We start from the raw sequence: 57,186 nt of genomic DNA, 5'->3' as shown, positions 1-57,186 counted from the left end.
AAACCCGCAAGTGTCCTCAGCTATTATCGGTGCTTCCAAGCCAGATCAGGTTAAGGAGAACGTAAAAGCTACGGGTGTTCGTCTGGATGGAGAGGTTATGAGACAAATGGATAGTATTTTAAACGGTGTTGTTGAACGTGATCCGAGTAAAACAGGTTAAGACTACGCGCTGACGGTAGTTTACATGTCTAATTACTATTACACACTGTTTCTTCAACCACCTCCAGAAAATGAGTCAGAACAGCGTCATTCGCATCTGTTTTCCATGCAGCGTAAAGCGGGATGGACGGAGAATCTTCGTGAAAAGAACGAAATACGACATCACTACGTTGGAAAACAGAAACGGAAGAGGGAACAATGGAGATGCCTATACCAGCAGCTACCAAATTAACGATTGTATACATTTGAACGGCTTCCTGTACGATTTGGGGCTGGAATCCATGTTGTCCGCAAAAGTCTAATATGAGGTCATGAAAAGATGCTCCCATATGAGGTGGAGACAGGATAAAAGATTCTTCCGCTAAAGAACGTAAAGACAAGGTTGGATGGAGGGCTAGCGGATGTGTTGCGGGAAGTACGGCGATGAGTGATTCGTTGGTGTAGAGCTGAGAGGTGATATGTATAGATGGATCTGCCCAGCGCAGGAAGCCCACATGAACTTTGCCTTCGTGTATAGCTTTCAGTTGTTGGGCAGATGTCATTTCAAACAACGTAAGCTTCACGTCTGGAAAACGCTCCCGGAATTTCTTTAAGGCGTTAACCATCAGACCGCCAGATGCCGAATCAACAAAAGCGATGGATAAATGTCCGAATTTCCCCTGACTTGCAAGCTGTGTCATTTTAATGGATTTTTCCAATTGAGAAACCATGTTTCTGGATTCTTCTAAAAAGATGGCTCCTGCGGACGTAAGTCGAACTTGCCTTTTGGTTCGTTCCAAAAGTTTCACGCCAAGCTCTTCCTCAAGGCTTTGGATTTGTTGGCTCAAGGGGGGCTGGGTGATATTCAGTTTTTTTGCAGCACGATTAAAATGTAGTTCTTCCGCCACTGCGATAAAGTAACGTAGTTTTTTCAGATCCATAGCTGTGATTTCCTTTCGCCAAGCCTTCGCCGGCCTATTCTCAGTGGAACAGGCCGGTCGTCATCGTTCGGATTAAACCGTTACATAAGCCGCAAGCAGACGGGCGGTGTTCACTACAGCCTGCTTGTGCGTACGCTCCATCGCATGGGAGGCGTGTACGCCAGGGCCGATCAGCGCAGCGCGGATATTGTTGCCTGCTTTCAGCGCGGCCGAAGCGTCCGAACCATAGTGCGGATAAATATCAACCGCATACGGGATATTCAGCTCCTTGACCAGCTCAATCAGGCGAGTCGTCATGTCATAATCATAAGGCCCGGAAGAATCCTTGGCACAAATGGATACATCCGTCTCCTTGCAACTCAGATCCTCGCCTATGCAGCCCATATCGACGGCAATCATCTCGCTGACACCCTCGGGGATGTAAGCAGCCCCGTGACCGACTTCCTCATAGTTGGAAATGAGCAGTTTAACGGTATGACGGGGCTTCCAGTCTTCGCGTACAGCGGATTCCAGTAAACCAAACAGTGCAGCCACGCTGGCTTTATCATCCAGATGCCGTGACTTGATAAAGCCGCTGGGTGTCACGACCGGACGGGCGTCGAACGAAATAAAATCGCCTACCGCAATGCCGAGCTGGAGCACGTCTTCTTTAGATTCGACAAGCTCGTCGATCCGCACCTCCATATGACTTTCCTTGCGTTCAAAGCTACGTGCATCATCATAGACATGCACAGACGGATGGCTCGACAGAATCGTGCCTGTATATGTTTGTCCGCTTCTGGTATGAATCAGGCAGTATTCGTTCTCGATGCTGTTCATCATAAAACCGCCGACAGATGTCAGCCGCAAGGTACCATGACTGGTTATTGAGCGTATCATCGCACCCAATGTATCCACATGCGCGCTCAGCGCAACGGTACGGTCTGTTTGCTGGCCCTCCAGGGTCAAGATGGCCCCGCCCTTGGCGTTCCATTCTATGGGTACCCCAAGGCTTGCGGCTTCCTTACGGATCAGTTCCATCACATGATGTGTGTAGCCGCTGGGACTGGGGGTGTTCAATAGTTGATTCAGAAAGGTCATGATATAATTTTCGTTCAGATGAATCGTCATGTTGTTGCTCCTCCTCATTTGGACAACCGGTCAAGGTCAGAGGACGTTTGCTCTGTATCCTTGTCAGATGTAGACACCGCACTGGACGAACCAGACGTGTTATAGGCCGTATCCGCATATGCTTCCACAGCGGGTGTATGTTCTTCTTGCAGTGTATGAAGCTGGGTGTTCAGACGTTTGAGTTCTCTCTGAAGCTTATATTGACGGAAAATACCGAAGGAACCGACGATAAGCCCTCCAAGAAGAGTGCAGCCGAGAATAAGCAAAATCAAAGGAACATTGACCGTACGAAATAGTAGATTTACTTGGACCGATTTCACGTTAATGACAGCGAATACTGCCGTTAACAAAGCGATAACAAGAGCTGCGATCAGAGACCATTGTGTTTTCAAAATGCCACCTCCTTCCGCTACATTATAAAATCCCTTGCCCGTCATGGACAAGGGATTTATCCGTGCATCGTTTTAATGCCGGATTTTAATCGTGTATAGTTTTACTTTCCGGCGGTCAGCTTTTCCATTTCCGTAATAACTTCCTCGAATACGCTCATCGCTTCGCGGATCGGTTGCGGAGAGGACATATCCACGCCGGCCTTCTTCAAAATATTAATCGAGTAATCGCTACCGCCGCTCTTCAGGAATCCTAAATAACGGTCAACGGCTGGTTGGCCTTCTTCCAGAATCTGTTTCGAGAAACTGGTTGCCGCAGAGAAGCCGGTAGCATATTTGTAGACATAAAAGCTGTTATAAAAATGGGGGATACGGGCCCATTCCATTTCAATGTCTTTGTCTACTTTCATACCAGAGCCGTGATATTTCACATTCAGATCATAATAAATCTCTGATAGAAGCTGCGGTGTAAGGGACTCTCCCTGTTCTGCCCGCTCATGTACGATTTTCTCAAACTCCGCAAACATCGTTTGACGGAATACCGTCGTGCGGAATTGGTCCGCATAGTAGGTGAGAAGGTACATTTTCTCTTTTGGATCGTTAGACTTTTTCAGCAAGTAATCCATCAGCAACGCTTCATTGGTTGTAGATGCTACTTCAGCCAGGAAAATAGTGTACTGGGCATCCCGATATTTCAACGCATTATCCGAGTAATACGAATGCAGCGCGTGTCCCATCTCATGAGCGAGCGTAAACATGCTGTTCAGGTTATCTTTATGGTTCAGCAGCACATAAGGATGAGTACCGTAAGCACCCCAGCTATATGCGCCTGTACGTTTATTTTCATTTTCGTACACATCAATCCAGCGATCATCGTAGCCTTTTTGCAACGAAGCCAGATAGTCCTTGCCCAGCGGCTTTAGACCTTCCTTCGTTTGCTTTTTAGCATCTTCATACGAAATGTCAAGCTTGTATTCGTCCACAAGCGGAGCGAACAGGTCATACATATGAAGCTCATCCACGCCCAGCAGCTTTTTGCGCAACTTGATATAACGGTGCAGCAAAGGTAAGCTCTCGTGAATGGTATCAATCAGATTGGAGTACACTTCCTTCGGAATATTGTCACCGTATAACGACATTTCTAATACGGAAGGGTATTTGCGAACACGGGAATAAAAAACATTTTTGTTCACATTGGCACTTAATGTGGAAGCAATCGTGTTTTTATTCTTGGCATAAGTGTCGTACACCGCTTTAAAAGCACGCTCACGTACTTCCCGGTGCGGACTTTCTAGGAATTGAATATAGCTGCCATGCGTCAGTTCAACCTCTTTGCCGTTCTCGTCCTTTATCTTTGGAAATTTCAGATCCGCATTGTTCAGCATACCGAAAATAGTTTGCGGTGCTTGAGCCAGGTTACCCACCTGAGCCAGCAGGGCTTCTTCCGATTTACCCAGAATATGCGCTTTCTCCCGTTTCATTTCCTGAAGTGTAAAGCGATAATCTGCCAGCTTCGGATCTTTAATCAATGCATCGAGCTGATTGTCGGGCAGCGCCAAAATTTCAGGTGTCACGAAAGACAGGGATTCACTGACCTCAACGCCTAATTTTTTGGCTTTTTGCGAAAGGCCCTGATATGTAGGTTCAGCCGTATCCTCGTCATGATGCAGGTGGGCGTACACATATACGCGCTCGGTTTTAAGCGATAGTTCATCTTCCAGCTTAAAGCAGTTGACAATTGCTTCCGCTGAATTCAGCTTGCCTTGGAATTGTGTAGCTTTTTTGGCTAGTTGTTTGACTTCTTCGTACTCTTGATCCCATGCTTTGCGGTCTGGAAACAGGTCTTCAAGCTTCCAGGTATTTTCCACAGATGCGTCTGCGCGTTTTACGATTTCACTCATTGAGAGCCTCCTCTGATCGAACGAAATGTGGGGTGGGGCTGCGGCGGTACGGGGCGGCTGCCAAAACGAAGAAACCGCCACGCTGACCGTGAGCAGCAGAGCAAGAGGTTTTGTGGCATGCATGTAACGGCATATCCTCCTTATACCATGGCTTGTTATGCCATAGTATGACCTCCTGCGCCCAAAAGTATAATTTTCTTTACCTTGGGTCGGAACCTATATTTAATAAGCTGTATACAATAAGATAAAAGGCAAAGCAAACCATGATAACGGCAGTGAGGGCCATCCACTTTTTGAGAGGAGCCGGTAACGTATCACGTTTCATGATCAGCACTCCGCCCAGCGTAAAAGCCAGAATAATGAAGATGAGAAAGCTATTGGATACCATGAATGCGCTATACCTGTTTGAAAGCGTTCATGATCTGCTGCCACTCTTCCTCGTTATCTTGAAAGGACTGCTTGGGAAACCGATTTTGAGCCCAATGCATCAGCGCTGGACGGCTCAAAAACGTGTGAGCTTCTTCGCCCCAGTCATCGGATATTTCCCGTAGAACGATGTAACGGCCCTGCACCTCGACAGTCATCATGTTCCAATTGTCTTTTTTGTATATTTCGTGTTTTTTCATCATATGCATGTCTCCGATTTTAAAGATGTTTTGGTTCATGATACCGCAGTTTCCGCCGCAAAAGCAAATCATTCCAGCCTGTAAAAGCCCTCAAAACATCAATTGCATTGTGAAAAAGCATGAAGTATAATATGGATATTCGCCATAGATGGCGGTATTTTTAGGAGGTTGTTCACTTGAAAGGTACAGTAAAATGGTTTAACGCAGAAAAAGGTTATGGCTTCATCCAAATGGATGGTGGCGAGGACGTATTCGTACATTTCTCCGCAATCCAAGGCGACGGCTTTAAGACTTTGGAAGAAGGTCAAGCGGTTGAATTCGAAATCACTGAAGGTAACCGTGGACCCCAAGCAGCTAACGTAAATAAACTGTAAGTGTAACTGAATTGTAAGAATTGTTCCGTCATACGGATGTCTTATATATTACGGTTAAACGATGAATTGAGAGCGCAGTTCCTTATAATTTAAGGGACTGCGCTTTTTTGCGTAAAAAAGTTTATGATATGAGAAGGCTGAACTGGAATAGGGTATTATACCGTAATGGAAAAAAACATTAGTCATTATTGTAGAAGTTGAGAAGATGAGCGCAGCAGAGGCGAGTCGTAAACCTTCCTTGACCAAGGGTCCAATTACCAAAACACTGTTATCTCAGCAGTGGCGGTCATTTTCTATTATGCTTTTGGAAAATGGAAGCAGGCCAACATGGGGGATGCCTTTCAAGGCTTGAAGCCCGTAGAGGATGAGGGATAGGCAGGGCTTTTAACCTATTTTGAGATTAATAATTTTATCAGGGTAAATTTTGTTTAATTTCAATTTTTGTGCATTTGGTTATGACAGGTATAAAGATTTTTTGTGAAAATGGCTCATTTTTCTTAAATATTAAAGAAAAAGTGAGGTTGTTCATTTGTGCTAAAAGGACGATCATATTATAATGAGTATGGTTTGGATAGGTATAATTACGTAGACAACAATGTGGAGGCACCGTCATTTGAGTTATGTTGAGCAAGGACGTTATCAAGTTCCGAGAGGCCCCATAGGTCTAATGAGCCGAATGTACAAGCACATTCTCCCTGAAACGAAGCAGGAATTGGGAAATTGGAAACACAAGGCTAAACAGATTCCGGATCCCGAGCTGAGAAGTCAGGCACTTGCAAGCATAGCAGAAAAGACGTTTCACTGTGTAGGCGGGGCGGTTTATGCCGCAGGGAATATGTCTGCCCGGCAGACGTTAATTCCGCTTATTGTGGCGTACCAGACGATTAGCGATTATCTGGACAACCTGTGTGATCGCAGCACGTCCATGGACCCGGATGATTTCAGGCTGTTGCATCAGTCTATGCTGGATGCGGTCAACCCCGCAGCTAAGCCAGTGAATTATTACGCTTTGCGTCGTGAGCAGGAGGATGGCGGTTATTTGACCGGGCTGGTGACAACCTGTCAGTCTTGTGTAAGCAGGCTTCCTGGCTATGAGGCGGCAATGCCTTACGTTCAGGATTTGGCGGGATTATACACGGATTTGCAAGTTTACAAGCATATTAAACCCGAATTGCGCGAACAAGCGCTATTGGATTGGTGGTCGGTTCATAAGGACCGTACACCGGAGTTGCGCTGGAACGAATTTGCTGCTGCTACCGGTTCAACCCTGGGGGTATTTATGCTGTTTCTTGCTGCTAGCGACCAGCATCTCACGGATGCGGGGGCTGCCTCAATACATGTATCGTATTTTCCACATGTGTGCAGTCTTCATATTTTGCTGGATTATCTAATCGATCAAGACGAAGACCGGAAGGGCGGAGATCTTAACTTCTGCAATTATTATGAAGATACCGACATGATGCTGGACCGGATCGCCTATGTTGTGAATCGGGCGCGGGTTGATATTGCAGATGTCCCTGCCAGCTCCTTTCACCGGATGATTATCGAGGGATTGCTGGCGTTATATTTATCCGACCCCAAAGTTAGCGAGCAGCAAGAAGTGCGCGCGGTTTCGAAACGTTTAATGAAAAACAGTCCGCTCATGCGTTTGTTTTTCTTTTTAAACAGTCGATGGATAAGAAGGCTTTTATGAACATTTTGAGGAGGTCATAAATCATGACAGCAGTTAAGAAAATCGCAGTATTAACGAGTGGTGGAGATTCACAGGGGATGAACGCCGCAGTTCGCGCCGTTGTGCGCAGCGGCTTGTATTTTGGACTTGAAGTATTCGGGGTTCAGCGCGGATATCAGGGACTGCTGAATGATGATATTTTTCCGATGGATCTGAGAAGTGTCGGAGATATTATCCAACGTGGGGGTACTGTACTTCAATCTGCCCGGTGTCTGGAATTTACGACCGAGGAAGGACAGAAGCGAGGCGCTGAAATTTTGCGTAACCGTGGAATTGATGGCTTAGTCGTGATCGGTGGCGATGGTTCCTATCAAGGAGCTAACAAACTGACCAAACAAGGAATTAAAACAATGTGCCTTCCAGGTACGATTGACAATGACATTTCCTTCACCGACTACACGATTGGTTTTGATACGGCGGTTAGTATCGTAGTGGACGCCATCAACAAACTGCGTGATACGATGTCATCCCATGAACGTTCTTCTATCGTAGAAGTTATGGGACGTCATTGCGGCGATATTGCTTTGCATGCAGGTCTGGCTTCCGGCGCAGAAACGATTTTGGTGCCCGAAGTAGAGTTTGACCTGAATGAAGTATCTGATCGGATGAAGCAAAACTTTAAGCACGGCAAACGCCACAGTATCATTATCGTTGCTGAAGGCGCAGGCAAAGGTGAAACCGTAGCACAGGTAATCCAGGAAAACTGTCCGGATTATGAGCCGCGTGTAACGGTGCTTGGACACATTCAACGTGGAGGCACACCAACCGCATTTGACCGTAATCTGGCAAGCCGTTTGGGTGACTTTGCTGTTCGTCAATTGATTGAGGGTATATCGGACAAGGCTTGCGGAACGATTGATGGCAAGCTGGTAGCCACTGATATTGACAAGGTCGTAAATACGAAAAAAGATTTCAATATGGAGCTTTACGAGCTGGCCTTGCGCTTGTCCCAATAATAATTAGCTGTTTTATGTACCAGATTGATTCACATCTGGGAATTCTTAAACTCATGCGGATGACCCGAGTCATCCGCTTATTTTTTAACATTTAAAGCAGGTTTGGAGGGGAATAAATGTATTTGTTCAAAATCGAAGTGGACAGCTCGGAAGGAGCCTTAACCGTTATTCTCGTTGCGGAAAATGAGGAGCAGGCATTTCAGGCGGTGGACCAGCATGTGGAGAGACATTTTCTGTATCCTCCAAAGCTGAACGAAGTAGCTATTGTGGAGAAAAAAAGAATAACTTCGGGTACTGCATATGTCATGGAAACACGCTGATACACGCAAAGGCTAAACAGCCTCTACGTGTTGTTTTTTTTCGGCAAAACGTCGTTGTACAACCAGCAGGCGGAAGAGAAGGGACACTGCTCCCGCGGCCAAACCTGTAATCAAGCCGATCCAGTAGCCGTAGGGACCAAATGATGTCCAACCTGAGATAATATATCCTACAGGAAGTCCAATAACCCAATAGGCCAGAAACGTAATCAGAAAGGCCGAATTGACATCCTTATATCCACGCAGTGCTCCTTGAGTAGGTGTAGCGATAGCGTCGGATATTTGAAAGAAAATCGCATAGAGCAGGAAATGTTGCGCTAACTGAATAACCTGTGGATCGGTGGAGTACAGCCTGGCGACCTGTTCGCCCCAGATCACAAGCACAACAGCCGTGATCAATGACAGACCAACCGCACTGCTGATTCCCATTACGCTGTATATTTTTGCATCCCGCGGCCGTCCTGCCCCCACCTCATACCCGACCAGAATCGTGAGCGCCATACAAATACTGAGCGGAATCATATATAGTGTTGTCGCAAAGTTCATAGCGGCCTGATGAGCCGCAATTGTTGCCGTATTATAACTGCTCATGAAGAGAGTAACAGCTGCGAAGACAGCCGTTTCGAAAAAGATCGCAAAGCCGATGGGTACCCCGATTTTGATAAGCTCTTTCCAGGCACTAATAGCAATGCCGTATATCTTGTTGAAAATCCCGTATTCGGCAAATATCTTTCCCCGATGTGCGGTGATGCCAGCAACAAGCATAACAATCCAGTACGTGGCGGCAGTTGCCACTCCGGAGCCCACACCCCCCAGACGAGGAAAACCCCAGTTTCCATAAATGAGTAAGTAGTTCAACAAGACATTGATGGGCAACGACATCATCGTGATGGTCATCGTAAACCGGGTTTGTCCCAGTGCATCCATAAAGCTCCGTAGGACCGTATAAGCAAAGAGCGGGGCAATGCCGAAGGCCATCCCACAAAGGTAGTACAAGGCCACATTATGAACCCTCAACTCCAGATTCATCCCGTGCAGAATGGGCTTAACGAGAAAAATACCTGCAATCAGAACAATCATCGATAGAGTGAGCGAGAGCCATAGGGCCTGAATGACATAGTAAGAAACCTTGTCCTTGCGCTGTGCTCCAACCAATTGGGATACAATAGGGGTGATGGCCATAAGTATTCCGTTGAGGCCTGTTTGTACAGGGACCCACAGACTCACTCCGATGGCTACACCAGCCAAATCGGCAGAAGAAAAGTGTCCCGACATATTAGTATCAAAAAAAGTCATCGCGGATAGTGCAAGTTGTGTTACCAGAATAGGGAGAAAAATGTTAAAAAGCTGCTTCCATTTTTGGCTGTTAGTTAGCGTCAAATGCATGTTTATGTCCTCACTTACTTGGAAGTTATCAATCGTATATATCATAACGTGTCAAGTATTTATTGTAAGGGATGTAGCAGCATTTGAACAGCAACAAAAGACTGCACCCATGATCAGACGAATGGGGCAGCCTTGGAAACCTTTAAATGATTTGGTGTATTGTGTAGAAATAATGATAAGACCGGGATACATGGATTATTTGTACATTACTCCGCTAGTATAGCGGTTTGTAGCATTCCAGAGTAAATATTCGTCAACCTTCATATCCTTGAGCGCTCGAATTTGATCCTCGACCTGGGTTTTACCATATTTGGCATAATGACCGCTTCCCAGCCAGCTTGCGGTAAAATCCTGAATCCATGGACGAATGATTGGTTTCAGCTTGCCTGTCGGGTCAAGCTTTTTGTGCGTATCTGCCATCGAGCCTTTAATGGTCTGGTACGGATTTTTGTCAGGGTCTTTTACACCGAACCAGCCTGTTGTATAGTGACTTGGATAAACCATAGGAGAAATGACATCCACATTTTCTGAAATTTTGGCGAAATCCTGTCCGATTCCTTCCGCAGCGGGAACGGATGCGGCATACCCGAAAATATCTACTGATACCCGCACACCCAGTGGAGCAAGCTCTTTACGGGCATATTGCACGAACTCAGCGACTGCATCTACACGTGATTGATTGGATTTGGTATATTTCAGCTTGTCGGCTCTTTTCTCAAAGCCTTCAGGGAAACGTACATAGTCAAACTGAATTTCCTTGAAGCCCAGCCTTGCCGCCTCTCTGGCAATAGCAATATTATAATCCCAAACCTCTTTATTGTAGGGATTAACGAAGCCATCTCCTTTGCCGTTTTTCCAGACAGAGCCGTCAGGATTACGAAAGGACATTTCGGGATTCTTGTTGGCTAATACCGTATCTTTAAATACAACAATACGGGCAATCGGGTACACGTTATGCTTTTTCAATCGCTCCATCAAACCGGAGATATCCCGAATAAATTTTTGCGGCTTGCCCAATTTCATCAGCTCGGGATTGGTCGTTGGATAAGTGATGTAACCTGCATCATCCTTAATATCAATAACCATGGAATTGAGCTCTGTTTTGTCGAGCAGTTCAAGCAGCTGGGTCATACGCGAACCGCCTGCACTATAAGCCGTAACATAGATGCCCTTGATAGCAGGAGTCGTCGGCTGTGGGTCAATTTTAACCGGAGGATTGGAGGCATCCACCTTCATATTACTGTGCTGAGCCTGAATCATCGCGCTGCTAATTGTCGTTGCCACCGTATCTTTTACATTTGGGGCGTTGGCTGAATGATCCCCGTTTCCGCCTATTCCCATTGCCAATAGCATAATTGCCCAAATCATATTCATTTCCTAACTCTCTCCCTTATGTAAGTCGCTTACCTGATTATACGTAAAGTTATGTATCGAGAAACAACACGGTTGTAACCAATACTGGAATCATCAGGCACAGTCTTACATGATTAACCCAACCCTTGTTCATTGAATCCGTAAAATGGCATAAATAATGCCGCTTTCTTCGTGGCTGCGGACTGCAACCGGAAGAAGCGGCACTTGGTGGAGAGATTTAATGAAGATGTTTACTGAAGATACGTATTGTCCTGATGCTCACAAATACTGTACTGAATAATTTCGAGCGCATCCATGGGCTTGAGAATGGCCATCCCGTCCCGAAGTACAATCATCGAGTTCAGCTCATTCTTTTTGAGAAACGGGAGCATTTCTGGATACCATCTCAAGACAATGTCGGACAGTTTTACCGTTTCCATTTCCACAAAAATCACCCTTTCCTGCTCGGAATCATTCCATAAGAATCATTCGGTACGAATCGGAAAAGCAAAGTGCCTGTGAAATAGCAGGTAAAGCTGGTCTTTATATAATATGGGAACAGCGCACGTATAGTGTACCACAGAAACTGCATTTTGACACTTGGGCTCGTGCTTATCTTCGGCGGAATGAGCCCATAACCCCTACCGTTTCTACGATATTAACAAAAGCAGAAGGGTCTACTTTCTTAATAATGCGTTTCAGTTCTGCCAGCTCGTAGCGTGTTGTAACTGTCATCAGCATATCCTTTTCGGTATGAGAAAATGCACCTTCAATTTTAATTTTACTGACTCCACGCGGCGTTGTCAGCATTCGGCTGAGCAGCTTCTCTGTATGCTCAGTAATGATGTAAACGGTTATTTTAGTGTGACTCACATAAATCTGATCCAACACCTTGCCGGTCACGAAAATGGATAACATGGATGCAAGGGCAACATTCCAGTCCTGGTTCAGATATCCCGCTGCCAGAATAACCAGCCCATTCAAACCGACGAGCACAGTCCCTACAGGGAAATCGCGGTAACGGGTGACGATGGAGCCGATAATGTCAAAACCGCCAGTAGACCCCCCCACCCGAAAGGAAATACCAGCTCCAACGCCAATCAGCACTCCACCAAAAACGGAGGCCAGCAGCGTATCTTTAACAAGGGCATGCACAGGAATCCAGGCCAAAATCCATGTCGTGGCGACAACAGACAAAATACTCATACTAATAAATCGTTTCCCTAAAATAAACCAGCCTGCAATGAGCATCGGAATGTTTAGGACAAAATACATCACGCTGATATCGAATTTTGTAAAGTAGCCAATTAACATGGAAAGCCCTGCTACTCCGCCGCTCAGCAGGTGGTGCGGCACGAGAAACAGATTAAAACCGCTTGCTATAGCAGCGGCTCCCAAAATGACAACAAAACAGTTTAAAACTATTTTTAACAACGTTTTTTCACCTCATTTAAAATATACGGACAGTAACTTGCTGGTATTCATGAATTGTTTTGTGTTATAATGCGATGTGGATATTCTTGAGTAGGGACCTTCTGTCCAGAGAAACACTTAAAATTTAAACTGTTTTAAAAAGGATAAATTCGTTTAAGATGTATCGGATAAGGTTAACCGAGTTTATACAGAAAGATGCAGTTATAGGCCTTAATAAACTGTCACTGTATTGGGTAAACCTATACAACAATATCGCTACTTAAGAATACAGACAACATTGTGGATTGTCCACCACATCCACCATTATGAAGGAGTTTGAATAAATTTGACGACATTTGCAGAATTTAATCTTGAACCGAAAGTACTTGAGGCGATTACAGAGCTTGGTTTTGAAGAAGCGACACCGATTCAATCCCAATCCATCCCTCTTGCGCTGCAAGGAAGAGACATGATTGGCCAAGCCCAAACAGGTACGGGTAAAACCGCAGCTTTTGGTATTCCGTTGATCAGCAAAATCTCTAAAAACGACGACAAAATCAGAGCCCTGATTATGGCTCCAACACGTGAGCTTGCCATTCAGGTAGCTGAAGAAATCGAAAAACTTTCCCGCTTCAAAGGTCTTCGCACTCTGCCAATCTATGGCGGTCAAGATATCGTGCGCCAGATTCGCGCTTTGAAAAAGAAACCTCAAATTATCATTGGTACACCAGGTCGCTTGCTCGACCATATCAACCGCAAAACCATCAAGCTGGAAGACGTAAACACCGTTGTTTTGGATGAAGCAGATGAAATGCTGGATATGGGCTTTATGGAAGATATCCAATCCATTCTGAAGCAGGTTCCGGACGAGCGTCAAACGATGCTTTTCTCGGCTACGATGCCTCCTAATATCAAAAAATTGGCTGAACAGTTCCTTAAAAACCCTGAGCATGTTTCAGTTATCCCTAAACAAGTTAGTGCTCCACTGATTGATCAGGCCTACATTGAAGTTCCTGAACGTCAAAAATTCGAAGCTTTGAGCCGTTTGATCGACATGGAATCCCCAGAACTCGCTATCGTATTCGGTCGTACCAAGCGCCGGGTAGACGAGCTGGCTGAAGCGCTGCAAAAACGTGGATATTCCGCAGACGGTCTGCATGGTGACTTGTCTCAGAACCAACGTGATGCCGTAATGCGCAAATTCCGCGACGGAAGCATTGACGTGCTCGTAGCAACTGATGTAGCTGCCCGTGGTTTGGACGTTTCCGGTGTAACCCATGTTGTGAACTTTGACCTTCCGCAAGATCCGGAAAGCTATGTTCACCGTATTGGACGTACCGGACGTGCAGGTAAAGAAGGAGAAGCATGGTCTTTCGTAACGCCTCGTGAAATTGATCATCTGCATTTCATTGAGCGTGTAACTCGTCACCGTATTGCGCGTAAGCCGCTTCCAACTTTGGCTGAAGCTTTGGAAGGCAAACAACGCATCATCGCAGAACGTCTCCTCGAGGCTGTAGAAAGCGGTGAGCTGAACGAATACAAAGGCTTGGCTATTCAAATGCTGGAGCAGTATGACTCCGTACAACTTCTCTCCGCAGCTCTGAAGCTGATGACTGGCGAGAAGAGAGAAGGGTCTATTGAGCTGACTCCGGAAGATCCAATTCGTGCAAAACGTCGTAAACCGGATGTTCGTTCCGGCGGACGCAAGCCGTCTAACTACAGCGGACGCAGCAACGGTGGTTATAACTCCAACCGTACTGGTGGCAGTGGTAGTGGCAGCAAAGGCGGATATGGTGGCTACAATCGTGGCAGCAAAGAAGGCGGTAGCTACAACCGTGATTCCGCGAGCCGCAATAGTGGAGATCGCAGACCACGTCCAAGCAGTAGCGGAGAAACTCGTCGTCCTGCAAGACGTGAAGATTCCTCTTCTGAATAAAAATTGAAATAACAGCAAAGCCGAAGTGAATGCTCGCTTCGGCTTTTTGCTATGAGATCAAAAAGTGCAAACTTCTTAGCAACCTGCTTCGACGGTTGAAGTGTTGATTTCACTGGCGCATTGGGGATGAAATACGGTATGATATAGTCAACAGCCGGAATTTACAGGCACAGCAACATGAGCCGTGGAACTGCCAGGGCTTGCGGAGGGAGAGACTAACGTTGGAGTTTAAAGGAGCTATGGGTGGTATTTATCGCCTGACTGAATGGATTACCAGACTGGCGGCTACCAATTTGTTATGGGTGTTATGCTCGTCGCCTTTTATTTTCTGTCTCATACTCAAACTACTTGTGATGAATCAGAACTTGGCTAATGAATCTTTACAAATGAACTGGGCGATGGCTGTTTTGGCACCGCTTACTTTATTTCCGGCTACATCAGCCATGTTTACCGTCGTCCGCAAATGGGTAATGGGCGATACGGATGCAGGTGTGTTTCGTATCTTCTTTAAAGGATACAAGGAAAACTATAAGCAGAGCCTGATCGGAGGCATCTTTTACACGCTACTGTTTGTCATTATGTATGTGGATTATACCGTGTATATGACGCAGCTCAGCAATTTGCAAATTGTAGGCATTATCATGCTTATTCTCATTATTATTTTGCTCGTATCCATGTTTAACTTTTTCTCGATGGTTGCTCATTATCATATGTCCAGCGGACAACTGATCAAAAATGCGGTCTTGCTGACGCTCATTCGACCGTTCCGTGTATTTTCTACCATGCTCGGTAGCGCGATTGTTATCTTTATTGGAGTCAAATACCCTGTGCTGTTCTTGTTCTTCATTGGTAGTGTGGTGGCCTGGTTCGCTTTCTTTAATTTTTATGGAACGTTCCTCAAAATGCAGGATCAGATGGAAAAGATGAAGCAAAAAGACGAAGAGGCAGGTATCACGGAAGACAAGAAAAGTGATAACCTCCAAAAATAAAACAGATTTCTCCTAGCATTTACTTTCCGAGTGAGAAGCGCTATAATAAGGTCACATCCTGCGATGCACGTTACGGTCATTTGTTGTTTTGAACCAATGACAATGTCTAGGGAGATCAATACGGGTGGACAGCTGAAAAGCCCTGTCAATTCTGACAAGGGGACTTCAAAAGTTTGTCCTGCGATCACCCACCTGCTAAAGCAGGTTCAGAAGACGCTATGGTCGGACGGCATCGGCGGGTACTCTATAACGTAATCAATACACCCTGATACTGCTCCGTGCAGAAACAGGGTGTTTTTTGTATGTAATAATGCTAAAATAAGAAATAAGGTACTCAATCGCATACCACAGGTATGATCGGGTTCACTTTGTTGCTTTAACGTTTTTATAAAGCGCTTGCATCAAAGGGAAATCGATGTGCTGTATTCAGCAACGATTATCGTGAAGGAGGAAATGTCTTGTCGTTAAAGAGGACTCTGGTGGGGATTGTGCGCAGCCAAGAAGGTACAAGCGACCGGGTCAAAGACCCCCAAATGAAGACACGCTATTATAACTTATCGAGAGACAGGGCCTGGGAAGAGGTATCGTCCGTTTTAAAAAAGATTCCTGGATACAAGGTGCTACATGAGGTGCCATCCGTAGGTGAGATTACGCTTGAGAAGCGAACGGCATTCGGCAGAACTGTCGACATTACCGTTTCTATATTGTCCGTCTCGCCAGTTCGGAGTGCTGTGGATATTTATTCCGCTTCGCGCGGATCGCTGGGGGACATGGGTGCAAATTATCGCATTATTTTGCAGTTGTTTGCCGTGATTGACAAGAAACTGTCCGCTCATAAGGTCGTACAGTGATTGCGGACGTGTGAGCAGCAACGTGGCAGACCAACGTCAAAAAAAGCGAGGAAGGCAACCCTTCACTCGCTTTTTTAATATTCGAATCAGCCTTAATGTAAGCAGAATGAATTAGACGAGCTTCTTCACCGCTGCAATCGCTTGATCATAGTCAGGATGCTCGGACATTTCGCTCAGATATTCTACATAAGCGATTTTATCGTTTTGATCAATCACGAAAATAGCGCGATGATCCAGATGGAATTCCTTAATAAACACGCCGTAGGCTTCGCCGAAGGAATGGTCCTTGTAATCGGACAGTGTCAATACACGGTCAATACCCGCAGCACCGCACCAACGAGCTTGGGCAAACGGCAGATCCACGCTGACAGTCAGTATTACGACTTGATCTCCGAGAGAATCCGCTTCTTGATTAAAACGACGAGTCTGTGCGTCACACACGCCTGTATCAAGAGAAGGAACAACGCTGATTAGCTTGACTTTACCTGCAAAATCTTGAAGCGTAGCAGCTTCCAGCAGATTTTTTTGCAATTTAAAATCAGGGGCCTGATCTCCAACTTTCAGTTCAGGACCCACGAGAGTCAAAGGATTGCCTTTAAAAGTAGCAGCTTCTTTACGTTCTTGTGCCATATGTAATAGCCTCCTTGGTTTTTAGCATTGGTTATCGTTGCTGAAATCTATTATAATCTTTTATAAAAGACATTGTCCAATTTGAATAAGGTGGAGACACCCCATGAAGGAAGGATTGCCTTGATTTTTTTACGGTATGAGAACTGGAAAAGTTATTTGCGTTTTTACCCGGTTACCTGTTTGATTCTGCTTATCAATATCGTGATGTTTATTGTGCTGACCGTACATGGCGGATCGGAAAATAGTTTGACACTAATCCGGTATGGGGCCTTGATCAATGAGGAGCCGTTTACCGACCAGTTATGGCGGTATGTGTCAGCTATGTTTTTACACGCGGGTTTTGATCATCTTTTCTTTAATTCCTTTGCGATTCTCGTATTTGCTCCACCGCTGGAACGTCTGCTGGGGTCCTTTCGCTACGTGCTGCTGTACCTCGCTACAGGCATTGTAGGAAACGTGCTGTCCATTGCGCATTACAACATGGTAGCGGAAACCACGGTCTCTGTAGGGGCGTCAGGAGCGATATATGGTATCTACGGCGCATTTCTGTACGTTGCTCTGTTTCAGCGGACGCTGATGGATGAAGCTTCACGCAAAACACTGTACACGCTGCTCGGCTTTGGTATCCTGTTTTCGTTCGCTGTGGCGAATATTAACTGGACCGCCCATTTTGGAGGACTGCTCAGCGGGTTTTTCTTGTATGGATTAATGATCAGATTGACTGGCCAACGTAAACGTCACTAAAGACAGCTTTACCGTAAGTCGGCAGGGCAAGAAAGAGGAAGGGGTTCGTCTAACCTCTTCTTCCGGATGTTGAAAAATAGATTGGAGCGAATAACGGAGTGGAATTACGACAGTTGCAATACTTCATGAAGGTAGCGCAAAAGGAACATGTCACTCAGGCAGCCGAGGAGCTGCATGTGGCGCAATCTGCGGTCAGTCGGCAAATTCATCAGCTTGAAGAGGAGCTGGGGGTTAACCTTTTTATGCAAAAGGGCCGCAACTTGCAGCTTACACCGGTGGGGCAGTTATTTTGCAAACGGGTTGAAACGATTATAAAGGATTTGGAGCGGGCTGTTCTGGAGGTCCATGAGTTTTTAGACCCCGAGGGTGGAGAAATTCGTATCGGCTTCCCGCACAGTTTGGGCATTCATCTTATTCCTACGGTTGTGGCTGAATTTCGTAAACGGTATCCGAATGTTAAATTCAGATTTAAACAGGGGATGTACCCAAGTTTGATCCGTGATGTGTTGGCGGGTGAGGTGGATTTGGCTTTTGTATCCCCTTTTCCGGATCGTCATGATCATGTCGAGGGAGATGTGGTGCTGACCGAGGAGCTGTTTGCGGTTCTTCCCCCTAATCATCCTTTGGCTTCTGCCGGGCACATCACGCTGGATCAGCTTAAAGGAGAAAAGTTCATCTTGTTCAGAGACGGTTACTCCCTGCGTCCGATTGTCTGGCAAGCTTGTCTGGAGGCCGGATTTACGCCTGACATCGCTTTTGAAGGCGAGGAGACGGATACGATCCGCGGATTAGTTGCCGCAGGTATGGGGGTCAGTCTTTTGCCGGAGATGGCGTTGTTCCAGACCAATCCGCTCCAGCCCGCGAGGGTGTCCATTGTTGATCCCGAGGTGACGCGAACCATTGGCTTAATTCACCGTAGAGATGACAAGCTTCCGTTGGTTGCCAAATCGTTCCGCACTTTTTTGTTGCAATATTTTGGTCTTCAAGGTAGCGGTACTGTGACGGATGGAAGTGCTAAAGCGGACTAACAACAGGCGAGTATAGGGAATTGGATAAAATATAAAAAGGTTGTTCCTCTACCATCATCATGGGGAGGAACAACCTTTTTTTGCTACAAAAGCGATTAGTCACGGCTGTTGAAGATGCCGATCAGGCGAATCAGCTCCAGTAAGGAAACGAGAGCGGCAGCCACATATGTTAATGCAGCGGCATTCAATACTTTAGCCACACCTCGTTCTTCATCACTGCGGATAAATCCTTCGGACACCATAATTTCACGGGCACGGTTGGAAGCATTAAATTCGACCGGCAATGTAATTAATTGAAAAGCAACAGTAGCTGAGAAAAAGATGATGCCCAAGCCAATCAGGTTTGTGTAGCTGAACAGTAACCCGGCAATCAACAGAAACGGTGCAATGCCAGATGCGAAGTTGACAATCGGGAAAATCCGGTGACGCAGCGCTAACATAGGATAATGCTCTTTATGCTGAATCGCATGACCGACCTCGTGACAAGCCACAGCAACTGCGGAAATAGATTTTTCATAATATACAGGCTCGGACAAGCGTACTACGCGTTGCATCGGATCATAGTGGTCAGATAACGCGCCAGGTACAGGTTCAATGGGCACATCGTGCAAACCGTTGCGATCCAGCATATGCCGGGCGGCATCGTAGCCTGTCAACCCGTTTTCGTTGGGAACATCAGACCATTTGTTAAAAGTACCTTTCACACGAAATTGCGCCCATAAGGATAAACCGAACGCAAGAATAATCAATATATACATCCCCATCATAAAGCAACCCTCCATTATTATTTCATCAAAACAGCCCGGGGATCTACATCATAGAACTGTGCTCCAGCAAATACTTCAGAGCTTCGATACAAGCGGCGCTTTGCGGTAGTAGACCAGTAAGCAGCTTACGTGCTTGAACGGGCTTGAGCTGCCCCAGAAGAGGCTGTAGCTCATTGACTTCGCGCTCCAGGCGCTGCATGTGCATCTCTAGACTTGTCAGCTTATCGGTGACGTGCTCTTCGCCCGGAACCGAATTCCACTTCATTAATGTCTGTTTAATTTCCTCGAGGCTATACTTCTCTTGTTTCATTTGGTTAATACGTTCAAGCCTTTTTAAAGTTTCATCATTATATAACCGATAATTTTTCAAAGACCGTTCTTCAGGTGCGATCAAACCGAGCTTCGTATAATAATCAATGGTCCGTTCGCTGACACCAGCCGTCTTGGCTAGCTCGCCAATTCGATATAGCTTCATATCCCCATCTGTCCTCACCTCGCGCTCTTCATTCAGCCTTCAATATTACGCATCTGCAAACAGAGTGCTTATAAAAATATTTTACATGATTCCCAACCGTACAGTCAAACGTCATGCTTTTCTAGCCCATGAAACAAGCTACTTTTATAGTTAGTAAACGTGACATGGAAAGTTCAAGATCACTTTTTTTTCGAATAATAAAAAAAATCTTGTCAAGTTTCATGTATTCTGATTATAATGACAATAAGAATTTCATGAAATGTAAAGAAACTTAACATTTGAGGGAGTGGGCTTCATGAGAAAAAAGTGGTTTGTTGCATTACTGTCCATGCTGACGGTACTGGCTTTTCCGGTAGGTGCGTTCGCTGCTGACGGTCCGACAAATATTCAGCTTCAAGCGGGATTAAACACGGCGTTTACCTTCTTGGCATTTATTCTTGTATTTTTCATGCAGGCGGGATTTGCATTGCTGGAGGCTGGCTCCACACGAATGAAGAATGCGGGGCATGTCGCTGGTAAAACGATTCTCACCACGGGCGTTGCAGCATTATCCTTCTGGGCTCTCGGGTTCGGGCTAGGCTTCGGTAACGATGGCGGTAACGGATTTATGGGGCTGACGGGTTTCTTCATGAGCGGCACGGATGCTGCTGTATCGTTTGACTCCCTTTCAAGTCTGGATGTTCCGATTACAATCATGTTTTTGTTCCACTTTGCTTTTGCTGCGGTATCTCTTTCTATCGCATGCGGGGGAATGGCAGAGCGTGCAAAATTAAGTGTATACATCATTTTCGGTATTTTGTTCTCCATCGTAATCTATCCGGTTGTAGCTCACTGGGTATGGGGCGGCGGCTGGCTCGGCAAGCTGGGCATGCAGGATTATGCCGGCTCGACGGTAGTCCATCTGACAGGAGCTACGGCGGCACTCGTCGCTACATTGCTGCTGAAACCGAGACTGGGCAAGTTCAACAAGGACGGCAAACCGAATATTATCCCTGGACATAATCAGGTATACTCCATTCTGGGGGTTATTATTCTCTGGTTCGGCTGGTTTGGATTTAACCCGGGTAGTGCTGTATCGGCTATGAATGACGGATTTTTCGGGTATGTGGCGGTAACCACGAATCTTGCGGCGGCGGCAGGTGGAGTATTTGCCCTGCTGGTATCTTGGATGGTCTATGGAAAAGCGGATATTCCGTCCATGCTGAACGGTGTACTGGCGGCTTTGGTAGCAATAACAGGGGCGTGCGCATTTGTAGCTCCTTGGGCGGCTCTGGTCATCGGTGCGGTAGCAGGGATTATTACCTTCTTCACAGCACAATGGTTTGAGCGTGCAAGAGTAGATGATCCGGTATATGCATTTTCCGTCCATGGTATTGCAGGGATGTGGGGTGCGATATCCACAGGATTGTTTGCTACTCCTGAACTGGTGAAAATAACAGGTGTTGGTCAAGCGGGGTTGTTCTATGGTGGCGGATTTACGCAATTGGGAGTACAGTTGCTTGGACTGGTAGGGACATTTGCTTTCGTATTCGTCATTTCCTTCATTATTCTGGGTGCAATGAAAGCCATTATGGGAATTCGTGTTACGGAAGAAGAAGAAACGATGGGGCTGGATATCAGCGAGCATGGTACGTACGGCTATCCTGAGCAAATGAAGCTGGTTGCCGAGGCTGAGAAGCGTTCTGGGACTGTAAGCTAATATGTAAAATATAAAGAGCCAGTATGAATGAGCGGAGGAGATGGAAGTATGGAACTGCAAAATACGGCACCTTGGGTGAGTTCAGCCGAAGCGATTGATCATGCAAATACGCCTGAATCGCTAAGGCAGGCCAGGGTCGATTCTCAAAAATGGCTGCTGGCTTCCCAAGCCTCCGCTCCGTTATCAGACTGGTTACAAACGGCGAATGATATGCATGACCGCATTGCAGCCAGAGCTGTGCAAATGTGCGAAAAAGGGATGGTTGAGGATGGCTTCGGCCTTCCTCCCGTCCCTTACGCATTTATAGCCTTCGGCAGCATGGGACGCTCGGAGTCGACGCTATGGAGTGACCAAGATAACGGTATGATTATTAGTGACACTGCATCTGTCGGGAAAGAATCATATTTTATGGAGTTCGGCCAGAGGATATCTGCAATGCTGGAATATTTGGGATATCCGAAATGTGAAGGGAAAGTGATGTGTTCAGAGCCGCTATGGCGCCAAACGTTGTCTGAGTGGCAGGAGCAGCTGGCAAAATGGTCCGATGATTTTGCATGGGAGCCGATTCGTTATCTGATTATCTCTTCTGATATGAGGCATATCGCTGGAGACGAGCAATTGTCAGCAGAATGGAAGCGGAGCTTTTATGCGTTGCTGCGTAAGCATCCCAATTTGCCGTCCGCGGTACTTAGAAACACGGTAAGGCATAAAGCGACACTTAATATTTTGGGTCAGATCGTTACCGAGCGCTTCGGGGAGCACGCGGGTGATTTTGATGTAAAATACGGTTTGTACATCCCGTTGGTAAATGCAGTACGGTTTTGGGCTTTGCAGCACGGGGTGGAGGAGACCTCTACGTTGAAAAGGCTCAGGCGGCTCGCGCTGCTGGAAGCAGCACCGTCACCTTTGCTGGATGCTTGTGAGCGGGCCTTTCGGATCGCGCTACAGCTTCGGATGGCTACTCCGGTGCAGGAAAAGAACGGACTCTTGGTTAGCAAGGGTTACCTTGCTGTCAAACCATTGAAGCAAGGTAAGGGCTGGCATGAACTGCGCGAGGCGCTTTCGACGGTACGGAGGCTACATCGTGCGCTGCAAAGACAGTTGCGGTTTACGGAAGGGAGAAGGTCATGAAGGAACCAGCGCAGGGAGGCGGCTTTTGGAGCGCTCTTCGCAGAGGAGGGGTACCGTCGGCCATCGCTTCTGTGATGGGAGCTCCTACGGCTCAGCAGATGGCCTTTATCCGTTCCTTAACTCGGGAGCAACGGCGCTCAGAGGTATTGCGAACCCCGCTGGAGCGTTTGGAAACGGTTGTTTTTGACTTGGAAACTACGGGATTTTCAGCGCAGCATGGAGATGAGATTTTATCGTTCGGTGCGATTCGGGTTGTTGGAGATACGATAATGGAAAAAGAACATTTTTACACGCTTGTCAATCCACGTACGGCAATTCCTGAGCACATTACGGAGCTTACCGGGATTACCCGGGAAATGACGGATGAGGCTTTGCCGCTTATGGATGGGCTGCATGATTTTATGTCCTTTGTAGGGGGGCGGGTGCTTGTAGCGCATGCCAGCGCTCATGACAAGGCTTTTCTGAATGCTGCGTTATGGAAAACATCTAAAGTGCAACTGACTCACCGTGTTCTGGATACGATGATGCTTGCCAAATGGCTGGAGCCGCAGCAGCATCAAACGTATAGTTTGGATGAGTTGCTGACCTATCAGGGCATACCGATTCAGGGGCGGCATCATGCCTTAGAGGATGCGAAAATGACGGCAAAGCTGTGGGTGGCATACGTTCAGGAAATGCTGAAGCGTAATGTGACCAATTTGGCAGATGTGTATGCTCATTTAAGCCATGCCTGATTCAGTACAAGGCACAAGCTTCAATATAGGACAACATTACAGCAAGTCTGCGATCATTCGTGGGTTTGCTGTTTTTTTTGTGCACCTGTACAGATTGGAAGGGTTAGAGGTGGGAGCAGGATGGGCACCATATGGAGAAGGTGAGAGTAATCCAGATGAAAGGCCGGGTGATTGGACTGTGAAAAAAGTTGTTTTTATTAAATTCCTGATGGTTATGCTGGTTGTAGGAGTAGCTTCATCGGGAGGAGCAACAAACATGACTTATGCGGCGAGCGCACCGGCTAAAAATGTGCAAATTCAGGAGGAATATGAAGGTGAGGGAAGACTTGAAACTGGCAAGGGGATAGAAACAGGGTTAGATGCTATAGAAGTGATGCAAAAGATACAGCCTGGTCAACCGCTTCCTTCCATAATTTTAAAAGGTTTGGACGGCAAATTCTACAATATAGGAGCCAAGCATCATAAAGCGCTGGTGATCAGCTTCTGGGCCTCGTGGTGCGATCCGTGCCGTTTGGAGGCACCTGTACTGAATGGGCTATATAGCAAGTACAAGCATGATGTGGACGTGTATGGGATTAATGTAACACGCTATGATCGGTTGGAGGATGTGCAAAAGTTTTCCCGCTCGCTAAACCTTCAATTTCCGGTTTTGTTGGATGAGCAAGGAGCGCTGTTTGAAAGGTTTGGGGGTGCTGCATTTCCGACGAATGTCATGGTTGACCGTCATGGACAGGTACGTGAAATCATAATCGGCATGCTTAACGAACGTGAGCTGGAACGAAAAATAGAATTACTGCAAAAAAAGACGGTGTCTTTAGGGGCCGAATAGACCGCAAAAGACACCGCTTATTAAATAAAAAGCATTCATCAAAGAGCAACCATCCAATCAGTGATTTACCAGTCCTTGGGGCGATAGTTCGTTCTGCTGATTTTTCGGAGACGGAGCTTCCAGCAACGCATAACGGAAGCTGTCCACCAGTGCTTCCCAGCTGGCTTCAATTACATTTTCGGATACGCCCACGTTACTCCATACGTCCTCGTAATTTTTGGACTCAATGAGCACGCGTACCTTGGCAGCGGTGGCATCCTTTTCATCGAGTACACGTACTTTATAGTCGGCCAGATGCATATCGCGCAGTGCCGGGAAATATTGAGAAAGAGCTTTACGCAGTGCGTTATCGAGCGCATTGACCGGACCGTTGCCTTCAGCGGCAGTATAAACGCTTGTGCCTGCAACATTCAGCTTCAAGAACGCTTCGGATACAACCGGGCGACCCGCTGTTTTCTCCACCAGCACCTTGAAGGACTCAAATGTGAACATTTCCTTCACTTCACCGCCTGCTTCACGAATGAGAAGCTCCAGCGAAGCATCGGCTCCTTCAAACTGGTAGCCCTGATGCTCCAGCTCCTTGATGCGGCTAATGACCCCACGTGCCTCATTGCTGGACGGATCAAGGGTTATGCCCAGCTCCTGCGCCTTGGACACAACATTGCTTTGCCCGGCAAGTTCAGAGACCAGCACCCGTTGCTTGTTGCCTACCAGTTCGGGAGCGATGTGCTCATAGGTTCGCGAGTCGCGCAGAATAGCTGACACGTGGATGCCGCCCTTGTGGGCAAAGGCAGCATTGCCGACATAAGGCTGGTTCACTGGCAAATTCACGTTGGCAATTTCGCTGACAAAGCGGGCCGTGTTGTGAAGCTGCTTTAGCTTGTCGGAGTCCAAACACTCGTAGCCGAGCTTGAGCTGCAAATTTGGAATGACGGAGCATAAATTAGCGTTACCACAGCGCTCGCCGTATCCATTAATCGTACCTTGGATTTGTCTCGCGCCTGCTTGCACTGCACTCAGTGTATTGGCTACAGCCAATTCACAGTCATTGTGTGTGTGAATGCCCAGCTTTGACCTTGTGAGCTGGCTATGCAGTGTGGTGACAATTTCCTGTATCTCATGCGGCATGGTGCCGCCATTGGTATCGCACATGACGAGCCAGTCTGCGCCTGCTTCTTCCGCTTTTTTCATGACGGCGAGTGCATATTCGGGATTATTTTTATATCCGTCAAAAAAATGCTCGGCATCAAAAATAACCTCCATGCCCCCTTGCTTTAAAAAGGCGATGGAGTCGTAAATCATGGATAGATTTTCTTCGAGTGTCGTCTGTAAGGCTGTGTGTACATGAAAATCCCATGATTTGCCGACGAGAGTAGCCGCTTGGGCGCCGGATTCCAGAATCCGTTGCAGGTTGGCATCCTGTGCCGCTATGCTATCTTTACGGCGTGTGCTGCCAAAGGCAACAATCTTGGCCTTTAGTCCCAGTTCTTGCACCCGTTTGAAAAATTCGATATCCTTGCTGTTGCTCCCGGGAATCCCGCCTTCAATATAATGAACACCGAGATCATCGAGTTTTTTGGCGATTTTCAATTTGTCGTCAGCAGACAAGCTAATTCCTTCTCCTTGAGTTCCGTCGCGCAGTGTTGTATCGAAGATAGAGATAGCGGTGGACATGAGGACTCCTCCTTCGCGGATTGCATAGATTGGTAGTGCTTTGCTTTTTTAAGCAGCTTATTTGATGATTTAACGCGGGAAAATAGAAAAGTGTCAACCTGCCTTGATTCGTATGATTTTTGATTATACCAACTTATGACTTCAAATGTAATATATAAATATCATTTTTGACCGCAAAACCTTATTTTCATGTAAAATAGGGCATAGCGTTATTTTATAATTTATAGTTAAAAGAAGGGTTGAGCATGAGAGATGTCAGTGCTTATTATCCGGTTGGTGGACGGGTTATTCTGCATGTCGATATGAACGCATTTTATTGTTCTGTTCATGCAGCGGAGGAACCGGAGAAATACAAGGGGTTGCCTACCGCAGTCGCGGGCAGCAGTGAGCTGCGCAGAGGTGTAATCGTAACCTGCTCCTATGAAGCCCGGCGATTGGGCATCTCAACAGGGATGGTCGTCCAGCAGGCCCGGCGGATTTGTCCGCAGCTCATCGTGATTCAGCCTGATTTTCACTTGTACCGTCGTTATTCCAAGGCTTTTATGAGCATTGCTTATTCGTATACACCTATGTTGGAGGCAACTTCAATTGATGAATGTTATCTGGATATTACAGGTTCCAAGCAGTTTGGAACGCCAATGGAGATTGCGGAGGAAATCCAGCGCAGAGTAGCGGACGAACTGGGACTGCCTTGCTCCATCGGAGTGGCGCCCAACAAGCTGCTTGCCAAAATGGCCTCTGACCTGAAAAAACCGCGCGGAATTTCTGTTTTGCGCTTGCGTGATGTGCCAAAGGTTTTGTGGAATCTCCCCTGTGGTCAATTGTTTGGTGTGGGACGGAAAACGGCCGACAAGCTTCGGCAAATGAACATTCGCACCATTGGCCAATTGGCCAAGGCGGACGAGCATGTGCTGATTGGCGTATTTGGCGTGACTGGCTCGTGGTTAAAGCTGGCTGCTAACGGGATTAATCATTCTCCGGTCAATACCGAGCGGGAGCCGAACAAGTCGATCGGACACACTACTACCTTGCCCATGGATGTGGTGGAGCTGGAGGAAGCCCAACGGGTGCTTCTCAATATTAGCGATCAGGTAGCCCGCCGGCTTCGACGGCATGGCATGCTGGCAGGAGGTATTCAACTGACCATTCGGACGCCGGAGATGAAGACCTTTACGCGTTCTCAGGTAAGGAGTATTCCTACGGAAAGCGCAGAGGACATATATAAGGAAGCTTGTGCGCTGTATAGGCGACATTGGGGAGAGGGCAAGCCTGTTCGTTTGCTTGGAATTACGCTTCAGCAGCTAATCCCAAAGGAAGAAGCTGCTGTTCAATTGGATCTATTTGAATACAAGGACCAGCCCAAAAAGGAAAGCTTGCTGAAGACAATGGATGCATTGCGAGACAAGTTTGGCGAAAATGCAGTTCTGACCGCCGGGATGCTGGGAGATGACCCTTCGGTACTTCTTCGGAACTCCAAGCTGCGCGGAACTTCGCTGCAAAAAGACAATCTCCAGACGCCTGAGTAAACTTTTTGGTGGATTTGTGTAAAGCAACGTAGGCATACGTTATAAGTATTTTTTGCATAAAGGATCAATGAAAATAATTTGTAATAATTTATTGTTTGTATTAATATGTGAATAGAATGCAAAAGCTGGTTTGTTTGATTGTATAGGAGGCAGAGGAGAGTTATGGCTAAATACACTTGGGTAGAAAAAGATACATGCATTGCGTGCGGAGCCTGTGGTGCTACAGCACCGGACATTTATGATTATGACGATGAGGGCTTGGCTGAAGTGATCTTTGATGGAGATGGAAACCAAGGCATCAAGGCAATTTCAGACGACCTGTTTGATGATATGCAGGATGCTTGCGATGGTTGCCCTACAGATTCTATTAAAGTTGCAGACGAGCCTTTCAATAAAGAAGGTTAAGTCTACGCTATCTTGGATAGGCACAGCACTGACAGCACTCTTTGCCGTACAACGGTGAAAAGGTGCTGTCGGTGCTGTTTTTTTATGTGCTGTTCATATGGCCTGTTTTGACCGATATACATAGTAAAGAATAGGGTAAGACTACACGATCAGGAGGATCCGATGAATCATTCGCCTCATCTTAAATCGTATGTAAAAATGCACCCTGATAATAAAATGGCCTGGTATTTGCTCGGCAAAGAGTATGAGAGCAGTGGTCAGGAGGGTAAAGCAAATTATTGTTTCAATCGCGCGGGTGAAGTGTTCGAAGCCTTCGAGCATAAACAGATTCCGGCAGACGTATGGATGGAGTATCAGGATAAAGTGGTGCAGATGTCCAAGGAGAAGGCGCGGAGAACGGCTCGAACGCGTTATTTGCTAACTACGTTGATGGTACTTCTTCTAATATGGGTACCTTCAGCCAATTCGCCGGGTCATTCGAGGGAAAGTGCATCCGTTCCGCCTGGAACAGAGCGTGTGGCAGCCGACAATGTCAAAGTGGCAGGAGAGCAGACTTCTGACCCGAATAAAGTGGCTCAGATCGGTGGGCCTGGTGCTGGTGGTATGTTTACGGCCCAAGCACGCACAGGCAGTTCAGCAGGAACAGCACTTGCAGATATGTTGGCAAAGGCTGGTCGTCTTCCGGCCGAGACTACAGTGCTGGGTATGGAGCAAAGTGGTTCTTGGCTGCTCTGGAGAGATCGTATGCAGCCGCTGCTTAGCTTGCAAAACAAAGGAAATGGAGGCTTAGCCGTCCAGTCTTACGACGCAGCAGCGTGTGCTTGTAAGCCGTCTGACAGTGAAAAGCTTCGAAAAGCAGGTCTACAATGGGCTGCGGGACAGGAAGAACTGGCTGTGCTGAATAGCTCCATGCGTGCTTTTCGTACGCAGCATCAACGTCTTCCTCAAAGTCTCGATGAGCTGACCGGAAGCTTTCCGGATAATATGATGTACGGTACGACAGACGGAATGAAGAAGGCTTTTACACCTATGCGGAGTTTACTTGCTTCACAGGGACAGAGGGCTGAAGGAGCAGCAAGTCAACAAGCTGGCTCGTCGGCTGAAAGCAGTCCTTTGCTGGCGTCGTCGCTGTATGGACGGCCTTTTCTGGGGCAGCCTCTGCGGATTGTGGTAGACAAGTCGAAGCACAGGCTCGGATTGGTGAGTGGCAATGTGCTGATCCGCAATTATCCTATCGGTTTGGGCGGAGAGCGGACTCCGGAAGGGAAGTTTGTTATTACGGATAAAGTCGTAAATCCGAACGGCAAGTCCAACGGTGAGTTTGGCAGCCGCGGTATGCAACTGTCTGCAACGAATTATGCCATCCACGGCACGAACGAGCCGGACAGCATTGGCAAAAATGAGTCATTGGGCTGCGTTCGCATGGGCAAACAGGATGTGGAGGAGTTATTTGCTCTCGTACCTTCAGGTACGGAGGTGGTCATTGGTACCGGGGGACTGCCTGATCGAGTGCTTGTGCCTGGCTCCCGATTTACGACTGAGCCGCAGCAGGACCAGACCAATCCCCGCAAAACCTATCACTGGCTAAATTAATCTTTAACGCTATTGCTAAGTGTAGTTTAACGATTTCCCGCTTGTGCCAAAACAACGACCAGAACAATCACAATGATGAGGAGAACAAAACTGACGGCGGTCCATACAATCGCTTTCTTGTTCACCTCGTCCTTTTTCTTTTGCAGACTTGGCGGCTTGCGCTTGGTCTTCATATCAGCAATCCCTCTTTTCTGACGGGCTATAGCCCTGTCTTACTATGTCCATTGTAAATGGTTTGATTATACATTTACAATGACATCTCCATGACAACTGAATTGTTCCTGATGCTGCACTCGCAAATTACTTTCTTTTTGGTATGGAAAAAGCTAAACTATTTTGTAGAGATGTTTTTTTAGGATTGCGCAAGGGCATAGAACGGAGTGGATGAATCGTGTTGTATCGAAGGATTGTGAAACCTGTTTTTTTCAAAATGAGTCCAGAGACGGCTCACCATGTAGTCATTGACGGGTTAAAGCATGCGGGCTCACTTCCTGGGGGAGCGACAGCGCTGCGGGGAATGTACGGGGTCAAGGAGACGCCGGATTTGGCCGTCGATCTGTTCGGTATCCATTTTCCCAATCCGATTGGACTGGCTGCGGGACTGGATAAAAATGCGGAAGCGGTTGTCGGTTTTTCTTCCATTGGTTTTGGTTTTATGGAAGTAGGCACGGTGACACCTGTGGGACAGCCGGGCAATGACCGTCCTCGTTTGTTCCGGTTGCCTCCCGATGAGGCGTTAGTGAATCGGATGGGCTTTAACAATCTGGGTGCGGAAAGCATGGCTAAACGTCTGGCTGCGCTGAAACATCGGCCTGTTCCGGTTGCTGTGAATATTGGTAAAAATAAAAACACGCCTAATGAGGATGCCCATAAGGATTATGAGAAGTGCATTTCCGCGCTGTATCCGTATGCGGACTTTTTTGTAGTAAATATTAGTTCACCGAATACGCCGGATCTACGAAAGCTTCAGCATGGTAGTGAGCTAAAATCGCTGCTGGAAGCAGTGCGTGCAGAAATGGGAGTACAGGCAACGAAGCATGGCGGAGCCAAGTCAGTGCTGGTCAAAATTGCGCCGGACGTATCGGATGAGGAACTGGAATATATGACAGACGCGATTGCGGCCAGTGGAGTGGACGGCATCATCGCGACGAATACGACAATTTCGAGGGCTGGCCTGACGCACCGGAATGCGGGTGAGACGGGCGGGCTTAGTGGTAAGCCGCTACGTGACCGTTCTACAGAGGTCATCGGACGAGTGTATCGCCAAACCGATGGCAAGCTGCCGATTATCGGATCGGGCGGCATTTTCAGCAGTCGTGATGCTTACGACAAAATTAAAGCAGGCGCAAGCCTGATTGAAATTTATACAGCATTGATCTATGAGGGACCAGAAGTGAACCGGACATTACATGCCGGTCTGCGTGAGCTGCTGCGAAAGGACGGCTTTAGACACATTAGCGAGGCTGTTGGTGCAGATCACAGATAAAAAAGTGTTGTCGGAAGAGACAGGAGGTACGGGGATGGACGGAAGAGACTGGGGAACATTTTTGCTGCCATATGATCAGGCGGTGGAGGAGCTTAAGGTCAAGTTCAAAACAATGCGTGCGGAGCTGAAAAAGCGCGAGGAATACGCTCCTATCGAATTCGTAACCGGACGGGTGAAAAAAATATCAAGCATCCTCGATAAAGCGAAGAGATTACAGGTTCCTTCTGATCAGCTGGAGACGGGAATCGAGGATATTGCAGGAATCCGCATTATGTGCCAATTTGTTGAGGATATCCGGCGGGTAGCCGAGTACATTCGAAGACGCAAGGATTTGACCGTACTGTATGAAAAGGACTATATCACCAATTATAAAGATAGCGGATACCGCAGCTTTCATATGATTGTGGAATATCCGGTGCAAACAGCGCTTGGATTAAAAATTGTGCTGGCAGAAATTCAGATTCGTACCTTGGCGATGAATTTTTGGGCGACCATTGAGCATTCCCTCAGCTATAAGTATCGTGAGAGCTTGCCAGATAATATGCGTACACGGTTAAAAAAGGCAGCCGAGGCGGCCTTCGTACTGGACAACGAGATGTCTTCGATGCGTCTTGAAATATTGGAAGCGCAGAAGAAGTTTGAGGATGAAGCGAATATTGTATCCAAAGTGCTGACAGGTATGCACCGACTGTATTTCTACCATAAGATCAGTGAAACGATTGATGCGCAGCGCAGGTTTAATGAGCTGTGGGAGCGGCACGACATGGAAGGAATCAAGCTGCTTCACGATGAGGTCAAAGAGATGCTAGAAGCCTCTACCAAGGAAGAAGACAGGGATGAGTATTAAATGACAAACCTTTCCTACGAACCGCTGTACGTGACTTATTTGGTATACTTCAATCGGGATCGGGATTATTTTGAATGTCACGAGGTACTGGAAGAGCTGTGGCTAAAGCTGGACCGTGACCCTGTATATAAAGGTTTGCTGCAAATTGCTGTAGGGCTGTATCACTTCCGTAACGGAAATTTTCGCGGTGGACATATGTTGCTGGACAGCGCGGTACACAAGCTGGCGCATGCGTCTCCGCAGGCGCTGGGCATTAACATGGAGAAGCTGGTGAACGAGGCGCGTGCTTGCGCCCGCCAGCTTGCCGAAGCCGTTGTAGCTGGCTCGAAAGATCTCCAGCACCAGCCGCCGGGTTTTCGGGATTTGACGATTGAAATCGTCGATCCCGTGCTACGCCAGGCTGTGGAGGAGGCATCGCCGTCCATAACAGCCAACATCCCGCAGCAGAGAGGCCCGCGGCGTGGGGAAAAGCATGAGCAGCGTCAGCAGGCGCTTGAGGCTTCTATGAGGCGCAGACAGGCGGCTGACGGCTCCTGCTCTGCCTCGCCCGGTACGAAGGGCACGATGTAGTTTGAAGCGTGCCCATTAAAGCAAGCAGCCCGATCCGTTTCAAGGGGATCGGGCTGCTTTATCGTTCAGTAGCCTAAGCCGTGTGGACGTTGTTTAGGAAGTTACATTCTTTTTATATTTTTCAAAAAAGGCTTTGAAATCATCGAGTGTGTAGCCGTTGTCGGAAGGATTTTCCTTCAAACCACCTACCATGCGCTCTTTTTCCACACCTTTTTCATAATAGATGAGCGTAGGGGTGTACTCAATTTTGTACTTGTCCCAGCCGTCCTCATACTCGCGCAGGTTAAATTCGTGCATGGTGATGTTTTCCTGCTTGCTCAAAGGCATTAGCTTGGGAGTGGTGGCGCGACAATGAACACAGTCAGATGCAAAATGATAGACGAAAAAGTTTTCCTTTTTGTCAATTTTGCTTTGCAGATCCTCCGGTTTAATAATCTGCTGATAGTTTGGATCATTCAGCAGCTCTTGGGTGGCAGGTTTTAACGAGGCTGTGGAAACGCCGTAAAGCTTGTTTTTAGTGCCTGAATTCAAAGCGAGCAGCACCCCAAGCAAAATGACGAGCACAACAAAAAAGCCAATGACAGGTATAAGCTTTTTTTTGTTGGATTTTTGAGCGTTCAATGCAATCTCTCCTATCAAAATTCAAAATATGTAGCTATGAATCTCATTATTATACAACATTACAGCTTGTAGTGAAAGTTTGTAAATCACACGGATATTGCAGCTTAACAGGTTGATTATGGTACAATAAATTTTATTTTAACAGGACAGGATGATTACAATTATGGGTGTACAGCTCCCTACAGCATTTGTGAAGCGCATGGAGCAATTGCTCGGCGACGAGTTTGAGGCTTTTATGGCTGCTTATGACCATACGCCTCATGCCGGGATACGCGTCAATACGTTAAAAATTTCGGTGGAGGCGTTTAAGGCGATTTCGCCGTTTGAACTGCGACCAATTCCGTGGTGTGATACAGGTTTTTATGTTCCGTACGGCACAAAGCCGGGGTTACATCCTTATTATCATGCGGGACTGTATTATGTGCAGGAACCAAGTGCAATGTCTCCGGTAGAATTGCTAAATGTTGCTCAGGGTGAGGCTGTATTGGACTTGTGCGCTGCACCGGGCGGGAAATCGACCCAAATTGCGGCCAAGCTGCAAGGAAGCGGTCTGCTCGTAACGAATGATATTAGCGCAGATCGAACCAAGGCATTGGCCAAAAATGTGGAATTATATGGTGTGCGAAATGCCGTAGTGCTGAATGAAAGCCCGGATCGAATCGCAGATGCCTTCCCTCATTTTTTTGATAAAATATTAATTGACGCTCCTTGCTCGGGAGAAGGGATGTTTCGCAAGGATGAGGATATGGCGAAGCAATGGGAAAACCATTCGGTGGACAAATGTGTAGTTATGCAGCGGGATATTTTGCGAGTGGCAGCATCTATGTTAAGTGCCGGGGGAAGAATTGTTTATTCGACCTGTACCTTTGCTCCAGAAGAAAATGAAGGGATGATCGCAGAGTTTCTGGAGGCACATCCTGATTTTGATGTTGTTCCTGTTCCTTCTGGAACGGGTTTTGCTTCAGGTCATCCAGAATGGGTGAGTGAAGCGGTTGCGGTAGGCCATCCGGAACTGCGTGGAACAGCACGCCTTTGGCCTCATCTTATAGAGGGTGAGGGTCATTTTATCGCTGTGTTGCAGCATCAAGGCAGTCGTACAGCTACAGCGGATAATCAGCGGGGAATGGTCGATTCCTTTAAATCCGCTGACAGGGACGAAAAGGCTTTAAACATAGGTTCGGATCGTGCCCGTAAGAAGCAGCGGCTGTCTGTCAAGGAAGCGCCGACGCCAGGTGGACAGGGCAGGTTTGCAGCTGGAGAGCACAAACGGAATCGAAAAGGGATGGACGGGAAATCGGGTAAAGGAGCGAATGTACGCGGTTTCGAGAACAACAAGTCTCGTTCTGGTAAAGATGCGGCAAAATGGGCTGGGCGGGGACAACATGATGTACTGGAGTCCTATCTCTATTTTGTACAGGAGCAGCTTGAGGCGTCATTTGCAGGCCATATGGTAGTTTACGGAGATCGGATTTATCAGTCGCCGCTGGAATCTTATCGTCTGGACGGGCTTAAGGTGGTCCGTCCGGGCTGGTTTATGGGAACAGACAAGAATGGTCGGTTTGTACCTTCGCACCCGCTGGCAGTGGCTTTGTGCCCTTCTGAGGCGGTCAGGAGCATAAACCTCTCCAGTTCAGACACAGAGGCCATCCGTTATTTGAAAGGTGAAACGTTATCCATCCCGGCCCAGCGAATGACGCTGCGGAACGAAGCACAGCCCAAAGGCTACGCTCTCGTATGCATTGACGGATATTCTGCCGGATGGGGCAAATGGCAGGACGGTATGCTCAAAAATGAATACCCTACAGGCTGGAGGTGGACATCGGTATGAGTGGGAAAGGAAGACAGACGCAGCGTTTGGACAAGGTTCTAACCCATATGGGATACGGTTCGCGCAGTGATATCAAGAGACAGGTAAAGCAAGGGATGATTACTGTGAACGGTCGGACTACCAAGGATAGCGGCTTGCAGGTTCATCCGTACAACGATCAGATTGAAGTGAACGGGGAACGGGTTGTTTTTCGGGAGTACGTTTATATCATGTTGCATAAGCCACCGGGCGTTATATCCGCTACCGAGGATACAAGAGAGCGAACGGTGCTGGATTTGCTGAGTGCAGAGGAACGGAATTTTGAGCCTTTTCCTGTAGGACGGCTGGATAAGGATACGGAAGGGCTGCTATTGTTAACGAACGATGGCAAGCTGGCGCATGAACTCTTATCTCCACGGCGACATGTTCCCAAAACGTATGAGGCTACGGTGTCGGGTCATGTGACGGAAGAGGATGTTCATCAATTTGCAGCAGGGGTGGAGTTGGATGACGGCTATGTCACTCTTCCGGCCCAATTGACCATTCTTCGTTATGAAAAAGCGCAAGAAGATGAAGAAGTCATTTCATACATTTCTCTTGTGATCCATGAAGGGAAGTTTCATCAGGTGAAGCGCATGTTTGAGGCGGTCGGCAAAAAGGTTACGTATTTGAAAAGAACGGCGATGGGGCCGTTAACGCTGGATGATCAGCTTCCTCTGGGCAGCTATCGTGAGCTGACGAACGAGGAGCTGGCATGGATCGGCCGGGATTTGGCATCTGCAACGTCAGAGGCTTAATGGATATAGTGAAGCAGCAATGACGCACAGGCTCTTATGGGAGTTCCCTGTGCGTCATTTTGCTATACAGACTATAATTTACAGCTAACAGATGGCAGACTGCATGTTTATTGTGCGCGTGCCGCCCGACTTTTTTTCACTTCTGCTGCCTTATAAGCTGTGACCTTGTTTTTGCCCGTTGTTTTGGATATATACATAGCCTGATCGGCCTGTTTGACCAGTTCATCCGGGTTCATTTCCTTCTTTAACGTGCTGTGCCCGACGCTGATGGTCACGATGCTTTCATCGGCGACCCGCTCACGGATTCGTTCCGCGACCTGTTCGACCTTGGCCCGCCGATCAACCACCATCGCGACCAGCTCCTCGCCGCCGTATCTTCCGGTTAGTCCGATGTCATCCAGTTCTTCTTCCATAATCTGTGCAACCTGTTTAAGTACATCATCCGCGCGGGCATGGCCCTGCGTATCATTCAGCTTTTTGAAATTATCAATATCGCAAAAAATGACCGATACGCGGATTCCCTGCTCCATATATCGCCGCAATCGCCCCGAAAAGTATTTACGGTTATACAGGCCAGTCAAACCATCAGTAATGGAGGAACGGTAAATCCGTTGAAGCAGCTCCACAATCCGTTCGAACAGGATTAGAAACAACGTAGTGTAATACAGCAATGGCAAAAATGACATCCATAGGACTGTGCTTGTTGCACCTTTTTCAGCCGGAATGTCGCCTCGCAACCACAGACAGCCAAGCCAAAGCAAATAGAACAGTAAGCCCAGTGCAAACTTTTTGGGCTGACCGATTCGTGGGATGATGAATACAAGGCTCAAAGTAAGCACAATGAGTCGATAAAGCAGGGTGAACCCGACGAGATTTGCTGCGCTGATCCAACTGGGCAGCAATCCGGCAGCCCATGCGCTAACTGGCAATATCAGTAGCGCTCCCAGCAACAGCAAAGACCATGCTCCCGCACGTTTTAGCTTCCGGTAGAGCTGAAATACGGCGGCATTGGTAAGCACAAAAGCAGCAGCCTCCAGCGTATTTTGCCACACGATTCCTTGTAGCGGCATTTTGCCGCCACCTGCCGAATAGAGATTCATGGCTTCATATGTCATAATAAAAATAGCGGCAACCGAAAAAAGGATATAGGCTTTTTTTCGCTGTCTGCTATATATGATCACGCACATCAGCGCCATCATGAGTATAATATACAAACCGCAGGCGGCACTTACAGCCCCGGCCAGAGATGGGAAACCGAAGGTTCCCGATAAGGACAACAACGTCAACGTCACCGACTCCATCTGTATAGATAGTGAGTCTATTGAACGGGGAATATGGTTCCGATACAATAGACAGGATTTATTCCATTAAAAATGTTATAATTTTCTTTTGTACTTAGCAATTATTCTCAATATATCATTTTTCAGAAAATCCGGAAACCTATACATACAACCTGTGTTCCGGGCAGTACAACGCTTGAAAGGGGAAGCACGTCATGAAATTGCTACAGGCTCTCTTTTTCCCACCCGAGCAACCGGGCGGCGTTTCATCTATGATTCCATATCTGCAAGAGCGATTTATGTCCCCGCGTTGGGAAATGGAGCTATTTTCAATCCCTAAACGGATTCGTAATAAGGGCAGGGATGAAGTCATATTTGATACCTTTGACTGGACGCAATATGAACAATATCCGATTGTCCAAAAATATATTCAGACGTACCGTGACTATTTGTGGTGGACCCGGCTTCGCATTCAGAAGCCCTTTGATCTCATTCATGCTCATCATCCGATTGCCGGGATTGCTATGAAAACTGTTTTTCCCGACATCCCGCTCGTTCAGACGATTCACTCTTCTTATGAGAAGGAGTTAATTCTAAACGGTAAAATAGAGGAGAACGGGCCTGAGCATCAATTTCTGGTGTCCTTGTATCGGGAGTTGGAGCATAAGGCCGATCGCCTGATTGCAGTATCCCGCTCTTTCCAGCATTACTTGATGCCATATGTACAAAATCCGCAAGATATTGTGGTCATTCCGAATGGATATGATGAGAAGCGCTTCAAGCCCATACCACATGAAAATGAAGTGACACAGCTTATAACTGTCTGTCGCCTTGTCCCTGCCAAAGGGCTGGATACTTTGTTACAGGCCTGTGCCGAGCTGAAAAAGAGAAATCAGAATTATGTGCTGCATATTATCGGAGATGGTCCCATTCGACCCGAGCTGGAAGAGCTGGCGCGGCGGTTGGATATTTACCATGAAACGATCTTTTATGGATACACGCTTCATCCAGAAGAGTTTATGCCTTTCTTTGATGTGTTTGTTTTGCCTTCACGAGCGGAGGCCTTTGGTTCCGTGTTTGCGGAGGCGGCTTTGAGCTGTTTGGCTTTGGTGGGTACAGAGGTGGGGGGAATACCGGAGCAAATTGAGGATGGGGTAAATGGTCTGCTTGTGCCACCCGACAGTCCGGGGGCACTGGCAGACGCATTGGAAAAGGTTATCGCAGACCCTGCCTATCGTTATGAGCTGGCGCGATCTGCCTGCGACAAGGCTAAATCGAGCTATTCCCTGAGCAGGGCTGTTAATGAGCTAAAGAAAATGTATTTGAAATTCCAGCCCTAACCATGGCGTGTACCACCTGATTTTGAATCAGAATGCCGAAAGCTGGAGCGAGGACGTGAGGAACGGAAGGGTCCCCCACGTCCTGCCATGATCAGCTTGCTCACCCACATCAGACTAAGCATCCCGAAAATGGGATATAGAACGGACAGCAGTGAGCTGAAACCAAACTGACTGATTAGAAAACAGGTGAGCATAATGAATAGTGTGATGAGCTTAGGTGAAATTTGGATATGCTGGCGGATTTGCAGACTGACACCGTAAATGTCGGCCACGAAGGTACTGAAGATTTCCATGAAAATGAGTAAAATATAAATGATTTCGACCAGGGCCCCCAGACGGTAAGCAATGCTTCCCATCGGGATCTCAAATTGCCGAATTCCCGGCATATGTGCCGACATGGCAAAGTGAGCAGACATGAGCATAAACCCGACGCCAATCCCGCCCAAAATCCCGCCCCAGCGAATCGTTTTGCGGGAAAAGGTTTGACTGCCGAGTGGTACAAGCACAGCTTGGGCCATTGCCAGATTGAAGGAAGTATACAGCAGCGGAGAAATCCAGGCTCGCAGTATACTATAATCGGACGTATTTGTAATAAAGCTCTGCGGGTTTGGCATGGAGAGTGTGTTGTTAATGAGCAGGACAGACATAATCATCATCATAGGGACAACAATGGTGTTCATATGCAGGATAGCCTTGATTCCTTTGCTCAGCAGTAGATATGTTCCGATCAGTGTAATGAGCAGTCCGGTCTGGTAATGCAGGTGAAGGTGTTCAACGAAAACAGAACCCGCTCCTGCCAGCATCACACTGTTGACACCAATCAGTACGATGAGCGTGAACCAGCTAATCCATTTACCGGCTCTGGCTCCAAAAAGGTGCTTGTTCAGATCCTCGTAGGACCGAGCTGAAATATCGTGAGCGATCAGCATCATTTTCGTACCCAGCCATACAAATATGAGTGTGGACAGCATGATGGTGAGTGTAGCCCAACGTCCGTACTGTGTGAAAAACTGCAATATTTCTTGTCCGGTAGCAAATCCGGCACCGACGATTGTTCCGATGTATGTAAAAGCAATCTGCAAAACATGAATATTACGTTTCATCCCCAGTCCCTCCTTGCCTGCTTGAATAACGCTGTAGCGAGCATATAATACAAACTATGTTCAACTGAAATGGGACATGACTGGATGAGACTGAAAATAATTATAGTTAATTTAACGAATAGCTTGACGGGAGCGTAATTTATGGGTCAAATCCTTGCATGGATACTGGAATACGGATATTTGGCAATGTTCGGCTTGCTTGCCCTTGGAGTAGCCGGTATGCCGATACCTGACGAAGTGCTGATGATCGCCTTTGGCGGGCTCGTGTCTCAAGGACACTACAACTTTATTGCCGCGCTTGCAGTCACATTTTCCGGAAGTATGACTGGCATGATGCTTAGTTATACGCTCGGTCGTTTGCTAGGCAAGCCGCTGCTGCATCGATACGGTAAATGGGTGAGGCTTACGCCATCGAGAATTGCTTCTTCCGAGAACTGGTTCGGACGCTACGGCACTTGGGGCATTCTGTTCGGTTACTTTGTTCCTGGCTTGAGACATGTGTCCTCATATCTGGCAGGTACGACCCGTTTGAGTGTCTTTCGCTATATGATGTATGCATCGGCGGGCGCATTGCTGTGGTGCGGCACGTTTCTGGGAATTGGACATGCGGTGGGCATGCACTGGGAACAGGTGGCGAAGCTGATGGAAAAGGTGACACATCGGATAGGGCTGGCGGTCATTCTTCTGATTATTTTGGGAGGAATAGTCGCGTGGTTTTGGAATAAGCGTAAAAAAAATGTCACATGAACGTATGGGAAAGCAAGCTATGGCTTGAAAGCGTCAGGTGATGTATGGTACTTTTACCGCATAGGAATGCAGTGGGAGGTCATGGAATGGAAGTATTAAAGGAACGGATTATAAAAGAAGGCGTCGTTGCGTCGGATCAGGTGTTGAAGCTGGATGGATTACTTAATCACCAGGTTGATCCGAAGCTGACGATGGAAATGGGACGAGAGTTCGCAGCTCGTTTCCGGGAAGAGAATATTACGAGAGTGGTAACCGTGGAATCCTCAGGTATTGCCATAGGTTTCGCAACAGCATTGGAGTTGGGTGTACCACTGGTGTTTGCCCGCCGCAAAAAGACTTTATTGGCCGACCCGGACGCATTATGCGAACGTGTGCCTTCATTTACGAAAGGCATTGTCACGGACATTATGCTGTCCCGTCAATTTATTCATGAGCATGACCGTGTTCTGTTCATTGATGATATTATCGCCAATGGTGATGCCGCAAGAGGTATGGTCAAAATCATTCAACGCTCCGGTGCGGAGCTGGTCGGATTCGGCGTGGCCGTGGAAAAATGCTTCCAGGCCGGGGCGAGAACGATCCGTGAGCAGGGTATACGGGTAGAGTCACTTGTCAGAATTTCATCGTTAACTGACGGCAAGATCGAGTTTGCCGAATAGTAACAATTCAGAAACTGCTGATCCTTATTTCTAATAATAACCTTTGCATGAGCTTCAATTTCGCTTATAATATAGATAAGGTTTTGGGAGAGGAGGCAGCAACATGGGGAAAGAGCAATTGACCGAACAGTTTTTTCTGGAAAAACTGGCAGCGGCTAAAGTACATTTTGAACGTGCCTTGGATTGTAAGCATACGGAATTTGACGATTTGTATCCCTATATGATTGAACATCCTCAGTTTTTTTGGTACAAACGCTATGTGGCCTGGTCTGAGTTGTTGACGTTGGTTAACTTATGCGAAGAATTGTCCTTCTCTTGGAAAGAAGAATTTACTGCCCACCAAGTGGAATACGTAGATCAGCGAGTGTTGTCTGCACAAGTGCTGGACTTCTGGTACGAGAAGAACGATACAAAAGAACATGATCACAGTGTAAATCAGTCGGGATAATTTGTCGCTCTGTTGGCAATCCATATAAGTAGTAAGAGGGAAGAGACCTAAATGATTTTGTTTAGGTCTCTTTTTAAACTTTTTAATGTGCATAGATGATAGCTGCCGTGTTAGAAACGATTGTATAAGGGGGGACAGGGATGATTAATGATGAAGAATTAGACGCCTATCGGCTCTCCGGTGAGAAGGTGCGCGTCGTGCGGGATGGGCTGGAGTCCAACGATGTGGTAGGCATAGTGCTGGCGTGGGACGAGGAGCAGGTACTTATCCGCCGCCAGAATCGGCGTGTGGTCAAGCTGGATCGTAGCTATACATATCAGCCGTTCAGCGAGCCGCGTCACAATCCGATTGAACTGTATTAGACGAATGGGTCTCGAGCTGGCTGGATAAAAGGGTTTGAAGTGACTGGATAAAATAGGTGTACGTGTTGATGGCATATGCAGCCTGTAAACCGGACACAGTACATAAGAATATACTCCATATGAGAGGGTGTGCTGTGTCTTGACGGTTATGAATGAGAAAATACATGCGTATAAGGATCAAATCAGTCATTTAGAAGATAAGCTGCCGGAGGTAGTTTATGCCTATCATCGTTTCACCGGAGAGTGCTTTCAAGCCGGGAGCTTAGACGAGAAAACCAAGCAACTGATTGCGCTCGGCATTGGCTTATTTGCCAACAACGAGGTTTGTACGTTTTATCATGTGGACGAGGCCCGGTCCAAAGGAGCCAGTGATCAGGAGATTATGGAGACCATTGCTGTAGCTGCAGCGGTAGGCGGAGGACACGCTCTTAGCCAAGGGGTTACACGTGTACAGAAGGCGCTGCAATAAAGCGAATTATTAGTGGGAATTCTTTATACACCGTTCATAGCGGGTAGGAATGGATAACGATAGCTGATGTTTATGTAAAGAAGCTTCCGAGCACGCTTGTGCCTGCGGAAGCTTCTTTCGTTTGCGGGCTGTGCGGGGATTATGCACTTCCGCTTGCGGCAGAAGCAGCAGGGCGAAGCGATTTACGCTTATAGGCCGAGGAGGATGTAACCAGACTTCGTTCAACAAACCGTAGGGGCTTGGAAGCTGAGCGGCTGTCTGGAAACTCGGAGCGATGTTTTTCGGGTAAAGGGGAGGCAGCTGTATGAGGCATAGAGGTTGAGAGCCCCAGATAAGCGCGCATTCGTTCATACATTTCTTTGCGGAATACAGGCATAGCCATACTGAACTGCTCTTTATTTCCTTTACTTATATAGGTGGCGTGAACGCCTGAGTGGTTTTGTTGTATGTCCAAAACACGAATATGACATTTATTAAATTCATGTTTTATTTCAGATAGTAAGATTCCGGTACGATCTACTCCTGCGTTAACCATTTCGACATAAAGATCAGGCGTTTTCAGCATACCGCTTTCTTCAAGAATAAGACTGTCCCGCTCAAATACCTTTTGAATAAAGGTAAGGAGCAGATAATTTTTCACAAGAGACAATTCATTCTGAGTAGTAACTGAAGAGATCATAACCATTCACCGCCTTAGGAAAATGTGATGATAATCCATATCTGACTGAACGAAAAGAACTAGCGTTCTCAGGAACTTATGTTCTTATTTTAGTGTATTATTCCTAATTTATCAAGAGGGAATAAAAATATATAGTGTTTGACTTCTTCTTATGAGCATGGTATGATCTATCTTGTCGCTAAGAAAGATTGATCTTTCGAGGACGAATGACAACATATATGCGGTCGTGGCGGAATTGGCAGACGCGCACGGTTCAGGTCCGTGTGGGCTAACCCCCGTGGAGGTTCGAGTCCTCTCGACCGCATCATCTTAAAAATGAACGCTCTTGAATTTCTCCTGTGGAAATTCAGGAGCTTTTTGCATATTCGGGTTATGTAAAGTGTACTCGTGACACCCAGATGTACCCCCTCATGAATGTTTGCTGCATTGGTGTAAGCGTCTAAATCGCCAAGTACGAGAATGACTGTAGATGCGGTCTTGATTTTGATTTGTTTCTGGCGACGGCCTTCAAAATCTGGCTGGACATTCTATAATAGCAAGGAGTATCATGACTGTTTCTGAAAAAGCCAACTTTATATCGCACCAACAAAAGAGTCTGTAGTCCTGAAATGGTATGGGGTCCTTTTTGGTGTTTAATGCTTAACCGTCAGACGACAGCAAGCGGCACATCATTTCCTCGTACCGGCGTTCATATAATGTACATCATGACGTTATATGGAGGTACAAGAGAATGGGCGATGCACGGAGCGCGGTCGATGAGGGGACAAGGAAGCTGAGGAACTTTTTTATGCGCCAGCAGCATCAAGACGGATCATGGCATTTTTGCTTTGAGAACGGGGTGACGATGGATGCTTATGTCATGATCCTCTTTCGGATATTGGATATACAGAATGAAGAGCTGATCCGGCGTCTGCATGATCGCATCCTTGCGGAGCAGCAGCCGGAAGGCTGTTGGCGTTGGTACCGGGACGAGCAAGAAGGTAATTTATCCGTTTCCATTGATGCCTATTATGCCCTGCTCTATTCCGGGTACAGTGAACCGACGGACGAGTCGATGGAGCGGGCCAAGCGCTACATCCAATCGCAAGGTGGACCTGGGAAATCGACCAGCATTCTGACAAAGGCGATTCTCGCTGCAACGGGGCAGCGCAAATGGCCAGCATCGATCTCGTTCATACCGCTGGAGATCATCCTTTTTCCTGCCTATATGCCAATTAATCTGTATGAATTCTCAGGTTATTCCCGCATCCATCTGATCCCTATGCTGATCATGGCGGACCGGAATTTCTCTATATCAACGAATAAGGCTCCCATTGTATCCGATCTGTTCGATTCACGCTATGATGACGATGAGCCGCAACCCCAGGAGCACCGGGAGATCGCGGAAAGCATACGTATCGGTCTCAGCAGACTCCTCGGAACTCCCCGTTATATCCATGAAGCAGCTCTAAACAAGGCGGAGCAGTTCATGCTGAATCGAATCGAATCGGATGGCACCCTATACAGTTATGCGAGCAGCACCATTCTCATGGTTTTTGCCCTGCTTGCACTGGGCTATGATAAACGGCATCCGCTTATTTTAAAGGCCGTTCAAGGGTTGACAGAGATGCAGTACCGCTTTGACGGTAAAGCTACCATTCAGAATTCGCCCTCAACGATCTGGGATACGGCCTTGATCTCCTATGCGCTGCAGGAGTCCGGCGTCGCCGGGGATCATGAGGCCGTGCAGCGGTCGGCAGCCTATCTCTTATCCAGACAACAGGACAAAGCGGCGGATTGGAGTGTTCATAATCCGGATACGGTTCCTGGCGGCTGGGGATTCTCCGAGACCAATACCTTAAATCCCGATGTAGACGACACAACAGCCGCTTTAAGAGCGATTCACTGCCTGTCCCGTACGGATCCTAAATATCGTGACTCATCCACCCGGGGACTAAACTGGGTTATGTCTATGCAAAATAAAGACGGCGGTTGGCCTGCGTTCGAAAAAAACACCAATAAGAAAATGCTCACATGGCTGGCCATAGATGGTGCCAAGTCCGCCGCTATCGACCCTTCGGGAGCCGACCTTACTGGACGCACATTGGAATACCTCGGAAATTGTTGCGGATTCGACACGAGGCACGATTTCATCAAACGGGGGGTCAACTGGCTGATCTCCCATCAGGAGAAAGACGGATCATGGTATGGAAGATGGGGGATTTGTTACATTTACGGCACTTGGGCGGCACTGACTGGTTTAGAGGCTGCCGGGCTCCCGGCGGACCATACTTCGATTCAAAAAGGAGCGGAATGGCTCTTGCAGATTCAGAATTCGGATGGGGGCTGGGGTGAATCCTGCATCAGCGACCGGGTGATGAAATACATGCCCTTAGGGGAAAGCACGCCATCCCAAACTGCGTGGGCACTCGATGCACTCATCGCGGTTCAGCCGCAGCCGTCTGCTGCCGTAAATAGAGGAATATACACGTTGATGGAATTGCTGCAAAACGACGATTGGCCGACCGCATATCCCACGGGCGCCGGGCTCCCGGGTAACTTCTATTCTCATTATCATAGCTATCGTTACATCTGGCCGCTTCTGACCCTAAGCCATTATAAGAAGAAATACGGGGAATAAGGAGCCATACAGCATCTATGTGGCAGGAATGGTTATATGGTGTGAGGGCTTAGCTCGTACAGGATGACTTTATTGCTCGGAATGAAGTCAATATTCCCCATAGAATGAAGGTATTGGTCAGGGGAGGAGAGAGGCCTTCCCGAAGCTGTCGCTTCGTTAATTTGTCAATGGTAGAGAGTGGGCTGGTTCGGTTGTCGTTCTCTCCGAGTTCTCTCAAACGTCCAAAATCGACCACATTTTGCCGACTTTCCGGGCGCTTGAATTAGACGAAGAAACCGTCAGAAACCTTGATTTTACAAGGGTTTTGACGGTTTTTTAATTCCGTTCCATTGACTTATATTCTGCTAGGATCCCAATCGCATACGCGGTTCAGGTCCGTGTGGGCTAACCCCCGTGGAGTTCGAGTCCTCTCGACCGCATCATCTTATAAAATACAGGTTCGTGAATTGCTTTTGTAGCAGCTTACGGACCTTTTTATATGCTTAAGAGATTTAAGCTGTTGCTTAAGACCTGTGTCGAATAAATTTCTAAGCTATAATTCAGGTGTTCATAACTTTTGGCCATTATGGAATCAAATCACTCACCTTGATCAGCAAATGCTGCTGTCTAAACAATACGAATAAAACAACTGCCGCTCGTAAGATATAGCGGCAGTTGTTTAGTATTAACTGCATGAAATTAACTGTATCAGGACTCAGCTTCTCCTCTTTTCTTTGAGCGCGCCCCTGCCAAATGGACTACTAGCGAAGCTACCACCAAAAATGCAGTTACACCTACAATGATAACAAAAAAGGATTGATCAAAAGCAGAACGGCCTGCAGCTTTCAATGCCTCTGCAGCCTGTGCAGGCAAACCCTCTGCAACCAGGAGTGCTTCATCCAGGCTGTCTTTCACATTCGCAGGAACATGGAGTCCCGAAGGGACTTTCATAGCCAGAGTATACACAAGGGTTGACATGCTTCCGATGATAGCAATCCCCGATGCTCCCCCCATTTCATAGGCAACTTCCTCAATGGATGCAGCCATACCTGCTTTCTGAGGGGGGGCATAGTTCATAATGGAATGAGATGCCGCTGTCATACCTGCTCCCAAGCCTGCACCAAGCAGGGCCAATCCAAGGATCTGCCCGGCAATGCCTGAATTAAATTGCATAAGATAGATGCCCATACCCAGACCGGCAATCAGAAGAGAGATGCTCTTAATACGGATAACGTCATAGCGATGCAATATGGACCCGGTTAACGGGCCGGCAATGAGAGATGCAATCGGTATGCTTATCGTGTACAGTCCTGCTTGGAGAGGCGACAGACCTTCCACCAGTTGAAGACGCTGGGTTACAATATATTGAATCCCCATCTGTGCAAATGCACCCACCAAGGCAGTTATAAATCCGGTGCTGAACCTTGTAATTTTGAATAAAGTAAGATCAATAAGAGGGCTGGCGCTTTTATTTTGACGACGGATAAAGATGATAAGTGCCAAAACGCCGATAACCGTACCTATTACGGCCAATATTAGAGACCCGTCACGACGGGCAAACTCTTTGATTGAATAGATGAGTCCCACCATGGCGATCATGATTTGGATGGAACCGGTAAGATCCCATTTTTTCTCTTTATTGCCCGCATGTTTTGGAACATAAATCAGAGTTAATGCAAAAGCAATGATCGCAATCGGCAAGTTAATCAAAAATACAGAACCCCACCAAAAATGCTCTAAAAGAAGCCCGCCGACGATAGGACCTAGTCCTGCACCTCCTGCGGAAACGGAGCCCCAAATTCCGATCGCTAATCCACGCTCGCGTTCATCGGTAAATGTAATCCTAATGATTGACAAGGTAGCGGGCATCATCATAGACGCTCCGACTGCAAGAAGAACCCGAGACGCCACTAATACAAAGGGCACGGGAGAAAAGGCGGCAGTAAGCGAAGCAGCAGCAAATACAAGCAAACCGAGGGTGAAGATTTTTTTATAACCCAATCGGTCCCCAAGCGTTCCCATTGCTGGCAGCAGACCCGCCATAACGAGCGAGTACCCATTCAGAATCCATAATTTTTCTGATGCGGATGCACCGAGGTCATGGGTTAGGCTTGGCAATGCCGTGTAAAGGATGGTCATATCCATTACAATAAGTAAAAGTGCGCTTGATACGATAGCCAGAATCATCCAACGTTTGAATTTAGACATGTTTTCCTCCGTTAATACAAATTTAAGGTATTGCAATTAAAACTTTAAACTATAGGGTTACACTATACTCAAGTAAAAATTCATGGGTATACTAAAATTATTAGGTTTCTAAAATCATAACGGAGGAAGAGTTATGTCAAAAAGTCACAGCCAATACTTTACTACCAGTGAGCTTGCCAAAACTTGCGGAGTTACCAAACATACCCTGTTCCATTATGATGAGATTGGACTCTTAAAACCAGAATTCACAAACTCAAAAGGCTATCGTTATTACTCCATTCAGCAATGTTACACGCTTGATATTATTGATGTGCTGAAGAAGGCGGGGAGTTCACTACAGGAAATCAAGGGATTTATTCAGAATCAGAACACGCCTCTACTCATAGAACTGCTCAAACAGAAACTGCATGACCTGGAAGTAGAACGGATTAGAATAAAACGGTTGCAAGGCCTTTTGAAAGGCGCCATTGAAATGACGGAGCAAGCTAACGGAGAATTACGCGATGGGCCGTCGATTGAGGAATGTGAAGAGGAATATTTCATTGCCACACCATTGGAACAGGGAGATGGTGATAAGGAGTTTGCTCACAAATTAAGCGAACATCGAGATTATTGCGAAAATCACTTTGTTGATTACGAGTTTCCGATCTGGACGATTTTATGCAAGGATCGTTTTGAGTCAGGCGATTATTATACGGACTATATTGCCAATAAACTTAAGGCTCCGATTTTGGAGGAGAGAATGATCACCAAACCCCAAGGACTCTATGCAGTCATGAATCACAGAGGATCATATGAAACAATGTCAGAAACGTATTCCATTATAAGAAAATATATAGAGAGTAATGGGAAGGCTATATGCGGAAATGCCTACGCGGTGGAATTGCTCAGCTATTTTGCAGAAAAAAATCCGGACGACTATGTAATACGGATATCGGTTGAGGTTTGTTAAGGGAGAAAATTTCTTTTATAAGGTTACCCTTTAAGATATGATAGAAAATAACGCATTTTATGATGAAGCTATTGAAAGGTTGGATGAGAGATGGAGAAAGCAACTTTTGCAGGTGGATGCTTCTGGTGTATGGTGACTCCGTTCGAGGAGCAGCCGGGCATTCATGGCATTGTCTCAGGCTATACTGGAGGGACGATTCCCGATCCGACCTACGAACAGGTTAAAACAGGAACTACAGGTCACTACGAGGTGGTGCAGATTACTTTTGAGCCTGAGCTGTTTCCTTATGAAAAGCTGCTCGAATTGTATTGGCCGCAAACAGACCCTACTGACGGGGAAGGTCAATTTCAGGATCGGGGTACACAGTACAAGTCCGCTATTTTTTACCATACGGACCAGCAACGGGATCTTGCAGAGCAGTCCAAGGAGCAGTTGGCAAAAAGCGGACGTTTTGACAAACCCATCGTGACGGAAATTCTTCCGGCCTCCATATTTTATCCGGCAGAGGATTACCATCAGGATTATCACAAAAAGAATGTGAAGCATTACAAGGAAGACCGCGCCCAATCGGGTCGTGATGAGTTTATAAATCAGAACTGGTAAGCAAGTTTAGCATACATTTTGCGTACGTAAGGCAGATCAGGGATAACCCTTTGGGTCTGCCCATACATATTTAGGACTCGTTACTCACACAATGAAGGGACAGAGAAGGAGGCTGACCTGTAATGAGTAAACGAACGAAACTTCACCTGAGAAACATCATAAAGAAGGCTATACAGGCTACTCGCAGCCGTAAAGAGCCGACCTGTGCACATGTGGTTTTCCAAAATCCGAGAATGAAAAAAAACTTAGCTGCGTGTATTGTGGTAGGTCTTGTTTTTACGGTATGCGGGAATGTCTGGAGCATGGATGTAGCAAGCGCTGCGGGTAAGCAGGATCAGCACCAAAAGATGGTGGCCGTCATTATCGACGACATGGGCAACAACATGAAAGGGACTGAGCAAATTTTAAATTTGCCGGTTAAAATCACGGTTGCGGTGATGCCGTTTCTGCCCTCCACCAAGCAGGATGCCATAGAAGCTCATAAGCGCGGTCATGACGTCATTGTACATCTTCCAATGGAGCCAAAGCAGGGAAGACCAGAATGGCTTGGACCTGGAGCGATTAAGGCGAATATGTCGGATGAAGAAGTACGCGCCAAGGTGACAGCAGCTATTAAGGAAGTCCCTTTTGCGATAGGTATGAACAATCACATGGGCTCCAAGGTCACCTCAGACAAACGCATTATGTCCATCGTTCTCGACGTTTGCAAGGAGCGTGGGCTATTTTTTGTCGACAGCCGTACGAACTATTGGTCTGTAGTACCTGAACTTGCTGTTGAAAAGGGAATGCCACCGGTGCGCAATGACATTTTTCTGGATGATGCCCATACACTCGCCCATGTGAATCGGCAATTAACCAAGGTGGCTGAATGGGTGGACGAGCACGATACCTGTGTAACCATTGGTCACGTTGGTGTAGCTGGCATGCACACGTTCTCGGCACTTCATTCATCGGTTCCTGCGCTAAAAGATCACGCCAAGTTTGTGGGCATTAGTGATTTGGTGCGTTCCGTATGGGGATGGAAGGGAGCTCCTGCCACCCACACTACCATACCGTCAAATGAGCAATAATGCCTTCGGCTATCGCTTCTGCAACGTTTTTTTGACCGCGATCCCCGGAAAGAATAGCCCTGTCCTGTTCATTGCTGATAAATCCGGTTTCTACGATTACAGCGGGAGGCTGGATTTTATTTAAAAGATAGAAGGGTTTTCCGTAAACCGTTTCTCTGTTCATGCAGAATAAGCGGTTTAATGAATGTTGAATCCGCTCTGCCAACAGATAGCTGCTGCCTTCATCCTGGTACAAAACAATCGGTCCCCGTTTTTCGGCACGTTTGGTCCAATTCACATGCAGACTGACGACCAAAGCAGTAGGTAGTTGTTCTGCCAGGCTTTTACGCTGGGCCAGGTCTTTCAGATGCCGGGATTTGGATTGAAGCCAACGATTATCGTCGCTTAGAGCATAGTCCTTGTCCCTGTTTAAGACCGCGGGATAGCCCTGTGAGCGTAAAATCAGGTACAGTTTTTGACCTATTGCGAGATTGATGTCTTTTTCCAGAAGCCCTTTATGGCCCGTTCCACCGTCCACGCCTCCATGACCGACGTCTATAAGCACAACGGGTTTGGCAAAAGCGTGATACGACGAATGTACGTTGAATTGGCTTTCTGAGTCTTTGTTCGGATAGATGCTTTTTTCGCCGGGCTGGGCGCTTGCATAGGCAAAGGGTACAAATACAGCACTGCAAAGGACACTTAAACTTAATCCCAGTCCAGTTAACCATTTGATGTTTAGCTTTTCTTTTCGCACGTCCCATTCCTCCAGTAGACGGATTGATTATTTTCCAGTTAAGGCGCTACGGGTACTAATCAACCATATAAAGCAGCATAACTGCCTTAAACATAACCATTATTCTTCGGGTAACTGTTTTGTTTAAGATAGTATGTTCCATTTAAGGGAAGTCATGCATAGTTATTCCCGCAGGGTTAGCCTTTTTGGAAAATGAGCAAGCTATGCTTATCTGCATCCAACGTGTGAATTTGATGTTTTCCTGCAATGCGAACAAAATGTCAGGGATGCAGTTTAAAGGAGGTCGCGGAGGATGGCCAAGAGTGACGAACTGGTGACGTACATTACGCAGCGAATTGTTCGGTATATGGAAACGCCGCGCGATGTGCGCCGTAGCCGCAAACAATCCAGAGAGCCATGGGTATACAAATGGTTCGGAATGCTGCCGCTCGCTCTGAATATGTGGATTAAATCCGCACGCAAAGGGCGAAAGGAGCGGCATTAAACTCGCCAAAGAGACCACAAGAGGCATACGGAATGCCGTTTGAGGTCTCTTTTTGTGTTATAGAAATGTTCAAGAATGATTTCGTAATTTATGACTAAGGATGGATACGATAAAATTCACCGCCAGATAACAGCCGGTCCAGCGGCACAAAGCGGGAAAGCCCGGTGCGGCAAGTTGCCGCATACATAATAGGATGAGACAGATCAGGCGAAGGGTTCCAGGATTGATATCCGTTAATAGCCAAAGGGCCGCCAAAGGCAAAATTTATGCTGGTCGCAGAAAATACGATACGTGATGATTCATTCAGTGTGTTGGTAAACTGATTTACGTTATGGATGGAAAGCTTTTGTTGGGGTAGAAGCCAGCTAAGATCGTCATAGGGGTCAAAAGGCTCAGCCGAAAGGGTAATCGCCTGTGCCCCTGCTTTCAGAGAAAGAGCGGAAGAAGAAGAATTTGTGCTGCTGTGGAGCTTGTTTTTCCAGCTTCCATTGGCTACCTCCGCAGGCAATGGATCACCCGTAAAAGCGTCGATGCATACTTCGCTGCCCGTGGAGGAACGCACTCGCCAGTAGGCTAATAGCGGTTCCTCATACATGGGAGTAATTTGCAGCTTGTCGATGGATGAAAGTTCAGTTTCTGTGAGTGATTTAAGGGATTGGCGGAGTAAATTCATACTGTACGGCCCACCCGGCCCGTTTCCGTATTCATTAAGCTGATAAGCGCCGTTATGATCTGCCCCGATAATCAGGTAGCCAATGTATTCACCTCCACGATTCACTTGCACGAGCCAGCTATGGGTTCCGGGTCCGAGGGGATGGTAGCTAAGCTCGGCATCTTTCCACTGGGCAAATGGAGGCTGTGCTGATAGCGACTGTACCGTATCGGAGGAAACCCGCTTTACGTCCGTTGGTACCCCTTGCTCCTGAGCAGGAGGACTTGCGGAAGAGTTATCCGGAGAAAGGTAGGGGCTTACAGGAGCCGCCTCGGTTTGCTCCTGCTTCTCAGCTTGGTTTTGGTTCGTGGGTTCCGCTGGGGAAACCAATGAACTTGCTTCGTAAGGGGGTGACGGGTTTGCGATGTGATCTTGGGTTGCTAAGGGGGCCGCTTGAATGGAAGCAAACGGACAGACTGCGGACAGACCGATCAGAACAGCCGCAATCATACCAACGCTATAGTGTCCGGAATTTTTTTTCAATGAAATCCACCTTTCTGACGGCATAATGCACCGATGGAAGCTTTTTTATCCAGCATATAGCTTGTCCGATAAAAAGACTGCTACACCTTGTCGGCACATCTGTCCTGACCGGGTTCGTTTTTTGCTGTCGATAAGTAGCAACAGGCTTGGCAAAGCTTGTCGGTACAGCAATAAACCCGATATAGTCTGAAGCACGATGTTAAAAGCTGACGATACCTCTGCAACTAGCCTGCGAAGGAGCGTGAGATATCGGTTACCGCAGATGAAATATCCCGCAGTTAATGGCGGATACAAGCACCTTCGGTTCATATTGCCATACCATTTCTTTGCGGCGGGCTTGATGCTGCTCTTGTACGGCTTCTTTTTGTTCCTCTTCTTCTTTTTGCTCCTTGACCAAATCATCGTAATAGTGATCAATAACCTCCAATTCCTCGCGCAGCCGTTCTCTGGCCTGCTCAGCCCACTTGTAATCCTGTTGGCTTAGCTGAACATTGAGATAGTTTTCCAGCGAGGTGGAGGCCTCCGGAACAGATAACTTTGCAGGCTGCACATGCATATTGCCTGCCAGCAGGGGGCTGAGCTGCCGGGATTCGAGCATGCCGCCAAAGTCGGGTACAATCGTGCCGCTTTTGAGCGAAATCCCGAGCCAATGCAGCTCTTCCCGCTTCAAATCACAGGCAAATTCGATCTTGTAGCAGACGCCTAGCCAGGCTTCATACACTGCGGGAGAACGGGCGGATAATTGACGAGCATTGGGCTGCTCGAACAAATTGACATATTTCCCTCCATCCCGTGCAGCTTCAAAAATTTGATGCAGCCGACGACTCCCATAACGCAGCTCTTCCTGCAAAATACGTCCGGGCCCTAGCTGCGGTAACGCCGGAACATGACCGAAGTAACGGCCCATGACCTGATCCTGCGCCGGGCTGCCGGACGCTGGGGCTGGTTGTGGACCTTGCCCCGGTTGTGCTTGTGACGGGGGGAGGGACGTATTTTCCATCGAACTCTCCTGTGCCGTCCGGTAGGCTTCCCCATCGAAAATAAAGGTGAACGACATCGTTTGCGCCGGAACACCCGTACGCTCCACATAGCCCCAATAGTAGGGGCGGTTCGTTAGAGCTTTATCCGCTTCGGGAGAAAGCTTGACGGTCACATGGTTGGGCGACCTCTCGATCACGCTGCATCCGGTCGCTTCCAGATACGTGAGGACAAAGCGCTGTACCTGCTGTGAATTCATGGTCATATCAGTTGCCTCCTTTCGCGCTGCGTCGGGCTTTGGCTGGAGGGGCGCTGCCTGAAAAGCCTAGCAAAGCAGCGGTGGCTTGGCTTGTCCCCGTCAAACGCCCGTTGATCTGATTGGCTTCGGAGGACATATCGGTTGGCGTATCCGAAGTAGGTGGACTTTCTGTGCGAATCTGTTTCATTTCCTGTTTGATCGAATCCAGCGAATGACCGAGCTTTTGCATTTTTCGGCGTATTTCATCATCACTGCTGGATTCAAGCATGATTCTATACAGGCTCTTTTCAATGGATTCCTTCTTTTCAAACCGTTCCAGAATGACGTCCAGCCCGCCTATAACCATTTCGAACATATTGATTTTTTCATGCAGCAGGTGGAGGATATGCTCTTCAATCGTTCCGGTGGTGGACAGGTTGAAAATATTCACATCATGTGTCTGTCCCAGTCGATGCACACGTCCAATCCGTTGTTCCACACGCATGGGGTTCCACGGTAGGTCAAAGTTAATCATATGGTGGCAAAATTGCAGGTTAATGCCCTCGCCGCCCGCCTCCGTGGCAATCATCACCTGAATGCGTCCGCGGAACAGATCCATCATCCAGTCCTTGCGTCCCCGGTTCATGCCGCCTCGGTAAGGAACAGCGGATAGCCCCCGGTCGCGAAAATAGTTCAGCAAATATTCCTGTGTAGCCCGGTATTCGGTAAAAATAATTACTTTTTCGTTCATTTGACGAATGAGTTCAAGCGCTTTTTCCGCCTTGGAATTGGCTTTAATCGCTTTGATGTGCGCGACCAATTCCCAGACGCGATCACGCAAGGGAGAGTCGGGCGCCATCTTTTTAGACAAATTGACAAGCGTTACGAATACCGCATCCCGGCTACTGCACACTTCCCGCTGAAGGGTAACGAGGGACAGCATACTGCTCAAATTTCCGCCATTCGCCTGATATTGATCCTTGACAAAGGAAGTGACTCCATCGTATAGCGCTTGTTCTTCCGGCGAAAGCTCCAAGTGAATGTTGGAAACATTTCGTTTGGTGAATTGGACCGGCCCTTCGCCGCGACGGTTGCGGATCATGACTTTGGACAGCTCATCCTTGAGCTGATCCTCATTTTTAGGTAGACGTTTATCCACAACGAAGTTAGCTGAAAAATCTCCGTGTCGTCCTAACTGACCGGGCTTAAGCAATGTAATGAGATTGAACAGTTCGGACAGATCATTTTGGACAGGGGTAGCGGTCAGGAGCAAACAATATTTTTTTCGCAGCTTCATAATAAACTGGTAGTTGGATGTTTTTTTATTTTTCAGCTTGTGGGCTTCGTCGATAATGAGCAGATCATAATCAGTGTCCAGCAGGATGTTGCTGTGTGGCTCCCGCTTGGCTGTATCCATAGAGGCCACGACGACCTCGGACGACCAGGAATATGCTTTTTTCTGAGCGACAGCCGGAATGCCAAATTTGCTGTTCAGCTCACGAACCCATTGAAGTACCAGAGAAGCGGGGACAAGAATAAGCACTTTAGCGGCAAGCCCGCGAACCAGATATTCTTTTAGAATCATTCCAGCTTCGATCGTCTTACCCAAGCCGACTTCATCAGCGAGGATGGCGCGACCGGACATTTCAAACAATACTTTACGGGCCGTATCCAGCTGATGGGGCAGCGGAGTGAGGTCTTGCAAATGCTTCAGACATTGAAGCTCATCAAAGCTGGGGACCAGCTTGGCCTTTTCCGCCTCAATCGCCAACTGATATAGACCCCAATCTCCCCAAGGTCCTCCTTTGCGGAGGCGTTGGTCCAGCTCATCCTGCCAGCTACGGTCGAATTGCACCGGAACAGGCAGTGGTGCCTGATTTTGTGATTGTGGGGAACTTGTCGATTTGGCTTTCATGATGAATTCCCTCCCTCCTAGTAATGGCGCAGATGAAGCTCTTGGTTCTGTCACATCGTTGGCATCTATGTTGCACAGATCGTAGATGTAGTATGGACGGAAAAAGATATCTTCATAACAGGAGGGGTGAAATCCTTTAGCTGCCTTCCATTAGCTTTTGGAGTTTGCTTTCTGTAGAGGTTTGTGCGTTCGGGGTGTAGATGCTGCAACGCAGATCGACGCTGCCCTGCACCTGAAGGGAGGTCAGGTCAAACAACATTTTGCCTGCCTTTGCATGACGAAATTCAATCAGCACCTCCGGCGCAGAGCTGACCTCACTCTGATTCCAAAGCTCATTAAACTCCGGATAAGCCCGGCTCATGTTCTGTATGAACTGTGCATACCAAGGGTCCGTCACATATTGTCCGTAATAAGCGCGGAAAATAGCAAGGAATCCTTTGACGAAATGCTCCCAGTTTACAGCCAGACTTTTAAACTCTTTTTTGGTAAACAGCAGCTCAATCATGTTGCGCTGTTCATGGGGCAGCTCTGCAAAATCCATAAACACATGAGCCGCGGCTGCATTCCAGCCGACAATATGGCAGCGCCGATCTGAAATAATAGCAGGGCAATAGCGCAGCTCCTGTACTATTTTTTGCAGGGATGGAGAAATAACCGTCTGCTCTGCAGGAGCAGGAGGTGTTTGAAATCCGGTTTCAAGCGCCAAATCATACAAATACTTTCGTTCGTCCGCGTTTAGCTGCAAGGCGGCGGCAATGGCATCCAGTACAGAGGCGGACACCTTGATATCGCGTCCCTGCTCCAGCCAGGTGTACCATGTGGTGCTGACACCTGCTAATTGAGCCACTTCTTCTCTGCGCAAGCCGGGTGTTCTGCGGCGTGATCCGTTCGGCAGACCGACCATATGCGGGTGTAAACGGGCTCTTTTGGTTTTAAGAAAAACAGATAGTGCTTCCAGACGTGCTTCCGGTTTCATAGCGAGTTCTCTCCATTCGATGGTGGATAAGTAATGAGCAGTTAAGGCTCTAACTATAGTAGTGTTCATTATACCAGGATAAACAAACACTTGTAATAGGATAAGCTAAGGGTAAAATGAGGATTATAAGTAAGCAATCGAGCAGGAGGAATGAAGAGCGTATGCAAAGAGTTGTAATTACAGGTATGGGTGTGGTTTCACCACTGGGCAATGACGTGGACACGCTGTGGAAGAATCTGCTGGAGGGTCATTCAGGTATACGAAAAATAGACACGTTCGACGTGTCTGATTTGAAAGCACAGATCGCCGGGCTGGTACAGGATTTTGATGCAGAAAAGCAATGGGGACGTAAAGACGCCAGACGAATGGA

General features: G+C 47.4%; 59 protein-coding genes, 1 tRNA gene and 1 other RNA gene (2 of these 61 only partly in view). 36 read left to right on the top strand and 25 right to left on the bottom strand.

Annotated features, from left to right (window positions below; all coding sequences use genetic code 11):
- Window positions 1-160: the final stretch of an aldo/keto reductase family protein gene (locus E0698_RS08720; RefSeq protein ID WP_192511289.1), read on the top strand. It extends 830 nt beyond the left edge of the window; 160 of the gene's 990 nt are visible here — the last part of the coding sequence; its start codon lies off the left edge, out of view; its stop codon occupies window positions 158-160.
- Window positions 161-188: 28 nt separating this feature from the next.
- Here the strand turns inward: E0698_RS08720 and E0698_RS08715 are convergent, their stop codons facing one another.
- The 6 genes from E0698_RS08715 to E0698_RS08695 form a co-directional block, all read right to left on the bottom strand.
- Window positions 189-1,079 (bottom strand): LysR substrate-binding domain-containing protein, encoded by an 891-nt coding sequence (locus E0698_RS08715; RefSeq protein ID WP_192511288.1) that lies wholly within the window; start codon window positions 1,077-1,079, stop codon window positions 189-191.
- Between the two features lie 72 nt (window positions 1,080-1,151).
- Window positions 1,152-2,189 (bottom strand): M42 family metallopeptidase, encoded by a 1,038-nt coding sequence (locus E0698_RS08710; RefSeq protein WP_192511287.1) that lies wholly within the window; start codon window positions 2,187-2,189, stop codon window positions 1,152-1,154.
- Window positions 2,190-2,203: 14 nt separating this feature from the next.
- Window positions 2,204-2,626 carry a LapA family protein gene (locus E0698_RS08705; RefSeq protein WP_192511286.1) on the bottom strand — a complete coding sequence of 141 codons (423 nt, stop codon included), beginning with the start codon at window positions 2,624-2,626 and terminating at the stop codon, window positions 2,204-2,206.
- A 56-nt stretch (window positions 2,627-2,682) separates the two neighbouring features.
- A complete protein-coding gene (gene pepF / locus E0698_RS08700; RefSeq protein WP_192511285.1) occupies window positions 2,683-4,479 on the bottom strand; it encodes an oligoendopeptidase F in 1,797 nt (598 codons plus the stop codon).
- Between the two features lie 199 nt (window positions 4,480-4,678).
- Window positions 4,679-4,867 carry a hypothetical protein gene (locus E0698_RS26705; protein ID WP_025686450.1) on the bottom strand — a complete coding sequence of 63 codons (189 nt, stop codon included), beginning with the start codon at window positions 4,865-4,867 and terminating at the stop codon, window positions 4,679-4,681.
- Window positions 4,868-4,874: 7 nt separating this feature from the next.
- The gene (locus E0698_RS08695) at window positions 4,875-5,108 is read right to left on the bottom strand and encodes a hypothetical protein (RefSeq protein WP_044646374.1); all 234 of its coding nucleotides are present in this window, start codon (window positions 5,106-5,108) and stop codon (window positions 4,875-4,877) included.
- A 173-nt stretch (window positions 5,109-5,281) separates the two neighbouring features.
- Here E0698_RS08695 and E0698_RS08690 point away from each other — a divergent pair, with 173 nt between their 5' ends.
- The 4 genes from E0698_RS08690 to E0698_RS08675 all read left to right on the top strand — a co-directional run bounded on the left by E0698_RS08690 (window position 5,282) and on the right by E0698_RS08675 (window position 8,487).
- Entirely contained in the window at window positions 5,282-5,479 is a 198-nt protein-coding gene (locus E0698_RS08690) for a cold shock domain-containing protein (RefSeq protein WP_044646337.1), read from the top strand.
- 613 nt (window positions 5,480-6,092) lie between these two features.
- The gene (locus tag E0698_RS08685; RefSeq protein ID WP_134910322.1) at window positions 6,093-7,172 is read left to right on the top strand and encodes a tetraprenyl-beta-curcumene synthase family protein; all 1,080 of its coding nucleotides are present in this window, start codon (window positions 6,093-6,095) and stop codon (window positions 7,170-7,172) included.
- Between the two features lie 23 nt (window positions 7,173-7,195).
- Window positions 7,196-8,167, top strand: coding sequence for a 6-phosphofructokinase (gene pfkA / locus E0698_RS08680; protein WP_134910321.1), 972 nt, complete (start codon window positions 7,196-7,198; stop codon window positions 8,165-8,167).
- A gap of 116 nt (window positions 8,168-8,283) precedes the next feature.
- Window positions 8,284-8,487, top strand: coding sequence for a DUF3906 family protein (locus E0698_RS08675; protein WP_014280850.1), 204 nt, complete (start codon window positions 8,284-8,286; stop codon window positions 8,485-8,487).
- 12 nt (window positions 8,488-8,499) lie between these two features.
- Here E0698_RS08675 and E0698_RS08670 read toward each other — a convergent pair whose 3' ends face one another.
- The 4 genes from E0698_RS08670 to E0698_RS08655 form a co-directional block, all read right to left on the bottom strand.
- Window positions 8,500-9,870, bottom strand: a complete 1,371-nt coding sequence (locus tag E0698_RS08670; RefSeq protein ID WP_192511284.1) for an MATE family efflux transporter — start codon at window positions 9,868-9,870, stop codon at window positions 8,500-8,502.
- 195 nt (window positions 9,871-10,065) lie between these two features.
- Window positions 10,066-11,244 (bottom strand): putative glycoside hydrolase, encoded by a 1,179-nt coding sequence (locus E0698_RS08665; RefSeq protein WP_192511283.1) that lies wholly within the window; start codon window positions 11,242-11,244, stop codon window positions 10,066-10,068.
- A 230-nt stretch (window positions 11,245-11,474) separates the two neighbouring features.
- The gene (locus E0698_RS08660; RefSeq protein WP_134910319.1) at window positions 11,475-11,663 is read right to left on the bottom strand and encodes a hypothetical protein; all 189 of its coding nucleotides are present in this window, start codon (window positions 11,661-11,663) and stop codon (window positions 11,475-11,477) included.
- Window positions 11,664-11,835: 172 nt separating this feature from the next.
- Window positions 11,836-12,657, bottom strand: coding sequence for a YitT family protein (locus tag E0698_RS08655; RefSeq protein WP_192511282.1), 822 nt, complete (start codon window positions 12,655-12,657; stop codon window positions 11,836-11,838).
- A gap of 325 nt (window positions 12,658-12,982) precedes the next feature.
- Here E0698_RS08655 and E0698_RS08650 point away from each other — a divergent pair, with 325 nt between their 5' ends.
- The 4 genes from E0698_RS08650 (at window position 12,983) to E0698_RS08635 (ending at window position 16,412) form a co-directional block, all read left to right on the top strand.
- Window positions 12,983-14,572, top strand: a complete 1,590-nt coding sequence (locus E0698_RS08650) for a DEAD/DEAH box helicase (protein ID WP_134910317.1) — start codon at window positions 12,983-12,985, stop codon at window positions 14,570-14,572.
- A 221-nt stretch (window positions 14,573-14,793) separates the two neighbouring features.
- On the top strand, window positions 14,794-15,561 hold the full coding sequence (locus tag E0698_RS08645; RefSeq protein ID WP_192511281.1) for a YesL family protein: 768 nt from the start codon (window positions 14,794-14,796) through the stop codon (window positions 15,559-15,561).
- A gap of 52 nt (window positions 15,562-15,613) precedes the next feature.
- Window positions 15,614-15,807, top strand: a non-coding RNA gene (gene ssrS / locus E0698_RS08640) — 6S RNA.
- A gap of 212 nt (window positions 15,808-16,019) precedes the next feature.
- On the top strand, window positions 16,020-16,412 hold the full coding sequence (locus E0698_RS08635; RefSeq protein WP_192511280.1) for a DUF1499 domain-containing protein: 393 nt from the start codon (window positions 16,020-16,022) through the stop codon (window positions 16,410-16,412).
- 111 nt (window positions 16,413-16,523) lie between these two features.
- Here the strand turns inward: E0698_RS08635 and tpx are convergent, their stop codons facing one another.
- The gene (gene tpx, locus E0698_RS08630) at window positions 16,524-17,042 is read right to left on the bottom strand and encodes a thiol peroxidase (RefSeq protein WP_134910314.1); all 519 of its coding nucleotides are present in this window, start codon (window positions 17,040-17,042) and stop codon (window positions 16,524-16,526) included.
- A 120-nt stretch (window positions 17,043-17,162) separates the two neighbouring features.
- Between tpx and E0698_RS08625 the strand changes: the two genes are divergently transcribed.
- Together E0698_RS08625 and E0698_RS08620 are read left to right on the top strand one after the other, a co-directional pair.
- Window positions 17,163-17,786, top strand: coding sequence for a rhomboid family intramembrane serine protease (locus E0698_RS08625; RefSeq protein ID WP_134910313.1), 624 nt, complete (start codon window positions 17,163-17,165; stop codon window positions 17,784-17,786).
- A gap of 98 nt (window positions 17,787-17,884) precedes the next feature.
- Window positions 17,885-18,814, top strand: coding sequence for a LysR family transcriptional regulator (locus E0698_RS08620; RefSeq protein ID WP_014280860.1), 930 nt, complete (start codon window positions 17,885-17,887; stop codon window positions 18,812-18,814).
- A gap of 95 nt (window positions 18,815-18,909) precedes the next feature.
- Here E0698_RS08620 and E0698_RS08615 read toward each other — a convergent pair whose 3' ends face one another.
- Both E0698_RS08615 and E0698_RS08610 read right to left on the bottom strand, forming a co-directional pair.
- Complete coding sequence (locus E0698_RS08615; RefSeq protein ID WP_134910312.1) at window positions 18,910-19,581, bottom strand: zinc metallopeptidase; 672 nt, start codon at window positions 19,579-19,581, stop codon at window positions 18,910-18,912.
- A gap of 43 nt (window positions 19,582-19,624) precedes the next feature.
- Complete coding sequence (locus E0698_RS08610) at window positions 19,625-20,056, bottom strand: MerR family transcriptional regulator (protein WP_187644882.1); 432 nt, start codon at window positions 20,054-20,056, stop codon at window positions 19,625-19,627.
- A 295-nt stretch (window positions 20,057-20,351) separates the two neighbouring features.
- Between E0698_RS08610 and E0698_RS08605 the strand changes: the two genes are divergently transcribed.
- The 4 genes from E0698_RS08605 to E0698_RS08590 all read left to right on the top strand — a co-directional run bounded on the left by E0698_RS08605 (window position 20,352) and on the right by E0698_RS08590 (window position 24,449).
- Entirely contained in the window at window positions 20,352-21,755 is a 1,404-nt protein-coding gene (locus E0698_RS08605) for an ammonium transporter (protein ID WP_149094890.1), read from the top strand.
- Window positions 21,756-21,803: 48 nt separating this feature from the next.
- Entirely contained in the window at window positions 21,804-22,886 is a 1,083-nt protein-coding gene (locus tag E0698_RS08600; protein ID WP_192511279.1) for a DUF294 nucleotidyltransferase-like domain-containing protein, read from the top strand.
- Complete coding sequence (locus E0698_RS08595) at window positions 22,883-23,620, top strand: exonuclease domain-containing protein (protein ID WP_192511278.1); 738 nt, start codon at window positions 22,883-22,885, stop codon at window positions 23,618-23,620. Before E0698_RS08600 ends, E0698_RS08595 begins: the two co-directional genes overlap by 4 nt.
- 178 nt (window positions 23,621-23,798) lie before the next feature.
- Window positions 23,799-24,449: a TlpA family protein disulfide reductase gene (locus E0698_RS08590; RefSeq protein WP_337916185.1), complete on the top strand. Its 651-nt coding sequence runs from the start codon at window positions 23,799-23,801 to the stop codon at window positions 24,447-24,449.
- Between the two features lie 57 nt (window positions 24,450-24,506).
- Here E0698_RS08590 and cimA read toward each other — a convergent pair whose 3' ends face one another.
- Complete coding sequence (cimA, locus tag E0698_RS08585; RefSeq protein WP_192511277.1) at window positions 24,507-26,123, bottom strand: citramalate synthase; 1,617 nt, start codon at window positions 26,121-26,123, stop codon at window positions 24,507-24,509.
- 245 nt (window positions 26,124-26,368) lie between these two features.
- Here cimA and E0698_RS08580 point away from each other — a divergent pair, with 245 nt between their 5' ends.
- From E0698_RS08580 to E0698_RS08570, 3 genes are all read left to right on the top strand, one after another.
- Window positions 26,369-27,649 carry a DNA polymerase IV gene (locus E0698_RS08580; RefSeq protein ID WP_134910307.1) on the top strand — a complete coding sequence of 427 codons (1,281 nt, stop codon included), beginning with the start codon at window positions 26,369-26,371 and terminating at the stop codon, window positions 27,647-27,649.
- A gap of 162 nt (window positions 27,650-27,811) precedes the next feature.
- Window positions 27,812-28,054 (top strand): ferredoxin, encoded by a 243-nt coding sequence (locus tag E0698_RS08575; RefSeq protein WP_014280869.1) that lies wholly within the window; start codon window positions 27,812-27,814, stop codon window positions 28,052-28,054.
- A gap of 162 nt (window positions 28,055-28,216) precedes the next feature.
- A complete protein-coding gene (locus E0698_RS08570; protein WP_149094887.1) occupies window positions 28,217-29,647 on the top strand; it encodes a L,D-transpeptidase in 1,431 nt (476 codons plus the stop codon).
- Between the two features lie 26 nt (window positions 29,648-29,673).
- On the opposite strand, the gene E0698_RS08565 is transcribed toward E0698_RS08570, so the two are convergent.
- Window positions 29,674-29,820 carry a hypothetical protein gene (locus tag E0698_RS08565; protein WP_014280871.1) on the bottom strand — a complete coding sequence of 49 codons (147 nt, stop codon included), beginning with the start codon at window positions 29,818-29,820 and terminating at the stop codon, window positions 29,674-29,676.
- 218 nt (window positions 29,821-30,038) lie between these two features.
- Here E0698_RS08565 and E0698_RS08560 point away from each other — a divergent pair, with 218 nt between their 5' ends.
- The 3 genes from E0698_RS08560 to E0698_RS08550 are packed head-to-tail and all read left to right on the top strand — an operon-like array spanning window position 30,039 to window position 32,550.
- Window positions 30,039-31,133, top strand: coding sequence for a quinone-dependent dihydroorotate dehydrogenase (locus tag E0698_RS08560; protein ID WP_192511276.1), 1,095 nt, complete (start codon window positions 30,039-30,041; stop codon window positions 31,131-31,133).
- Window positions 31,134-31,167: 34 nt separating this feature from the next.
- The gene (locus tag E0698_RS08555) at window positions 31,168-31,980 is read left to right on the top strand and encodes a GTP pyrophosphokinase (protein WP_134910304.1); all 813 of its coding nucleotides are present in this window, start codon (window positions 31,168-31,170) and stop codon (window positions 31,978-31,980) included.
- Entirely contained in the window at window positions 31,981-32,550 is a 570-nt protein-coding gene (locus tag E0698_RS08550; RefSeq protein ID WP_192511275.1) for a DUF309 domain-containing protein, read from the top strand. It begins immediately after the preceding gene.
- Window positions 32,551-32,643: 93 nt separating this feature from the next.
- On the opposite strand, the gene E0698_RS08545 is transcribed toward E0698_RS08550, so the two are convergent.
- Entirely contained in the window at window positions 32,644-33,171 is a 528-nt protein-coding gene (locus E0698_RS08545) for a thioredoxin family protein (protein WP_192511274.1), read from the bottom strand.
- A gap of 163 nt (window positions 33,172-33,334) precedes the next feature.
- On the opposite strand from E0698_RS08545, the gene E0698_RS08540 reads away from it, so the two are divergent.
- Both E0698_RS08540 and E0698_RS08535 read left to right on the top strand, forming a co-directional pair.
- Window positions 33,335-34,999 (top strand): RsmB/NOP family class I SAM-dependent RNA methyltransferase, encoded by a 1,665-nt coding sequence (locus E0698_RS08540; protein WP_192511273.1) that lies wholly within the window; start codon window positions 33,335-33,337, stop codon window positions 34,997-34,999.
- Window positions 34,996-35,775, top strand: a complete 780-nt coding sequence (locus E0698_RS08535) for a pseudouridine synthase (RefSeq protein WP_134910301.1) — start codon at window positions 34,996-34,998, stop codon at window positions 35,773-35,775. Before E0698_RS08540 ends, E0698_RS08535 begins: the two co-directional genes overlap by 4 nt.
- A 107-nt stretch (window positions 35,776-35,882) precedes the next feature.
- On the opposite strand, the gene E0698_RS08530 is transcribed toward E0698_RS08535, so the two are convergent.
- On the bottom strand, window positions 35,883-37,076 hold the full coding sequence (locus tag E0698_RS08530) for a GGDEF domain-containing protein (protein WP_192511272.1): 1,194 nt from the start codon (window positions 37,074-37,076) through the stop codon (window positions 35,883-35,885).
- 194 nt (window positions 37,077-37,270) lie between these two features.
- On the opposite strand from E0698_RS08530, the gene E0698_RS08525 reads away from it, so the two are divergent.
- Window positions 37,271-38,395, top strand: a complete 1,125-nt coding sequence (locus E0698_RS08525) for a glycosyltransferase family 4 protein (RefSeq protein ID WP_134910300.1) — start codon at window positions 37,271-37,273, stop codon at window positions 38,393-38,395.
- On the opposite strand, the gene E0698_RS08520 is transcribed toward E0698_RS08525, so the two are convergent.
- Window positions 38,392-39,498: a YkvI family membrane protein gene (locus E0698_RS08520; RefSeq protein ID WP_192511271.1), complete on the bottom strand. Its 1,107-nt coding sequence runs from the start codon at window positions 39,496-39,498 to the stop codon at window positions 38,392-38,394. The two genes, E0698_RS08525 and E0698_RS08520, sit on opposite strands and share 4 nt — an antisense overlap.
- Window positions 39,499-39,639: 141 nt before the next feature.
- Here E0698_RS08520 and E0698_RS08515 point away from each other — a divergent pair, with 141 nt between their 5' ends.
- The 5 genes from E0698_RS08515 to E0698_RS08495 all read left to right on the top strand — a co-directional run bounded on the left by E0698_RS08515 (window position 39,640) and on the right by E0698_RS08495 (window position 42,183).
- Window positions 39,640-40,245, top strand: coding sequence for a DedA family protein (locus tag E0698_RS08515; RefSeq protein ID WP_044646364.1), 606 nt, complete (start codon window positions 39,640-39,642; stop codon window positions 40,243-40,245).
- Between the two features lie 86 nt (window positions 40,246-40,331).
- A complete protein-coding gene (locus E0698_RS08510; protein WP_134910298.1) occupies window positions 40,332-40,904 on the top strand; it encodes a xanthine phosphoribosyltransferase in 573 nt (190 codons plus the stop codon).
- 103 nt (window positions 40,905-41,007) lie between these two features.
- The gene (locus E0698_RS08505) at window positions 41,008-41,352 is read left to right on the top strand and encodes a hypothetical protein (RefSeq protein WP_007429850.1); all 345 of its coding nucleotides are present in this window, start codon (window positions 41,008-41,010) and stop codon (window positions 41,350-41,352) included.
- 140 nt (window positions 41,353-41,492) lie between these two features.
- Window positions 41,493-41,714, top strand: a complete 222-nt coding sequence (locus E0698_RS08500) for a hypothetical protein (protein WP_192511270.1) — start codon at window positions 41,493-41,495, stop codon at window positions 41,712-41,714.
- 139 nt (window positions 41,715-41,853) lie between these two features.
- Entirely contained in the window at window positions 41,854-42,183 is a 330-nt protein-coding gene (locus tag E0698_RS08495; protein ID WP_192511269.1) for a carboxymuconolactone decarboxylase family protein, read from the top strand.
- Between the two features lie 139 nt (window positions 42,184-42,322).
- Here the strand turns inward: E0698_RS08495 and E0698_RS08490 are convergent, their stop codons facing one another.
- Complete coding sequence (locus tag E0698_RS08490) at window positions 42,323-42,862, bottom strand: hypothetical protein (RefSeq protein WP_134910296.1); 540 nt, start codon at window positions 42,860-42,862, stop codon at window positions 42,323-42,325.
- Between the two features lie 220 nt (window positions 42,863-43,082).
- On the opposite strand from E0698_RS08490, the gene E0698_RS08485 reads away from it, so the two are divergent.
- Window positions 43,083-43,166, top strand: a tRNA-Leu gene (locus E0698_RS08485).
- Between the two features lie 426 nt (window positions 43,167-43,592).
- Window positions 43,593-45,482 (top strand): squalene--hopene cyclase, encoded by a 1,890-nt coding sequence (gene shc, locus E0698_RS08480; protein ID WP_192511268.1) that lies wholly within the window; start codon window positions 43,593-43,595, stop codon window positions 45,480-45,482.
- 687 nt (window positions 45,483-46,169) lie between these two features.
- Here shc and E0698_RS08475 read toward each other — a convergent pair.
- The gene (locus tag E0698_RS08475) at window positions 46,170-47,669 is read right to left on the bottom strand and encodes an MFS transporter (protein WP_192511267.1); all 1,500 of its coding nucleotides are present in this window, start codon (window positions 47,667-47,669) and stop codon (window positions 46,170-46,172) included.
- A 133-nt stretch (window positions 47,670-47,802) separates the two neighbouring features.
- Between E0698_RS08475 and E0698_RS08470 the strand changes: the two genes are divergently transcribed.
- From E0698_RS08470 to E0698_RS08460, 3 genes are all read left to right on the top strand, one after another.
- Window positions 47,803-48,621, top strand: coding sequence for a MerR family transcriptional regulator (locus E0698_RS08470; protein ID WP_192511266.1), 819 nt, complete (start codon window positions 47,803-47,805; stop codon window positions 48,619-48,621).
- A gap of 90 nt (window positions 48,622-48,711) precedes the next feature.
- Window positions 48,712-49,224 (top strand): peptide-methionine (S)-S-oxide reductase MsrA, encoded by a 513-nt coding sequence (gene msrA, locus E0698_RS08465; RefSeq protein ID WP_192511265.1) that lies wholly within the window; start codon window positions 48,712-48,714, stop codon window positions 49,222-49,224.
- Window positions 49,225-49,346: 122 nt separating this feature from the next.
- Window positions 49,347-50,294 carry a divergent polysaccharide deacetylase family protein gene (locus tag E0698_RS08460; RefSeq protein ID WP_192511264.1) on the top strand — a complete coding sequence of 316 codons (948 nt, stop codon included), beginning with the start codon at window positions 49,347-49,349 and terminating at the stop codon, window positions 50,292-50,294.
- On the opposite strand, the gene E0698_RS08455 is transcribed toward E0698_RS08460, so the two are convergent.
- Window positions 50,269-51,030, bottom strand: coding sequence for an N-acetylmuramoyl-L-alanine amidase (locus E0698_RS08455; protein WP_149094877.1), 762 nt, complete (start codon window positions 51,028-51,030; stop codon window positions 50,269-50,271). The genes E0698_RS08460 and E0698_RS08455 overlap by 26 nt on opposite strands.
- A gap of 292 nt (window positions 51,031-51,322) precedes the next feature.
- On the opposite strand from E0698_RS08455, the gene E0698_RS08450 reads away from it, so the two are divergent.
- Entirely contained in the window at window positions 51,323-51,514 is a 192-nt protein-coding gene (locus E0698_RS08450) for a YqzE family protein (RefSeq protein WP_025685457.1), read from the top strand.
- Window positions 51,515-51,608: 94 nt separating this feature from the next.
- On the opposite strand, the gene E0698_RS08445 is transcribed toward E0698_RS08450, so the two are convergent.
- From E0698_RS08445 to E0698_RS08430, 4 genes are all read right to left on the bottom strand, one after another.
- Window positions 51,609-52,709, bottom strand: a complete 1,101-nt coding sequence (locus tag E0698_RS08445) for a hypothetical protein (protein ID WP_192511263.1) — start codon at window positions 52,707-52,709, stop codon at window positions 51,609-51,611.
- A gap of 253 nt (window positions 52,710-52,962) precedes the next feature.
- On the bottom strand, window positions 52,963-53,952 hold the full coding sequence (locus E0698_RS08440) for a YqhG family protein (protein WP_192511262.1): 990 nt from the start codon (window positions 53,950-53,952) through the stop codon (window positions 52,963-52,965).
- A 1-nt stretch (window position 53,953) separates the two neighbouring features.
- On the bottom strand, window positions 53,954-55,840 hold the full coding sequence (locus E0698_RS08435) for a DEAD/DEAH box helicase (RefSeq protein WP_192511261.1): 1,887 nt from the start codon (window positions 55,838-55,840) through the stop codon (window positions 53,954-53,956).
- Between the two features lie 136 nt (window positions 55,841-55,976).
- A complete protein-coding gene (locus E0698_RS08430; protein WP_149094873.1) occupies window positions 55,977-56,816 on the bottom strand; it encodes a helix-turn-helix transcriptional regulator in 840 nt (279 codons plus the stop codon).
- Between the two features lie 161 nt (window positions 56,817-56,977).
- On the opposite strand from E0698_RS08430, the gene fabF reads away from it, so the two are divergent.
- A protein-coding gene (gene fabF, locus E0698_RS08425; protein ID WP_192511260.1) for a beta-ketoacyl-ACP synthase II crosses the window boundary here: on the top strand, window positions 56,978-57,186 show its 5' portion. The gene runs 1,030 nt beyond the window's last position; 209 of the gene's 1,239 nt are visible here — the first part of the coding sequence; the start codon lies at window positions 56,978-56,980; its stop codon lies beyond the right edge, outside the window.

The organism is Paenibacillus sp. 23TSA30-6 (assembly GCF_014858585.1).
Lineage (GTDB): Bacteria > Bacillota > Bacilli > Paenibacillales > Paenibacillaceae > Paenibacillus.
This window is presented reverse-complemented; position numbering and strand designations above follow the sequence as displayed.

What these genes read in the sequence shown, in the direction of transcription:
- E0698_RS08715 (WP_192511288.1), bottom strand. Translation starts at nt 1,079, where the DNA reads ATGGATCTGAAAAAACTACGTTACTTTATCGCAGTGGCGGAAGAACTA.
- E0698_RS08710 (WP_192511287.1), bottom strand. Translation starts at nt 2,189, where the DNA reads ATGACGATTCATCTGAACGAAAATTATATCATGACCTTTCTGAATCAA.
- E0698_RS08705 (WP_192511286.1), bottom strand. Translation starts at nt 2,626, where the DNA reads ATGACGGGCAAGGGATTTTATAATGTAGCGGAAGGAGGTGGCATTTTG.
- pepF (WP_192511285.1), bottom strand. Translation starts at nt 4,479, where the DNA reads ATGAGTGAAATCGTAAAACGCGCAGACGCATCTGTGGAAAATACCTGG.
- E0698_RS26705 (WP_025686450.1), bottom strand. Translation starts at nt 4,867, where the DNA reads ATGGTATCCAATAGCTTTCTCATCTTCATTATTCTGGCTTTTACGCTG.
- E0698_RS08695 (WP_044646374.1), bottom strand. Translation starts at nt 5,108, where the DNA reads ATGATGAAAAAACACGAAATATACAAAAAAGACAATTGGAACATGATG.
- pfkA (WP_134910321.1), top strand. Translation starts at nt 7,196, where the DNA reads ATGACAGCAGTTAAGAAAATCGCAGTATTAACGAGTGGTGGAGATTCA.
- E0698_RS08675 (WP_014280850.1), top strand. Translation starts at nt 8,284, where the DNA reads ATGTATTTGTTCAAAATCGAAGTGGACAGCTCGGAAGGAGCCTTAACC.
- E0698_RS08670 (WP_192511284.1), bottom strand. Translation starts at nt 9,870, where the DNA reads ATGCATTTGACGCTAACTAACAGCCAAAAATGGAAGCAGCTTTTTAAC.
- E0698_RS08665 (WP_192511283.1), bottom strand. Translation starts at nt 11,244, where the DNA reads ATGAATATGATTTGGGCAATTATGCTATTGGCAATGGGAATAGGCGGA.
- E0698_RS08660 (WP_134910319.1), bottom strand. Translation starts at nt 11,663, where the DNA reads ATGGAAACGGTAAAACTGTCCGACATTGTCTTGAGATGGTATCCAGAA.
- tpx (WP_134910314.1), bottom strand. Translation starts at nt 17,042, where the DNA reads ATGGCACAAGAACGTAAAGAAGCTGCTACTTTTAAAGGCAATCCTTTG.
- E0698_RS08615 (WP_134910312.1), bottom strand. Translation starts at nt 19,581, where the DNA reads ATGATGGGGATGTATATATTGATTATTCTTGCGTTCGGTTTATCCTTA.
- E0698_RS08610 (WP_187644882.1), bottom strand. Translation starts at nt 20,056, where the DNA reads ATGAAGCTATATCGAATTGGCGAGCTAGCCAAGACGGCTGGTGTCAGC.
- E0698_RS08605 (WP_149094890.1), top strand. Translation starts at nt 20,352, where the DNA reads ATGAGAAAAAAGTGGTTTGTTGCATTACTGTCCATGCTGACGGTACTG.
- E0698_RS08600 (WP_192511279.1), top strand. Translation starts at nt 21,804, where the DNA reads ATGGAACTGCAAAATACGGCACCTTGGGTGAGTTCAGCCGAAGCGATT.
- E0698_RS08595 (WP_192511278.1), top strand. Translation starts at nt 22,883, where the DNA reads ATGAAGGAACCAGCGCAGGGAGGCGGCTTTTGGAGCGCTCTTCGCAGA.
- cimA (WP_192511277.1), bottom strand. Translation starts at nt 26,123, where the DNA reads ATGTCCACCGCTATCTCTATCTTCGATACAACACTGCGCGACGGAACT.
- E0698_RS08580 (WP_134910307.1), top strand. Translation starts at nt 26,369, where the DNA reads ATGAGAGATGTCAGTGCTTATTATCCGGTTGGTGGACGGGTTATTCTG.
- E0698_RS08575 (WP_014280869.1), top strand. Translation starts at nt 27,812, where the DNA reads ATGGCTAAATACACTTGGGTAGAAAAAGATACATGCATTGCGTGCGGA.
- E0698_RS08570 (WP_149094887.1), top strand. Translation starts at nt 28,217, where the DNA reads ATGAATCATTCGCCTCATCTTAAATCGTATGTAAAAATGCACCCTGAT.
- E0698_RS08565 (WP_014280871.1), bottom strand. Translation starts at nt 29,820, where the DNA reads ATGAAGACCAAGCGCAAGCCGCCAAGTCTGCAAAAGAAAAAGGACGAG.
- E0698_RS08555 (WP_134910304.1), top strand. Translation starts at nt 31,168, where the DNA reads ATGGACGGAAGAGACTGGGGAACATTTTTGCTGCCATATGATCAGGCG.
- E0698_RS08550 (WP_192511275.1), top strand. Translation starts at nt 31,981, where the DNA reads ATGACAAACCTTTCCTACGAACCGCTGTACGTGACTTATTTGGTATAC.
- E0698_RS08540 (WP_192511273.1), top strand. Translation starts at nt 33,335, where the DNA reads ATGGGTGTACAGCTCCCTACAGCATTTGTGAAGCGCATGGAGCAATTG.
- E0698_RS08535 (WP_134910301.1), top strand. Translation starts at nt 34,996, where the DNA reads ATGAGTGGGAAAGGAAGACAGACGCAGCGTTTGGACAAGGTTCTAACC.
- E0698_RS08530 (WP_192511272.1), bottom strand. Translation starts at nt 37,076, where the DNA reads ATGGAGTCGGTGACGTTGACGTTGTTGTCCTTATCGGGAACCTTCGGT.
- E0698_RS08525 (WP_134910300.1), top strand. Translation starts at nt 37,271, where the DNA reads ATGAAATTGCTACAGGCTCTCTTTTTCCCACCCGAGCAACCGGGCGGC.
- E0698_RS08520 (WP_192511271.1), bottom strand. Translation starts at nt 39,498, where the DNA reads ATGAAACGTAATATTCATGTTTTGCAGATTGCTTTTACATACATCGGA.
- E0698_RS08515 (WP_044646364.1), top strand. Translation starts at nt 39,640, where the DNA reads ATGGGTCAAATCCTTGCATGGATACTGGAATACGGATATTTGGCAATG.
- E0698_RS08510 (WP_134910298.1), top strand. Translation starts at nt 40,332, where the DNA reads ATGGAAGTATTAAAGGAACGGATTATAAAAGAAGGCGTCGTTGCGTCG.
- E0698_RS08505 (WP_007429850.1), top strand. Translation starts at nt 41,008, where the DNA reads ATGGGGAAAGAGCAATTGACCGAACAGTTTTTTCTGGAAAAACTGGCA.
- E0698_RS08500 (WP_192511270.1), top strand. Translation starts at nt 41,493, where the DNA reads ATGATTAATGATGAAGAATTAGACGCCTATCGGCTCTCCGGTGAGAAG.
- E0698_RS08490 (WP_134910296.1), bottom strand. Translation starts at nt 42,862, where the DNA reads ATGATCTCTTCAGTTACTACTCAGAATGAATTGTCTCTTGTGAAAAAT.
- shc (WP_192511268.1), top strand. Translation starts at nt 43,593, where the DNA reads ATGGGCGATGCACGGAGCGCGGTCGATGAGGGGACAAGGAAGCTGAGG.
- E0698_RS08475 (WP_192511267.1), bottom strand. Translation starts at nt 47,669, where the DNA reads ATGTCTAAATTCAAACGTTGGATGATTCTGGCTATCGTATCAAGCGCA.
- E0698_RS08470 (WP_192511266.1), top strand. Translation starts at nt 47,803, where the DNA reads ATGTCAAAAAGTCACAGCCAATACTTTACTACCAGTGAGCTTGCCAAA.
- msrA (WP_192511265.1), top strand. Translation starts at nt 48,712, where the DNA reads ATGGAGAAAGCAACTTTTGCAGGTGGATGCTTCTGGTGTATGGTGACT.
- E0698_RS08460 (WP_192511264.1), top strand. Translation starts at nt 49,347, where the DNA reads ATGAGTAAACGAACGAAACTTCACCTGAGAAACATCATAAAGAAGGCT.
- E0698_RS08450 (WP_025685457.1), top strand. Translation starts at nt 51,323, where the DNA reads ATGGCCAAGAGTGACGAACTGGTGACGTACATTACGCAGCGAATTGTT.
- E0698_RS08440 (WP_192511262.1), bottom strand. Translation starts at nt 53,952, where the DNA reads ATGACCATGAATTCACAGCAGGTACAGCGCTTTGTCCTCACGTATCTG.
- E0698_RS08435 (WP_192511261.1), bottom strand. Translation starts at nt 55,840, where the DNA reads ATGAAAGCCAAATCGACAAGTTCCCCACAATCACAAAATCAGGCACCA.
- E0698_RS08430 (WP_149094873.1), bottom strand. Translation starts at nt 56,816, where the DNA reads ATGAAACCGGAAGCACGTCTGGAAGCACTATCTGTTTTTCTTAAAACC.